43 protein-coding genes and 2 pseudogenes (2 of these 45 cut by a window edge) are annotated in these 57,671 nt (G+C 61.5%); 38 read left to right on the top strand and 7 right to left on the bottom strand.

The annotated features are described in order from the left end of the window. From E6C55_RS01315 to E6C55_RS01345, 7 genes are all read left to right on the top strand, one after another. Positions 1-553 carry the 3' portion of an aldo/keto reductase gene (locus tag E6C55_RS01315; protein WP_168735391.1) on the top strand. The gene continues 419 nt to the left of window position 1, outside the view, so 553 of the gene's 972 nt are visible here — the last part of the coding sequence; its start codon lies beyond the left edge, outside the window; its stop codon occupies positions 551-553. 38 nt (positions 554-591) lie between these two features. Continuing rightward, positions 592-1,407 carry an SDR family NAD(P)-dependent oxidoreductase gene (locus tag E6C55_RS01320; protein ID WP_168735392.1) on the top strand — a complete coding sequence of 272 codons (816 nt, stop codon included), beginning with the start codon at positions 592-594 and terminating at the stop codon, positions 1,405-1,407. Next, positions 1,408-3,369 carry a glycoside hydrolase family 36 protein gene (locus E6C55_RS01325; RefSeq protein ID WP_136367961.1) on the top strand — a complete coding sequence of 654 codons (1,962 nt, stop codon included), beginning with the start codon at positions 1,408-1,410 and terminating at the stop codon, positions 3,367-3,369. Continuing rightward, the gene (locus tag E6C55_RS01330; protein ID WP_136367962.1) at positions 3,357-7,205 is read left to right on the top strand and encodes a carbohydrate binding domain-containing protein; all 3,849 of its coding nucleotides are present in this window, start codon (positions 3,357-3,359) and stop codon (positions 7,203-7,205) included. The genes E6C55_RS01325 and E6C55_RS01330 overlap by 13 nt, the downstream gene beginning before the upstream one ends. Before the next feature lie 122 nt (positions 7,206-7,327). Beyond that, on the top strand, positions 7,328-8,674 hold the full coding sequence (locus tag E6C55_RS01335; RefSeq protein WP_136367963.1) for an MATE family efflux transporter: 1,347 nt from the start codon (positions 7,328-7,330) through the stop codon (positions 8,672-8,674). A gap of 171 nt (positions 8,675-8,845) precedes the next feature. Then, positions 8,846-9,847, top strand: coding sequence for an ATP-binding cassette domain-containing protein (locus E6C55_RS01340; RefSeq protein ID WP_136367964.1), 1,002 nt, complete (start codon positions 8,846-8,848; stop codon positions 9,845-9,847). After that, positions 9,844-10,659, top strand: a complete 816-nt coding sequence (locus tag E6C55_RS01345) for an ABC transporter permease (RefSeq protein WP_136367965.1) — start codon at positions 9,844-9,846, stop codon at positions 10,657-10,659. Before E6C55_RS01340 ends, E6C55_RS01345 begins: the two co-directional genes overlap by 4 nt. A gap of 91 nt (positions 10,660-10,750) precedes the next feature. Here E6C55_RS01345 and E6C55_RS01350 read toward each other — a convergent pair whose 3' ends face one another. Then, complete coding sequence (locus E6C55_RS01350; RefSeq protein ID WP_136367966.1) at positions 10,751-11,374, bottom strand: hypothetical protein; 624 nt, start codon at positions 11,372-11,374, stop codon at positions 10,751-10,753. A gap of 919 nt (positions 11,375-12,293) precedes the next feature. Next, on the bottom strand, positions 12,294-13,169 hold the full coding sequence (locus tag E6C55_RS01355) for a LysR family transcriptional regulator (protein ID WP_136368039.1): 876 nt from the start codon (positions 13,167-13,169) through the stop codon (positions 12,294-12,296). 132 nt (positions 13,170-13,301) lie between these two features. Between E6C55_RS01355 and zwf the strand changes: the two genes are divergently transcribed. The 5 genes from zwf (at position 13,302) to gndA (ending at position 20,440) form a co-directional block, all read left to right on the top strand. Next, positions 13,302-14,864, top strand: a complete 1,563-nt coding sequence (zwf, locus tag E6C55_RS01360) for a glucose-6-phosphate dehydrogenase (RefSeq protein ID WP_136367967.1) — start codon at positions 13,302-13,304, stop codon at positions 14,862-14,864. Then, complete coding sequence (tkt, locus tag E6C55_RS01365) at positions 14,848-16,854, top strand: transketolase (protein WP_136368040.1); 2,007 nt, start codon at positions 14,848-14,850, stop codon at positions 16,852-16,854. Before zwf ends, tkt begins: the two co-directional genes overlap by 17 nt. 53 nt (positions 16,855-16,907) lie before the next feature. Further along, positions 16,908-17,576 carry a fructose-6-phosphate aldolase gene (gene fsa, locus E6C55_RS01370; protein ID WP_136367968.1) on the top strand — a complete coding sequence of 223 codons (669 nt, stop codon included), beginning with the start codon at positions 16,908-16,910 and terminating at the stop codon, positions 17,574-17,576. A 50-nt stretch (positions 17,577-17,626) separates the two neighbouring features. Then, a complete protein-coding gene (locus E6C55_RS01375; protein WP_136367969.1) occupies positions 17,627-18,964 on the top strand; it encodes a glucose-6-phosphate isomerase in 1,338 nt (445 codons plus the stop codon). A gap of 63 nt (positions 18,965-19,027) precedes the next feature. Continuing rightward, positions 19,028-20,440, top strand: coding sequence for an NADP-dependent phosphogluconate dehydrogenase (gene gndA / locus E6C55_RS01380; protein ID WP_136367970.1), 1,413 nt, complete (start codon positions 19,028-19,030; stop codon positions 20,438-20,440). Between the two features lie 186 nt (positions 20,441-20,626). Here the strand turns inward: gndA and E6C55_RS01385 are convergent, their stop codons facing one another. Continuing rightward, entirely contained in the window at positions 20,627-21,379 is a 753-nt protein-coding gene (locus E6C55_RS01385; RefSeq protein ID WP_136367971.1) for an SDR family NAD(P)-dependent oxidoreductase, read from the bottom strand. Positions 21,380-21,572: 193 nt separating this feature from the next. Here E6C55_RS01385 and E6C55_RS01390 point away from each other — a divergent pair, with 193 nt between their 5' ends. Next, positions 21,573-22,385, top strand: a complete 813-nt coding sequence (locus E6C55_RS01390) for a CAP domain-containing protein (RefSeq protein ID WP_230986459.1) — start codon at positions 21,573-21,575, stop codon at positions 22,383-22,385. 73 nt (positions 22,386-22,458) lie between these two features. On the opposite strand, the gene E6C55_RS01395 is transcribed toward E6C55_RS01390, so the two are convergent. Continuing rightward, positions 22,459-23,160: a CAP domain-containing protein gene (locus tag E6C55_RS01395; protein ID WP_136367972.1), complete on the bottom strand. Its 702-nt coding sequence runs from the start codon at positions 23,158-23,160 to the stop codon at positions 22,459-22,461. 212 nt (positions 23,161-23,372) lie between these two features. Between E6C55_RS01395 and E6C55_RS01400 the strand changes: the two genes are divergently transcribed. The 3 genes from E6C55_RS01400 to E6C55_RS01410 all read left to right on the top strand — a co-directional run bounded on the left by E6C55_RS01400 (position 23,373) and on the right by E6C55_RS01410 (position 24,993). Next, positions 23,373-24,053, top strand: a complete 681-nt coding sequence (locus tag E6C55_RS01400; RefSeq protein WP_136367973.1) for a hypothetical protein — start codon at positions 23,373-23,375, stop codon at positions 24,051-24,053. 429 nt (positions 24,054-24,482) lie between these two features. Then, positions 24,483-24,683: a cold-shock protein gene (locus E6C55_RS01405; protein WP_136367974.1), complete on the top strand. Its 201-nt coding sequence runs from the start codon at positions 24,483-24,485 to the stop codon at positions 24,681-24,683. Positions 24,684-24,768: 85 nt separating this feature from the next. Continuing rightward, positions 24,769-24,993, top strand: coding sequence for a cold-shock protein (locus E6C55_RS01410; protein WP_136367975.1), 225 nt, complete (start codon positions 24,769-24,771; stop codon positions 24,991-24,993). Between the two features lie 89 nt (positions 24,994-25,082). On the opposite strand, the gene E6C55_RS01415 is transcribed toward E6C55_RS01410, so the two are convergent. Then, a complete protein-coding gene (locus E6C55_RS01415) occupies positions 25,083-26,150 on the bottom strand; it encodes a lactonase family protein (RefSeq protein ID WP_136368042.1) in 1,068 nt (355 codons plus the stop codon). Between the two features lie 122 nt (positions 26,151-26,272). On the opposite strand from E6C55_RS01415, the gene E6C55_RS01420 reads away from it, so the two are divergent. From E6C55_RS01420 to E6C55_RS33545, 8 genes are all read left to right on the top strand, one after another. After that, on the top strand, positions 26,273-26,899 hold the full coding sequence (locus E6C55_RS01420) for a hypothetical protein (RefSeq protein WP_136367976.1): 627 nt from the start codon (positions 26,273-26,275) through the stop codon (positions 26,897-26,899). A gap of 439 nt (positions 26,900-27,338) precedes the next feature. Next, a complete protein-coding gene (locus E6C55_RS01425; RefSeq protein WP_136367977.1) occupies positions 27,339-27,824 on the top strand; it encodes a hypothetical protein in 486 nt (161 codons plus the stop codon). 481 nt (positions 27,825-28,305) lie between these two features. After that, complete coding sequence (locus E6C55_RS01430) at positions 28,306-29,715, top strand: cytochrome ubiquinol oxidase subunit I (protein ID WP_136367978.1); 1,410 nt, start codon at positions 28,306-28,308, stop codon at positions 29,713-29,715. Positions 29,716-29,736: 21 nt separating this feature from the next. Then, positions 29,737-30,747, top strand: a complete 1,011-nt coding sequence (cydB, locus tag E6C55_RS01435) for a cytochrome d ubiquinol oxidase subunit II (protein ID WP_211093502.1) — start codon at positions 29,737-29,739, stop codon at positions 30,745-30,747. A 1-nt stretch (position 30,748) separates the two neighbouring features. After that, on the top strand, positions 30,749-34,594 hold the full coding sequence (gene cydD / locus E6C55_RS01440; RefSeq protein WP_136367980.1) for a thiol reductant ABC exporter subunit CydD: 3,846 nt from the start codon (positions 30,749-30,751) through the stop codon (positions 34,592-34,594). A 533-nt stretch (positions 34,595-35,127) separates the two neighbouring features. Then, the gene (locus tag E6C55_RS01445; protein ID WP_168735393.1) at positions 35,128-36,072 is read left to right on the top strand and encodes an ABC transporter substrate-binding protein; all 945 of its coding nucleotides are present in this window, start codon (positions 35,128-35,130) and stop codon (positions 36,070-36,072) included. 12 nt (positions 36,073-36,084) lie between these two features. Then, a complete protein-coding gene (locus tag E6C55_RS01450; protein ID WP_136367982.1) occupies positions 36,085-37,422 on the top strand; it encodes an NtaA/DmoA family FMN-dependent monooxygenase in 1,338 nt (445 codons plus the stop codon). Positions 37,423-37,424: 2 nt separating this feature from the next. After that, positions 37,425-39,089: a helix-turn-helix domain-containing protein gene (locus E6C55_RS33545; protein WP_168735394.1), complete on the top strand. Its 1,665-nt coding sequence runs from the start codon at positions 37,425-37,427 to the stop codon at positions 39,087-39,089. A 108-nt stretch (positions 39,090-39,197) separates the two neighbouring features. Here the strand turns inward: E6C55_RS33545 and E6C55_RS01460 are convergent, their stop codons facing one another. Continuing rightward, on the bottom strand, positions 39,198-40,232 hold the full coding sequence (locus tag E6C55_RS01460; protein ID WP_136367983.1) for a LacI family DNA-binding transcriptional regulator: 1,035 nt from the start codon (positions 40,230-40,232) through the stop codon (positions 39,198-39,200). Positions 40,233-40,440: 208 nt separating this feature from the next. Here E6C55_RS01460 and E6C55_RS01465 point away from each other — a divergent pair, with 208 nt between their 5' ends. The 6 genes from E6C55_RS01465 (at position 40,441) to E6C55_RS35165 (ending at position 47,301) form a co-directional block, all read left to right on the top strand. Beyond that, the gene (locus E6C55_RS01465) at positions 40,441-41,874 is read left to right on the top strand and encodes an L-fucose/L-arabinose isomerase family protein (RefSeq protein WP_136367984.1); all 1,434 of its coding nucleotides are present in this window, start codon (positions 40,441-40,443) and stop codon (positions 41,872-41,874) included. A 21-nt stretch (positions 41,875-41,895) separates the two neighbouring features. After that, complete coding sequence (locus E6C55_RS01470) at positions 41,896-42,744, top strand: transketolase (protein WP_136367985.1); 849 nt, start codon at positions 41,896-41,898, stop codon at positions 42,742-42,744. A gap of 4 nt (positions 42,745-42,748) precedes the next feature. Further along, positions 42,749-43,687 (top strand): transketolase family protein, encoded by a 939-nt coding sequence (locus tag E6C55_RS01475; RefSeq protein WP_136367986.1) that lies wholly within the window; start codon positions 42,749-42,751, stop codon positions 43,685-43,687. 11 nt (positions 43,688-43,698) lie between these two features. Further along, positions 43,699-45,363, top strand: a complete 1,665-nt coding sequence (gene glpK, locus E6C55_RS01480; protein ID WP_230986460.1) for a glycerol kinase — start codon at positions 43,699-43,701, stop codon at positions 45,361-45,363. Positions 45,364-45,878: 515 nt separating this feature from the next. Continuing rightward, a complete protein-coding gene (locus E6C55_RS35160) occupies positions 45,879-46,331 on the top strand; it encodes a DUF5060 domain-containing protein (RefSeq protein ID WP_330999583.1) in 453 nt (150 codons plus the stop codon). 85 nt (positions 46,332-46,416) lie between these two features. Further along, the gene (locus tag E6C55_RS35165) at positions 46,417-47,301 is read left to right on the top strand and encodes a DUF5605 domain-containing protein (protein WP_330999584.1); all 885 of its coding nucleotides are present in this window, start codon (positions 46,417-46,419) and stop codon (positions 47,299-47,301) included. 490 nt (positions 47,302-47,791) lie between these two features. Here the strand turns inward: E6C55_RS35165 and E6C55_RS01490 are convergent, their stop codons facing one another. Further along, complete coding sequence (locus E6C55_RS01490; protein WP_136367987.1) at positions 47,792-48,598, bottom strand: transposase; 807 nt, start codon at positions 48,596-48,598, stop codon at positions 47,792-47,794. A gap of 450 nt (positions 48,599-49,048) precedes the next feature. Between E6C55_RS01490 and E6C55_RS01495 the strand changes: the two are divergent. The 8 genes and pseudogenes from E6C55_RS01495 to E6C55_RS01525 all read left to right on the top strand — a co-directional run. Beyond that, positions 49,049-49,778: pseudogene (locus E6C55_RS01495) on the top strand (glycoside hydrolase family 3 N-terminal domain-containing protein); the annotation flags it as partial. A gap of 83 nt (positions 49,779-49,861) precedes the next feature. Further along, positions 49,862-51,330, top strand: a pseudogene (locus E6C55_RS01500) (family 78 glycoside hydrolase catalytic domain); the annotation flags it as partial. Then, complete coding sequence (locus E6C55_RS34455; protein WP_230986471.1) at positions 51,331-51,738, top strand: alpha-L-rhamnosidase C-terminal domain-containing protein; 408 nt, start codon at positions 51,331-51,333, stop codon at positions 51,736-51,738. Positions 51,739-51,956: 218 nt separating this feature from the next. Beyond that, positions 51,957-52,853 (top strand): ABC transporter permease, encoded by an 897-nt coding sequence (locus E6C55_RS01505; protein WP_136367988.1) that lies wholly within the window; start codon positions 51,957-51,959, stop codon positions 52,851-52,853. An 11-nt stretch (positions 52,854-52,864) separates the two neighbouring features. Beyond that, positions 52,865-53,728, top strand: a complete 864-nt coding sequence (locus E6C55_RS01510) for a carbohydrate ABC transporter permease (RefSeq protein ID WP_136367989.1) — start codon at positions 52,865-52,867, stop codon at positions 53,726-53,728. A gap of 95 nt (positions 53,729-53,823) precedes the next feature. Beyond that, positions 53,824-55,470, top strand: a complete 1,647-nt coding sequence (locus E6C55_RS01515; protein WP_136367990.1) for a DUF3502 domain-containing protein — start codon at positions 53,824-53,826, stop codon at positions 55,468-55,470. A 132-nt stretch (positions 55,471-55,602) separates the two neighbouring features. After that, positions 55,603-57,225, top strand: coding sequence for a response regulator (locus tag E6C55_RS01520; protein ID WP_136367991.1), 1,623 nt, complete (start codon positions 55,603-55,605; stop codon positions 57,223-57,225). Between the two features lie 32 nt (positions 57,226-57,257). Next, on the top strand, positions 57,258-57,671 hold the beginning of the coding sequence (locus tag E6C55_RS01525) for a sensor histidine kinase (RefSeq protein WP_168735395.1). Its footprint extends 1,320 nt past the window's final position; 414 of the gene's 1,734 nt are visible here — the first part of the coding sequence; its start codon is at positions 57,258-57,260; its stop codon lies off the right edge, out of view.

The raw sequence follows: 57,671 nt of genomic DNA on the forward strand, positions 1-57,671 counted from the left end.
CGAAGAAATCGTCGAGATGCTGAACGGGGAAATCGCCAGCGGCAGGGTGCGCTATATCGGAGCGAGCAACTGGTCGGTCGCCCGCTTGTCGCAGGCGAACGAATATGCGGCGCAGAAGGGCTTGCAGGGCTTTGTCGTCTCTTCGCCGCAGTGGAACTTGGCTCACCCCAATCACTCGCCTATCGGCTGGGACGGCCGCTATGACGAGACGGCGCTGATGATGGGCGAACGGGATTTGGCCTGGCACAGCGAGACGCGATTCCCCGTTATGCCGTGGACTCCGACGGCCTACGGATATCTGGCCGGAGCGGACAGCGGCAACGCGCTCTCGTTCGACAATGCGATCAGCCGCGAGAGACGCCGGCGTGCCGAACGTCTGGCCGACGAGCTTGCCTGCACGCCGAACCAGATCTCGCTTGCCTATCTGCTGGCGCATGACTTCCCTGTGTTCCCGATACTGGGAACGGTGAACGCGGGTCATCTCGCCGATTCGCTGGCTGCGGATCGAATTCGGCTGACGGCGGAGCAGCGGAATTGGCTGCTGATGGGATAAGTCGGAGATCGGCTATGGGAATAAGGAGGGGGGAAGGAATGATGCTCTCAATCGACCTGAGCGGTCAATCCGCGGTCGTAACCGGCGGAGGCGCCGGCATCGGCTATGCCATCGCCGCAGCGCTGGCCGAAGCCGGAGCTGCCGTAACGCTGGCGGATATCTCGCCGGATGGCGAGGCCAAGGCCCGGCATCTGCAGGAGCAAGGCGGTACGGCACAGTTCGTTCTTGGCGACGCCGCTTCGGAGGAGGATGCGCTGCGAGCGGCGGAAGCGGCCGTCAATGCTTACGGCGGCATCGACATTCTCGTCAATAATGCGGGCATCTACCCGAGGGGCGGCTTGCTGGATACGACAGCCGAAGTGTGGGATCGGGTCATGGAGATTAACCTGAGGAGCATGTTCCTCTGCTGCAAGGCCGTCATCCCGCACATGCAACAGCGAGGCCGCGGCGCGATCGTCAATCTCGGCTCCTCCCATGCGGCAGTGGGCTTGCCGGAGCTTCTGGCCTACTCCGTCTCCAAGGGAGGCGTGGCCACTCTTACTCGCAATCTGGCAGGAGCGCATGCGAGAGATCGGATTCGCGTGAATTGCGTGAACCCGGGCTGGGTGCTGACGGAGAAAGAACAGGCCGAGCGCGAAGCCGCCGGACAGTCGGCGGATTGGGTTCGCGAGCGGGGGAGGGCGCTGCCGCTGGGGAGGCTGCAGACCGGACGGGATGCGGCCAATGCCGTATTGTTCCTGGTCAGTTCCTTCGCCGATCAGATTACGGGACAAATCCTTAATGTGGACGGGGGCAAGGAAGTGGCGTCCGTCTTCGACGACAGCGCCGGATCGGACTCGAAGGAGGAGACATGAATGTCAATAAGCACACAATGGCTGGAGCAGCGATTGTCCAAGGGGGAGGAGGCTCCGTTCTCCTTCCAATACGGCAGCGCGGCCTCTGCCGAATGGTTGTCCGGAGCCGACCGGCGGCATGAGGTATCGGAACCGGACGAGCATCGCCGTATTCATAAGCTGGTCTACAGCAAGGAGCTGCTGTCGGTCGAATGCGTCGCCGTGGAGTATGTCGATTATCCCATCGTGGAATGGACCGTCTACTTGCAGAACATAGGGACGCAGCCCTCTCCGATTCTGGAGAACCTTCAAGCGCTCGATGCCGTCTTCGCGGGAGAGGCCGAGCGGGAGATCACCCTCATGAGCCAACGCGGCAGCGAGCATTCCGTCCGGGACTTCGAATTCTACGAGGAGCGGCTCGAGCATGGCGCAGGCAGGGTTATCGCCTCTGTCGGGGGACGCCCCTCCAACGGGCATCTGCCCTATCTTCGATTAAATGCGTCGAATATCGGGATCAGCCTTGCGATCGGGTGGCCGGGGCAGTGGGCGGCGAGCTTCTCCCGCTGCGAAGGAGAGGTGCGAGTCCGCGCCGGCCAAGAGCGCGTCCGATTGCGTCTGCTGCCTGGCGAACGCATTCGGACTCCGCTCATCGCGATTCAGTTCTGGCAGGGCGACTCCGTCGAGGCGCAGAATGTCTATCGCAGATGGATGAACGAGCACAATGCCCCCAGGCCGCACGGGCGGCAACTGTCCCCCTTCGTCGCCGCGTGCAGCTCGCATCAGTTCTCGGAGATGGAGAAGGCGGACGAGGACAACCAGAAGCTTTTTATCAACCGTTATCTTGAGGAAGGGGTCCCGCTGGATTATTGGTGGATGGATGCGGGATGGTACCCGAACCGAGGGTCGTGGGTGAACACGGGGACGTGGGAAGTCGACAGGATGAGATTCCCCCGGGGACTGAAGGCCGTAACCGAGAGCGGGCATAAGCGAGGCGTAGGCAGCATCGTCTGGTTCGAGCCGGAGCGCGTCACGACGGGCAGCTCTCTGACCGAGGCGCATCCGGACTGGCTGCTGTCTCCGCCGGAGACGATTCCGCAAGGACACAACGCGTTCCCCAATTGGCGGCTGCTTGATCTGGGGAACGAGGAGGCCCGGCGCTGGTGGACGGATTGGGTGGTCAGGTTTATCGAAGAGGAAGGAATCGATATTTACCGGCAAGACTTCAATATCGATCCGCTAAGCTACTGGCGGGAGAACGACGAAGAGGATCGGCAGGGCATGACGGAGATCCGCTACGTGGAAGGGTTGCTCGCGTTCTTCGACGAGCTGCGCGAGCGGCGGGGAGGCATCCTGATCGACACGTGCGCCTCGGGAGGCCGCAGGCTGGATCTCGAATCCATGCGCAGAGCGGTGCCGCTGACCCGAAGCGATTATCACTTCGAGCCCGTCGGCCAGCAGTGCCAGACCTATGGCTTGTCTCCGTGGCTTACCTTCCATGGAGGCGGAATCATGCATACGGAGCCGCATCGCTTCCGCAGTGCGATAGCGCCATGCAACATCTTATGCTTCGACATGAGAGAGACGTCAATCGATTACGAGACGCTGCGGCGCAATGTGCAAGAACGGGCGCGGCTGGTGCCGTACTATAAGGAGAGCTTCTATCCGCTGACTCCGTTCTCCGTCGAAGAAGACGTGTGGATGGCTTGGCAATTCCATCGGGAAGCGGATGGAAGCGGCATTGCGCTGGGCTTCCGCAGGCAGCGGTCCGAGGAGGAAAGCTTGTCCGTTCGGCTCAGGGGAATCGACGCTTCGGCGGAATACGAGCTGACGATAACGGACGAACGGCATCGGTGCGAGAAGCGGCGCTTGTCCGGCAGGACCTTGTCCGAGCAGGGGATCTTGCTGCAGGAACGAACGAAGGGGGCTTCACTGGCCATTCATTACGAGATAATCAAGGGAGCGGATACCGGATGCGAAGAGTAATGCGTCTGCCTGTTTTGCTTGCGCTTGCTTTGCTTTGTCAGTTTATAGCGTTGGCCCCCGACCGAACCGTTCGAGCCGCCGTGCCGGCCAACAACGTTGTCGCCAACGGCTCGTTCGAGAACGGGACCGGAGGCGCGGCGTCGGGGTGGACCTTGGCGGGAAGCCATGCCCGTTCCGGCGATCGTGCGCAAGAGGGATCGTACAGCCTCAAATCGACGGCGACCTCGACGGCGGTAAGCTCCATTGCCGTATCCGTTGTTCCCCAGACAACGTACAAAATCTCCGTGTGGATCTATAAAGAGAACAATGACGGAACCGCGTACGTGGACATGAACGACATTGCCGGAGAAGCGCAGATCGGCACCGGGGTCGGCAGCGGAGGCGGCCAATGGACGTATTCGGAGACGACGTGGAGCAGCGGGAGTCTGACCGGAATCCAATTCCGCGCCGTTACGGACGCTTCGCCGACAGGCGCGATCTGGTTCGACGATATTCGTATGGTTCCGGTCGAGAGCGGCAACCTTCTCACCAACGGCTCGTTCGAGGACGGGACGGGGACGGGAGCGACGGGATGGACGTTGCACGGTCTGCATGAGCGGAGCGGCGACCGTTCTTATGAAGGAAGCTACAGCTTGAAGTCGACGGCCGCTTCGACGAGCGCGTCAAGCATGAGCGTAACGGTTCAACCGAATGTCACCTATCTGTTGTCCGTGCGGGTATTCAAGGAGAACGGAGACGGAATCGCCTATATCGATATGAACGATATAAGCGGGGAGGCCGAGATCGGCGTCGATAACGGCCAAGGAGCCGGCGTGTGGACCTATGTGGAGGAGCTGTGGAACAGCGGCGCGAACACAAGCCTTACGCTGCGCGCCGTTGTTGACGGCACGCCGACGGGAGCGATCTGGTTCGACGACATCCGGCTGGTCCCGCAGCTGGTCGGCAGCAACCTTCTCGCCAACGGCACCTTCGAGTACGGCAGCGGCACAAGCGCCCTGGGCTGGACACTGCACGGCTTGCATGAGCGATCGAGCGACCGTTCGCATTCGGGCGTCTATTCGTTGAAGTCGACGGCAACGGTTACGGCCGCGTCCGGCACGGCGGTATCCGTCGAGCCGAACACGACCTACAAGGTATCGGCGTGGATTTATAAAGCGACCTCGGCGGGGACGGCATATGTCGATATGAACGACCTGAGCGGGGAGGTTCAGATCGGGGTCGGATCGGGTCTCGGGGCCGGCGTGTGGACCTATGTCGAGGCCTATTGGCAGAGCGGAGCGAATACGGCGATAACGGTCCGCGCCGTCACCGACGGTTCTCCGACGGGGGCGATCTGGTTCGACGATATCGTCATCGCTCCGGTTCAACCCGCCGCGAGCCTGCCGGCCAACGGCAGCTTCGAGGTCGGCGACGGAGCCGACGCGACTTCGTGGACGCAGGCGTCCGGACATGAGCGCTCGGACGATCGGTCGCACGACGGGAACTACGCTCTTCGGGCGTCGGCCACAGGCACGGGAGCAAGCAGCCAATCGATCGAGGTGACGCCGAACACCGATTACGTCCTGTCGGCCTGGATCTACAAAACGTCATCTTCGGATGTTGGCTATATCGACTTGAACGACATTCCCGGAGAACCCCAGTTCGGCTCGGATGCCGGGGGCGGCGGAGGCGAGTGGAGATACGTGGAGCAGGTGTGGAACTCCGGCTCTCTGACCTCGGTCAGCATGCGGCTGGTCAGCGTCATTGCAAGCTCGGGCAACGAGGTCTGGTTCGACGATGTCCGCATGCACCCGTATTGGGAGCTGGCTTCGGGCGATACGGAGCTGACGCTCACGGTGCTGCACCAGCAGCCGGCCATCTCGTCTCTGCGTTCGGTCGGCTCTTCGGAGGACTGGATCGCTTCGGACACGACAGTGCCGCTGCTGGATCGGGTCGATGTCGGCGGTGTTCCCTATTCCATCGAGTGGGAATTCGAAGCCGCCGACGTGGACACGACCGACGGGAAGCAAGTCACGCTCACATTCCTCTCCGATACGCCGAATCTGGAGCTGCGATCCATCTGGCGGGCGAGGGAAGGCAACGGGCCGATCGAACATCGGATTGAGCTCGATAATTTGACCGGTCAGGCGATAACCGTCTATACGCAGGAATCGCTGGCCGTCGAAGTGCAGCCGAATGATTCGTCAACGCTATGGCGATTCCACAAGGAGAGCGGCGAACCGGATACCGTGGGCCTGTATCAGGATTCATTGACTTCTTCCCAGAGCTACAGCGCTTGGACGAATACGAACCAGGACTTTAATTCCAACGGCTTCATTCCGCTAGTCTTCGTCGACGAGGCGGGAGAGCGGGGCTTGTACGTCGGATGGGAGTGGCCCGAAGGGCGTATTCTGGCGACGGCGGCTGCCTCCGGGACACCGCCTTCCGTCAGCCTGCGGGCCGGCTTGCCGGATGACTTCAAGACCGACATACCTGCCGGGGACGCCTACCGGGTGCCTTCCGTTTATCTGGGAGCTTACGAGGGAGACGTGGATGACGGCAGCAACGTCTTCAAGCGGTGGTTCTTCGACAACAAGGCTCCGGAGAAGACGCGGACGGATACGCGCGAGCCGTACACCCAGATGGCCGAGATGCTGATGGGCCAGCATTACGATCTGGCGAGCTGGGGAGTGGACGCGCTGCAATGGGATTACGGCTGGTGGCCCGGCAGCGCCTCCGGCGGCTGGAGAACGGGAGAGGGCGACTGGCGGCTCGGGAACCCGATTTATTACGAAGGGCTCGACATGAGAGGCGCGACGACCTGGGAGGAATACGGAGAAGCGCTGGAGGACGAGGATCTGGAGTATACGAATTACTTCCTGCTTCATGACGGCTTGTCCTCGGATGCCGATGCGCTCTCCTCCATCGGTCCGAATGCGCACCCCGAATGGTTCTCGAACCGGCAGATATCGGCCGGAGCCAGCGTCGATCTCGGCAATTCGGACGCCGTCGACTTCATCAAGGAGCGTCTGCTTGAGGTCATGACGGACAACCGCATCGACACGTATCGAAGCGACTTCGAGCCGATCGTCCGCTCCAGCGACAAGCAGAATCGGCATCGCTACTCGTCCGATGTGCAGTATTGGGCGGCGACGGGCTTCTACGAGGTGCTGGACTATCTGTATGACAACTTGCCCGGGTTCCGCTACGAGAACAACAGCTCGGGCGGAAGTCTGAAGGATTACGCGACGTTGTCACGCTCGAGTGTCGTCGTCTATAACGACACGGCCAACTACGAGGATATTCGCAAGACGTTCTACACGACTTCCTATGCGATTCACCCGGCGCAATTGCTGGCTTACGTCAATCCCGATGCGTATTCCAGCATTGCGGGAGAGGACGACTACGGCTGGCGAAGCGTCATTCTCGGCGCAATGCATATTGCTTCTGCGAACGCTTCGGGGGGTCACTTGCCATACGATGAGGAATGGTATGCCGAGAAGTATTACGGCATGTTCCGGGATAAGCTTCGTCCGCTCGTGCGCAATGCGAATCTGTACCATATTCTGCCGCGCCCGGACGGCGTCAACTGGGACGGCGTTCAGTACTTCGATCCCGAGGCGGACGGTTCCGGAGCGGTGGCGGGAGTGGCGTTCCTGTTCAAGCCCACGAACACGGAAGGCGCGACCAAGACCATTCACTTCAAGGGACTCGACCCGAGCCAAACGTATGACGTTGTGTTCGAAGACCGCACAGCGCAGAATACAACCAAGACCGGAGCCCAACTCATGGCCGGCCTGGACGTGGTTATCTCCGAGTCGCGAGGCTCCGAGATGATCTGGCTCGAGATCCCTTAATGCATTCCGACAATCAAGACGCGAAGAACGGCGCTGAATTTTATTGACTTCCGACATAGCCTGATGCAGACTGGATGAACATCTACCAGAAGAAGATATCATACAGAAGAGGTTCATCATCCATGTCATTATTCCGCAACTGGCTTCAAATCATGATGCTCGCGCTGCCTTCCCTGTTCGCGTTCGCTACGCAGACGGTGACGGGCACTGTGAACCTGATTATGGTCGGGCATCTGGGCATCGTCGTTATCGCTGTCGTCGGCGTCTCCAACATTATTATGTACAACGTGTTCGCGCTGTTCTCCGGCATCGGGCACACGGTCAACTATCTCGTCGCGCAGAATTACGGAGCGGGGGAGATGCGCAAGGGCATCGGGCGAACCTACTTGGCGCTGTCCGCGAGCGTCGGCATCGGCCTCCTGATCGTGCTGGCGGGATGGCTGGCGAGCGAAGGCGTACTTATGCTTACCGGCGGGTCGGAAAATGTGGTGAGTACAGGAGCGGACTACCTGGAGCTGCGATTCTATGCGATGGCGTTCGGCATCATCAGCTTCGTGTTCCACGGCTTCTTCCGCGGCGTCGGCAACACTCGTGTCTCGATGATCGTCGCCATTGTATCCAACCTGATCATGATCGGCCTTACCTACGGCTTCGTCAACGGAAAGCTGGGCTTGCCCGAGCTTGGCGTGAAGGGAGCGGGTTGGGCGATTCTCATCGGAGAGGCGATCCAGTTGCTGCTGTGTCTGATCGTCTTCTACGGTCCGATGCACCGCAAGTTCGGCACGCGTTCTCTTCCGAAGCCCGATTGGCGGGAGCTGCGGCTCGTCGCCCAGGAGAGCGGCAAGCTCGGCTTGATGGAATTCTCGATGAGCGTGTCGATGTATATTTTCACCATGTTCGTTGCCCGAATCGGGGATGCGGCGCTCGCGGCGAACGAGGTGGCGCTGAACATCATGTCGTTCGGCTTCATGCCGGCATTCGCCTTCGGATCGACGGCGACGATTCTGGTCGGCCAGGAGATCGGGCGCGGCAAGCCGCTGCTTGCGAGGAAGGCAGGCACGAATACGGCCGTCCTGGGAAGCCTGTTCCTCTTGCTGCTCGGGACGGCGGAGCTGATCTGGGCGGTCCCGATCGCCCGGATGTTCAGCGACGACCCGCTCGTGTACGACACCGCCGCCCGCCTCATTCAGGTATCGGCTTATCTGCAGATTTTCGACGGGTTGTACAACTTCTACGCAGGCGGGTTGCGCGGCATCGGGGACACGACCTTCCTCATGCGCGCGTCGCTGACGCTCAGCTTCCTGCTGTTCGTGCCGCTTACGTATCTGTTCGTCCGGGTGGCCGACTGGGGCAGCATGGGCGCGTGGCTTGCGCTGTACACGTTCCTGACCGTGCTCGGCACGACCGTGGCGCTGCGCTATTACCGGACGGACTGGCATGCGGTTCGCCTGAAGGAAGCGCACGGCTGATCGATATTCGAACGCAACGATGCCTCTGCACCGAGAGCGAATTCGCTCCGGGGCAGGGGCATTTGCGTTGGTGGGAAGAGGCGGCATAACGGTTCATATTCAGTTAATAATCGCGCGATAGGATGGCACCATAACCGGTTAACGAATAGAGAGTGCGGAGGGATACGATACATGAGACAGAGCGAATGGGCCGTCGAAGCAAGCGGACTTGTGAAGCTATTCGGGGACAATCGGGCGGTCGACGGAGTGGATCTGAAGGTGCATGCGGGAACGATCTATGGGGTGCTGGGCCCGAACGGAGCGGGCAAAACGACGACGATCCGGATGCTCGCCACCCTGCTGCGGCCGGACGGAGGCTCGGCTCGGATCTTCGGTCATGACGTGACGAAGGAGTCGCAGGTCGTGCGGCAACTGATCGGCGTGACGGGGCAGTACGCATCGGTCGACGAGTCGCTGAGCGCGACGGAGAACCTGGTCATCTTCTCCCGGCTGCTCGGCCTCGGGCGGGCGGAAGCGAAGCGCAAGGCGGCCGAACTGCTGGAGGAATTCGGCCTTGCCGAGGCGGCGAAGCGGCCGCTCAAGAACTTCTCCGGCGGGATGCGCCGCCGGCTCGACCTGGCGGCCAGCCTGATCGCGCAGCCGCCGTTGATCTTCCTGGACGAACCGACGACCGGCCTCGATCCGCGCACGCGGAACCAGATGTGGGACACGATTCGCCGCCTGGTGAAGACGGGCTCGACCGTGCTGCTGACGACGCAGTACCTCGACGAAGCCGATCAACTGGCCGACAAGATCGCGGTTATCGACCGCGGGCGCGTCGTGGCCGAAGGCACCGCGGATGAGCTGAAGGCATCCGTCGGCACCTCGTCGCTGCACCTGAGGCCGCAGAACGCGCGCGACATCGAACGGGCGCGCCAGCTTGTCGAGCGGGTGCTGCAGGTTCCGTCCAGCATCACCGCGGAGGCGACCAAGATCACCGCGCCAATGGACGACGCCGACCGGGTGACCGATCTGCTCATCGCGCTTCGCGAGGCGGGCATTCACCTGACGGAGATGAGCGTGCAGAAGCCGACGCTGGATGAGGTGTTCCTCACGATTACGGGGCACGGGGTTCCGGAGGACGAGGCGGCGGGGACGAACGGATCGGCCAAGAAGAAGGAGGCAGTAGGATGAGTATGGGAACAACGGCATTAAACGCGGAACGCAAGCTTAAGAATCGCACGAGTCTCGGACAGACGATTCGCAACTCGCTCACGATGGCCTATCGGGGGCTGCTGAAAATCAAACGGACTCCCGAGCAATTGTTCGACGTTACGCTTCAACCGATTATTTTCACCTTGATGTTCACTTATATCTTCGGCGGGGCGATCTCGGGGGATGTGGCTTCGTATCTGCCGGTCATCATTCCGGGCATTCTGGTACAGACGGTCATCACGACGTCCGTCGTCACCGGCGTCCAATTGCGGGAAGACATGGACAAAGGCGTCTTCGACCGCTTCAAGTCGCTGCCGATCGCCCGGATCGCCCCGCTGGCGGGAGCGCTGCTCGCGGATACGATTCGCTACACAATCGCGACGGTTCTGACCTTCACGATGGGCTATATCATGGGGTACCGTCCGGACGGAGGGCTAGGCAATGTGGCCATCGCCGCCGTTCTCGTCATCGGCTGCTCGTGGGCGATGAGCTGGATCTTCGCCTTCTTCGGAGTCATCGCCCGCACGGCTTCGAGCGTGCAAGGGATCTCGATGCTCATCCTGTTCCCGCTGACGTTCCTCTCCAACGCCTTCGTGCCGGTCGACACGATGCCGAACTGGCTGCAATGGTTCGTCAAGATCAATCCGATCTCGCACCTGATCACCGCCGTCCGCGAGCTGACGAACTCGGGCACGGTCGGCAGCGACCTCGTCATCTCCCTGATCGGGGCCGCGATCATCGTGCTGATCTTCGCTCCGCTGACCGTGAAGGCGTACATGCGCCGGACTTAATTGGGCAAGGACAGAACGCATTCGCAGATCGCACGAATAACGACAGGCCCACGCAACTATGCGTGGGCCTGTTCGAACTCTGTATAAATTCTTATTGAGCTTCCGGAAGCGTCTGCGTGTCGAATACTTCGCCTGTGCTCTCGTCAATCAGATTAAATGCAACGGAGATATTCGTTTCCTCAACGCCGGTGTAAACCTGATACATGATGCTCTGCATGCTGAGGCCGAATATCGCGAGTCCAACCGCTCCGTCGTCGGCTTCGTAGGCAGCCTTGTTCACCGTAATGTCATAGGACTGGAAGGTATCGCGGTCGTAATCCAGGGATACGATTGCCGCCCCTTCGCCGCTGTCGCTTTGAAGCTCGCTAATCGCATTCTCGATCTCCGTGTGGTACTTTTCCTTGAGTTTGTCAAGGTTCTCATGGGAGATCGTAACTGTTGCGCTGCCGTCGCCGTTGTCGACGATGTTCGTCGCTCCGGCTTCCTTGATCTCGGTCGTTGCGCCTTCGACATCATTGTTGGTGACGGAGGCCGGGAACACAACGGTTACTTCTTCGCCTGCGTTCTCGCTCGCATCGGATGCGGCTTGCGTCTCCGCTGCAGCGCTTGCGGATTCGGTTGCAGCCTCTTCGTTGTTCCCATTGTTGCCGTTGCTTCCGCATGCCGTGACGGCTACCGTCAGGGCGATTAACATCATTAATCCAAGCTTCTTCATGCCGGTCTCTCCCCTAATCCATGATTTTTTAACTTCTTTTTCTCTCTCTCTGTTCTCTCTCTGTTCATTAAGATGGAGGGATAGCTTTCAATGTGGAATTATACCGGGGAAATCCATGAAAGTGAAGAAAAAAGCGGATATATGTCGAATTTCGTAACAATTCACCGAGAATAGAAGGGAGGGATTCATCGATCCGCCATATAAAAAAAGTACCCGCAGCACAGGGCCGCGGGCTCAAGCAATCTATATCAGAAGGGGGTTGTGAGACTATCTTATCGGCCGCCGCTTAAGTGAGCCTGATGATTGCCTTAAAATCGGATAAAACTGCTGGCTATACGGAAACTCAGGATGATCTCGCGTGTTTCGCGTGTTTTTATGTGGTTTTTGATATACATTCGGTGCGGGGAGGCGCTTTTAGCGAAATGTATGTGGTTTTTAGCATAAAAGTGGTCGTTGGAGGCGGATGGGGGGCGAATGTATGTGGTTTAATACTAAAATAAAGTCTCGCTAATGGCGGTCTGTACCGGATTCAGACAAAAAAGTCCCGCCACCGTCGAGCACCCGCCCAGCGAAGTTGGCATGTTGGCGAGAGAAATTCCATATTGTGGGGTTTGTAGGGGGTGATCTCCCTTCTACCCCCTTATCCCTCTTCTCCCCTTGAATCAGGAACCTCCGCTTGACGATCATGCCTTGTACTCTTGGATCAGCTTATTCACCTTGCAGCTCCTTATCCTGAACGAAAGGGAGAAGAGACCTAATGCCGCCAGAGGGAATAGGTGCATGGGGAGGGGGAGAAATGTCAGGCGGGATGGCAAGCGGAACGACAACCGTCCTTGTTGCCATAGAGGTTGTTAGCATTAAAGTGGTCGTGGAGGCGGTTGGTCGGTGAGTAGGGGGGAGACTATCTTATCGGCCGCGGCTACACCATCTCCAGGAACCGCGTCGCGGCGCTGGTGAGGGGCATGTTGCGCATGGTCATCGTCCCGAGGTGGGAGGGGGGGATGTCGACGTCCAGCTTGATCTCGAACAGGGAGCCGTTGTCCAACTCCTGCGAGACGAACTCGCGGGTGACGTAGGAGATGCCGAGGCCGCGGCGCGCGAATTCGATCAGCAGGTCGACGCTGCCGACTTCGATCTCCGGCTTCAGCTTGTGGCCGTAGCTCTGGAACAGCTCGGTGATCGTCATCCGGGCCCGGCTGTTGCGGGAGAACAGAATGACGGGGTATTCCATCAGTTCGGGCAGAGACAGCGTCTTGTCCCGCAGCTCCGCGTAGCGCTCGCCCGCGACGAAGCAATCCTGCAACTGGATGCTCTCGCGCACCTCGAGCTGCGGGTCGACAATCGGCAGCCGCACAACGCCGAGGTCGATACGCCCTTCCTTCAGGAAGGTGATGACTTCCGGGGTTGTGCCGTGGTTCAAGTGGAGCCGGATGCCGGGATACTTGCGGTGGTACTCCTCCAGGTACGGCAGCAGGAAGTGCTTGAACAAGGAATCGCTCCCTCCGATGCGAAGCTCTCCGCTGTCGAGGTTCTTGAGGGCGGCCATCTTCTCCTCCGCAAGCGCAATAAAAATCTGCGATTGCTCGACATAAGAATAGAGCAGCGACCCCTCCTGGGTCAGCGACACCCCGCGCGATGTCCGGTAGAACAGCGTAATGCCGAAGCTGTCTTCAAGCTGCTTGATCGCGTGGCTGACGCTCGGCTGGGTGATGTAGAGCGCCTTGGCCGCCTGGGACAAGCTTCCCGTCTTGGCCGCCCAATAGAAAACCTTATACAGCTCGTAATTGTTTGTTATAGACATGGTCTATATCTCCTGTGCAATATACTAATTACACTTATATCGTTGATTCGTATTATAGTGGAATTACCATTGAGAATCTATATCACATACGAAATAGACGAGTACCGGGAGGAGACGGAGAGCACCATGGAAGCAACCACTATTGTCCTGTTCGGAGCGACAGGAGACCTGGCCAAGAGAAAAATTTACCCGGCCTTATATAATTTGTTCGTTGACGGCAAGCTCCCGAAGGCATTCTCGGTTGTCGGACTCGGAAGACGGGAATGGTCCGATGAGAAGCTGCAGGACAACGTCGGCAAGTCGATCGCCGAGTTCTCGCGGCGCAAGGCCGTCTCGGAAGAGGAGCAAGGCAAGCTGAACGAATTCCTCGCCGCATTCCGCTATTGCGTGCTGGACGTCGGCAACGAAGAGGATTACAAGAAGCTGCTGACGCTGGTGGAGAATCGCGAGGAGGAGCTTGGCATCCCGCAGAACCGACTGTTCTATCTGTCGGTCGGCCCCGAGTTCTTCGAGACGATCGCCTTCCGCATCAAGTCGAGCGGCCTGGGCACGACGAAGGGCTGGAAGCGTCTCGTCATCGAGAAGCCGTTCGGCCACGATCTGGCGACAGCACGCGATCTTAACGAGAAGCTGAGCGCGGCCTTTAGTGAAGAGGAGATTTTCCGGATTGACCATTATCTGGGCAAGCCGGTCGTGCAGAAGCTGGAGATGCTTCAGCAGGCGAACCCGGTGCTGCAGGCGTTCTGGACGAACCGCTATATCGCGAACGTGCAGATCACGGCGAACGAGACGGTCGGCGTCGAGGAGAGAGCGGGCTACTACGACAAGTCCGGCGCGCTCCGCGACATGTTCCAGAACCATATGCTGCAACTGCTCATGATGCTCGCGATTCACTTGCCGAGCGACAGCACGTCCGAAGACGTCCGCGCGAAGAAGAAGGGCGTCATGGAGGCGCTCGTTCCGCTGCAAGCGGAGACGGTCGCTTCGCGGATTATTCGCGGCCAGTACAAGGACGGCGCGATCAAGGGCGAGCCGGTCGTCGCCTATACGGCGGAGCCGGGCATTCCCGCGGACACGCGGAACGATACGTTCATCGCCGGGAAGCTGGAGATCGACAACTACTTCTGGCGCGGCGTTCCGGTCTACATTCGCACCGGCAAGCGCCTGAAGGAGAAGTCGACCCGCATCGTCATCGAGTTCAAGGAGCCGCTGAAGCAGGCGTCCCAAGCCGCGCAGGCGAAGGAGTCCGGCATCGTGCCGAACCTGCTCGTGTTCGAGCTTGCCCCTAATGAAGGCATCACGCTGCAACTGAACACGAGAGAGCCGGGAGCGGGCGGCGTCTTCAAGCCGATGAACGTCGATCTTCACACCCACCGCGACAACACGGCCGAAGCCTACGAGAACCTGATCCACGACGCCTTCCTCGGCGACTCGACGTTCTTCGCCCACTGGGACGAGGTCGAGCTGAGCTGGGCATGGGTCGAACCGATTCTGAAGGCGTTCGAGAACGAGCAAGTTCCGCTCCGCCTCTATGAAGCCGGCTCCTACGGGCCGAAGGAATCCGACGAGCTGCTCGCCGAGGACGGCTTCCATTGGTGGTTCGATGACATAGAAGGCAAGAACGAAGGCAAGACGCAAGAGCAAGCAACCGAAGGAGAAGAGACTTATGCCTATCACGCAAACCATTGATCAACTCGCCATCGACACGATCCGCACGCTGTCCATCGATGCCATCAACGCCGCGAACTCCGGCCACCCGGGCCTCCCGATGGGAGCCGCGCCGATGGCGTACACGCTCTGGGCGCAGCACCTGAATCACAACCCGGGCCACTCCAAGTGGTTCAACCGCGACCGCTTCGTCCTGTCTGCAGGCCACGGCTCGGCGCTGCTCTACAGCCTGCTGCACCTGTTCGGCTACCAGGTGTCGCTTGACGACGTGAAGCAATTCCGCAAGCTGAACAGCAAGACGCCGGGCCATCCCGAGCTCGGCCACACCGACGGCGTCGAAGCGACGACCGGACCGCTCGGCCAAGGCATCGCGAACGCGGTCGGCATGGCGATGGCGGAAGCGCATCTGGCGGCGAAGTTCAACAAGGAAGGCCTTCCGGTCGTGGACCATTACTCGTATGCGCTTGTCGGCGACGGCTGCCTCATGGAAGGCATCTCGTACGAAGCGATGTCGATGGCCGGCCACATGAAGCTCGGCAAGCTGATCGTGCTGTACGATTCGAACGATGTCTCTCTGGACGGCGAACTGAACTACAGCTTCGGGGAAAACATCCAGAAAAGAGCGGAGTCGGCACGTTGGCAGTACTTGAGAGTTGAGGATGGGAACGACACGGCCGCGATTGCGAAGGCGATCGAAGCCGCCAAGGCGAACGCCGAGCAGCCGACCTTGATCGAGGTTCGCACGATCATCGGCTTCGGCAGCAAGAACGCCGGTACGTACAAGGTGCACGGCGCTCCGCTCGGCAAGGAAGACGGAGCGGGCGCGAAGGCGGCTTACGGCTGGGCCTATGAGGAAGAATTCACCGTTCCGGCGGAGGTGCGCACGCACTTCGAGCAGCTTAAGGCGCAGGGCGCGGCGAAGGAAGCTTCCTGGAACGAGCTGTTCGCTTCCTACAGCAAGCAATATCCGGAACTGGGCCAAGAGCTTGAGCAAGCGATCTCCGGCAAGGTCAGCATTCCGGCCGAGAACGTCCTGACGTTCGATCCGGCCAAGAGCGTCTCGACCCGCGTCGCCAGCGGCAACGCGATCAACCACTTCGTCAAGACCGTGCCGACGATCTTCGGCGGCAGCGCCGATCTGTCGCACTCGACGATGACCGACATCTCCGGCGAAGCGAAGTTCGCGATCGATTCCTACGCGGGACGCAACGTGTACTTCGGCGTGCGCGAGCATGCGATGGGCGCCGCCGCCAACGGCATGGCGCAGCACGGCGGCGTGCAGCCGTTCGTGGCCACGTTCTTCGTCTTCAGCGACTACCTGCGCCCGGCGATTCGTCTTGCCGCGCTGCAGAAGCTGCCGGTCATCTACGTCTTCACGCACGACTCGATTGCGGTCGGCGAAGACGGACCGACGCATGAGCCGGTTGAGCACTTGGCCGCGCTGCGCACCATTCCGGGCCTGACGGTGATCCGCCCGTCCGATGCGAACGAGACCGCAGCCGCTTGGGCGTACGCCCTGCAGCAGAAGGAAGGGCCGGTCGCGCTCGTGCTGAGCCGCCAGAACCTTCCGGTATTCGAAGCGGCGAAGGGGAATGTGGAAGGCGTCGCGAAGGGAGCCTATATCCTGTCCGAGACGAATTCCTTATCCGAGACCAAAGCCAATCCGGACGTCATCCTGATCGGAACCGGCTCGGAGGTGTCGCTGGCCGTTCAGGCGAAGGAAGAGCTCGAGAAGAACGGCACGTCCGTCCGCGTTGTTGCGATGCCGAGCCGCGAGCTGTTCGACCGCCAGGACGCCGCGTACAAGGAAGCGGTTCTGCCGGCTGCCGTCACGAAGCGCCTGACGCTCGAAGCGGGCATCTCGCTCGGCTGGGACCGTTATGCCGGCGCTGCCGGGAAGGTGCTGTCCATCGACACGTTCGGCGCGTCCGGCTCGGGCGGCGAGGTCATGGCTCACTTCGGCTTCACCTCCGCCAACGTCGTTCGTCTCGTTAATGATTTGCTGAATTGATTTTCCACCCCATTAACAATAAATAACCCAAACCAAACGGAGGTCATTCCCAAATGAAATTCTTCATCGACACGGCCAACCTGGCCGACATCAAGAAAGCCTACAAGGTAGGCGTCCTGTCCGGCGTTACGACGAACCCTTCCCTGGTTGCCAAGGAAGGCGTCAAGTTCGAGGACCGCATCGCCGAGATTCTTCGCGAGGTTCCGGAAGTCGAGTCCGTCTCGGCGGAAGTGACGCCCAACGCGATCACGGCCGAGCAGATGATCGCGGAAGCGGAAGAGCTGATCAAGATCAACGACTACGACAAGAACATCACGATCAAGCTGCCGATGACGCTCGCCGGTCTGGAAGCTTGCCGCTACCTGACGAAGAAGGGCGTCAAGACGAACGTCACGCTGATCTTCACGGTGAACCAGGCTCTGCTCGCGGCTCGCGCCGGCGCTACGTATGTATCGCCGTTCCTGGGCCGCCTCGACGACATCTCCGAAGACGGCGTTCTGCTGGTCGCCAAGATCGCCGAGCTGTTCCGCGTGCACAACCTGGACGCCCAGATCATCGCCGCTTCCGTTCGCCACCCGGACCACGTTACCCGCGTTGCCATGGCCGGCGCTCATATCGCTACGATTCCGTTCTCGGTTATCGAGCAGCTCACCAAGCACCCGTTGACGGAGCAAGGGCTTGAGAAGTTCGCGGCGGACTGGAAGAAGACGGAACAGCAATAATTCGAGTTAGATGGGTTCGAGAGTATTCAGAAGTGAAGGAGACGAAGCAAGTGGCTATTCGATTCGATTATACCGACGCACTATCGTTCATCCAGCAGCATGAAGTGGACTACTTCGGCGACTTCGTCGCGACTGCCCACGACCGCCTGCACAACAAGAAGGGCGCGGGCTCCGATTATGTCGGCTGGGTCGACCTTCCGTTCAACTACGACAAGGAAGAATTCGCCCGCATCAAGGAAGCCGCAAGCCGCATTCGCGGCAATTCCGAGGCGCTCGTCGTCATCGGAATTGGCGGCTCCTACCTGGGCGCCCGCTCCGCCATCGAGTCGCTGTCGCATACGTTCCACAACCAGATCGCCGGGAATACCCAGGTTTATTTTGCCGGACAGAATATCAGCTCGACCTATATGAAGCACCTGCTTGAACTGCTCGAGGGCAAGGACATCTCCTTGAACGTCATCTCGAAGTCGGGCACGACGACCGAGCCGGCGCTTGCGTTCCGCATTCTGCGTGACTACATGGAGAAGAAGTATGGCAAGGAAGAGGCGCGCAAGCGCATCTACGCGACGACCGACGCCTCCAAGGGCGCGCTGAAGAAGCTGGCCGACGAGGAAGGCTACGAGACGTTCGTCATTCCGGACGACGTGGGCGGACGCTATTCCGTGCTGACGGCCGTCGGCCTGCTCCCGATCGCCGCAGCCGGCCTCGATATCGACAAGATGATGGCGGGCGCCGCCGCAGCCGCCGAGAAGTACAACAACCCGGACCTCGCGACCAACGAGAGCTATCAATACGCCGCCGTTCGCAACGCGCTGTACCGCAAGGGCTATACGATCGAGCTGCTCGCGAACTTCGAGCCTTCCCTGCACTACGTGTCGGAATGGTGGAAGCAACTGTTCGGAGAGAGCGAAGGCAAGGACCAGAAGGGGCTGTACCCGGCTTCCGTCGACTTCACGACCGACCTCCACTCGATGGGGCAGTACGTGCAGGAAGGCCGCCGCGATCTGCTCGAGACGGTTCTGTCCGTCAAGAAGCCGAAGCTGGAGCTTACGGTCGAGACCGATGCCGCCAACCTGGACGGCCTCAACTTCCTCGCCGGCATGACGCTGGACGAAGTGAACAAGCAAGCCGCGATCGGCACGCGCCTCGCGCACGTGGACGGGGGCGTTCCGAACCTGGTCGTCGAGCTTGACGAGCTGAGCGAGTACACGTACGGCGAGATGGTTTATTTCTTCGAGAAGGCGTGCGGCGTCAGCGGCCACCTGCTCGGCGTCAACCCGTTCGACCAGCCGGGCGTCGAGGCGTACAAGGTCAACATGTTCGCGCTGCTCGGCAAGCCGGGCTTCGAGGCGCAGAAGGCGGAGCTGCAGAAGCGTCTTGGCAAGTAATATACCGGGCGGAAAATCATTCTAAATAGAAAAAATGGGATAGAAGCGGGAGGAGTTACTGGAATGAGCAAGCAGCAAATCGGTGTCGTCGGATTGGCCGTCATGGGCAAAAATCTTGCCCTTAACATTGAGAGCAGAGGCTTCTCGGTGTCCTTGTACAACCGTTCTCCGGGGAAGACGAAGGACCTGCTCGAAGAAGCGGCCGGACGCAACTTCGTCGGCACATATAGCGTGGAAGAATTCGTGCAATCGCTGGAGACTCCTCGTCGGATTCTGATCATGGTTCAGGCCGGCGCGGCGACGGACGATACCATCAACCAACTGGTGCCTTACCTCGACAAGGGGGACATCCTCATCGACGGCGGCAACGCCTACTTCCCGGACACGCAGCGCCGTAACGAGGAATTGGAGGCGCAAGGCTTCCGCTTCATCGGCGCAGGCGTATCGGGCGGCGAGGAAGGCGCGTTGAAGGGGCCGGCGATCATGCCGGGCGGCCAGAAGGACGCGTATGAGCTGGTCGAGCCGATTCTGACGGCGATCTCTGCGAAGGTGAACGGCGACCCTTGCTCCACTTACATCGGAGAAGGCGGCTCCGGCCACTACGTGAAGATGGTCCACAACGGCATCGAGTACGGCGATATGCAGTTGATCGGCGAAGCGTACCACCTGCTGAAGGACGTGCTCGGCTTGTCCACGGATGAGCTGCACAACATCTTCACCGAGTGGAACAAGGGCGAGCTCGACAGCTACCTGATCGAGATCACGGCCGACATCTTCGGCAAGACCGATCCCGACACCGGCAAGCCGATGGTCGACGTCATCCTCGACTCCGCCGGCCAGAAGGGCACGGGCAAGTGGACGAGCCAGAGCTCGCTCGACCTGGGCGTGCCGCTGTCGATCATCACCGAATCCGTCTTCGCGCGCTTCCTCTCCGCGATGAAGGAAGAGCGCGTCGCGGCCAGCAAGAAGCTGAGCGGCCCGGCTGCCGTACCGTTCGACGGCGACCGCACCGCGTTCATCGAAGCGGTCCGCAAGGCGCTGTACGCGAGCAAAATCGCGTCCTACGCCCAAGGCTTCGCACAGATGCGTGCCGCGTCCGAGGAATACAACTGGAACTTGAATTACGGGAGCATCGCGATGATTTTCCGCGGGGGCTGCATCATCCGTGCCCGCTTCCTGCAGAACATCAAGGACGCCTACGACAAGAACCCGGAGCTGCGCAACCTGTTCCTGGACGACTACTTCGGCGGCGTCATCGAGAGCTACCAGGACGCGTGGAGAAGCGTCGTCGCGACGGCGATCACGCGCGGCGTTCCGGTGCCGGCGTTCGCCTCCGCGCTCGCCTACTACGACAGCTACCGCTCCGAGCGCCTGCCGGCGAACCTGCTGCAAGCGCAGCGCGACTACTTCGGCGCGCATACGTTCAAGCGTCTCGACAAGGAAGGCGTCTTCCACTTCCAGTGGATGCAGAACTAAGGGATTAAACGCAAAAAAGTCTTCGGCGAAGTTGGCCGAAGACTTTTTTTGCTGTTGGACGGTACCGTGCCGTCCATCCGTGGGCTGAATGCCGGAAAAACCGGCATTCGAAGCGGTAGTGGCGGTCATCCGTGGGCTGAATGCCGGAAAAACCGGCATTCAGGGCGGGAGCATCGCGATCGGATTTTACTTCGCCGTCACGCCGCCGTCGACCGGAAGCTCGATGCCCGTAACGTAGGAGGAGTCGTCGGAGGCGAGGAACAGAACCGCCGCCGCGACTTCGGAAGCTTCGCCGACGCGCGGGAGCGCCGTCTGCGACAGGAACCACTGCAGCATCTGCTCGTTCTTGATCAGATCGGAGCTCATCGGCGTCTCGATGAAGCCGGGATGAACGGAGTTCACGCGGATGTTGAACTTGCCATAGTCGACGGCCGCGGCCTTCGTCAGCAGGCGGACGGCGCCCTTGGAGGCGGTGTACGCTCCCGCGCCGCTGCCGCCGGTCAGGCCTGCGATGGAGGAGATGTTGACGACCGAGCCGCCCTTGTTCTCGATCATGACCGGAACGACATGCTTCATGCCGAGGAAGGTGCCGGTCACGTTGATGCCCATGACCTTGTTCCATTGGTCGATCGTCGTGTCCAGCAGGCCGACGGCGAGCGAGACGCCGGCGTTGTTGACGAGCACGTCGATCCTGCCGAATTGCTTGACGGTCTTGTCGACGATCGATACCCAGTCTTCTTCGGAAGCGACGTTGTGGGCGAAGGCAAGAGCTTGTCCGCCTGCGGCTTCGATCTCCTTGGCAACGGCTTGCACGGCCGCTTCGTTAATGTCCGTCGCGACGACCGTCGCACCTTCGCGGGCGAACAGCAGCGCCTCTTCGCGTCCCATGCCGCTGCCGGCCCCCGTGACGATCGCTACTTTGTGCTCGAGTCTATTCATGGCGATCTCTCCTGTCGGAAGATGATGAATTCGGTTGTACGATAGTTATGATAGTATAACTATCACTACAATATTTATTATATCACTGCACTCGTCCGTTCTCAAACGCCAGACTTTACCGGAGCATATTTCCCAGGCGGGGAGGCACTCTACAGGCAGATGAAGATGATGAACGAGAGGGCAAGGTGATAGCGTGAAAAAAATCATCGTTGTCGCAGCGGCTGCCGCAACGGCTGTTGCGCTGCTGGCGGGCTGCGGACATAAACAGGAGAATGCGGCGCCGCTTGCGCACGGGATGAAGACTTCCTCGATCTACAGCGCGACCCCTTCGACGACGGCAGCTTACCGGACGAAGCAGACGACAAACGATACGAACGGCCTGATCAATCGGCTGATCGGACAATTGTACCCCGGCAGCTTCGGCAATCCAGGGTCGACCGCATCGCCGGGGCAGACCGGTTATCCGCAGACGGGCTATCCGCAGACGGGCGGATCGGGAGCGGGTGGAGCGGCAGGCGGTATCGCCAATCCCGGCCAGACGGCCAACCCCATCCAATCGGCCAACCCTGTCCAATCGGCGAACCCTGTCCAATCGGCGAATCCCGCGCAGACGTCATCGCCCGCGACCGGCGCTTCGGCGTTCGAGAGCCAGGTCGTCGAGCTGGTGAACAAGGAGCGGCAGAACAACGGGCTCGGCGCTCTCAGTCTCGATGACAAGCTGATGCAGGTCGCCAAGGCCAAGGCCGAGGATATGCGCGATCACAATTACTTCGCCCACGAGTCTCCGACGTACGGCTCGCCGTTCGATATGATGAAGGCGTTCGGCGTCGAGTTCCAGTCCGCGGGCGAGAACATCGCGAAGGGGCAGACAAGCCCCGAGCAGGTCATGTCCCAGTGGATGAACAGCGAGGGCCACCGGGCGAACATCCTGAACGGCAGCTTCACCCATATCGGGGTCGGGTATCTTGGCACCGGCGAATGGGTTCAGGAGTTTATCGGCAAGTAGGCGGCACAACGAAGGCTCCGAATCCTGTCCGATTGCTGCGGACGGGACCGGAGCCTTTCTTGCGTTGCGGCGGTCAATCGCCTGCGAATTCCTGCACCCACTTGCCGTTGTAGTAGCCGATGCCGGTCTCCGCGAATTCGGCGCTTAGCAGGTTGGCCCGGTGCTGCGGGCTTGCCATCCATTGCTCCACGACCTCGGCCGGGCGATCCTGCCCCTGCGCGATCGTCTCGCCGGCGACCCGGTAACGGATGCCGAAGGCCGTCATCATCTCGAACGGGGAGCCGAACGTCGGGGAGCGATGGGAGAAGTAGTTGCGGGAATCCATCTCCTCGGCCTTGACCGAAGCCATCTCTCCGAGCCGGCGTTCTGCCCGCAGAGGAGCGAGACCGGCGCGTTCCCGCTCCAGATTCACGAGTGCCAGCACCTGCTCCTTCGGCTCCTTGGCCGCTTCCGCCGCGTAAGTCCGCGGCCGGTCCGACGGGGAGGAGACTCCATCCGGGCGGTAAGGGACATGGTCCCGAATAAAACGGTCGAGCCAACTGGAATGGCCGGCTTCGATCTGCTCTTGCGCGCGGAGCGCTTGGTAAGAGGAGTCGGCGGTCGAGACGGAAGAGGCCGCGTGCGGCAGAGCGGCGGGCATTCCTTGCCTGGAGACGGGCCCGAGCCGTCCTTGGTTGTCCGTGAGCTGCTCCGCCGTCCAGTGCGGGTTGCTCGTGCAGCCGGAGAGCAGCAGGAAGAAGACGGCAGCGAGGCCGATCGAACGTTTTTTTCTCATGATGGGTTCCCTCCTCGGTTACGATACAGGGTCTGCATTCGTTTTTTTAAATATGTAAGGAGCAGTCGATTGTCGAAGCTGTACTTGTTGTGGTACACTCATCGTATCGATGACACACGGAAGCACCGTGCTTGCAGAGGAGAGTTCTTCTGCTTGCGCGGTGTTTTATTTTGCACGGGAGGGGAACCGAGATCGCCAGCGGGAGGAAGAGGATGAAGATACCGAGCCGCGTGACGCAGCAATGGCTGGAGGAGGCGTTCGCTCCGGTCGCCGAATATTTGGAGCGCCGCCGCCCGGACGATGCGGCCTTGATTCTGGAGCAGCTTATGTTCACGGACAACGAGGAAGGGGTATACCTCTATACGAACCGGCTCTCCCGTTCGCACATTGCTTTCGACGGCCAGGGGGAGCTGCTGTATTGCCAGGAAGAAGCGCTGCAGTACCGCTATTCCTGGTCTCCCGGCTTCGAGGAGGAGGTATGCGCGGCAGCGGAGGAGCAAGACGTGCACGAGAACGTGGAGGGCTGGCTTGAGAGCAGCGTCGCCGCCCGGTTCCGGCAGACATACGGGGAAGACGTCAAGCGCTTCCTGCAGATGCTGTGGGGACCGCTGACGGACTACCGCTTCGACGATCTGACGGCGGACCGTTCCGCGCGTTCTCTGTCGCCCGCGTCCTCCTTCTACCTTTATTCGAACCGGGCGCCGAATCCGCTCGCCTTCGAATTCCTGCCGGCCGAGCCCGACGATCCGGGCAAGCGTCAGGAGCGCGAGAAGCGCCGGGAGCTTCTCTCCCTCGGAGGCTGGACGGTCATCACGCTCAACCGGGAGGCGCTGGAGCACCATCTTCCCTTGCTGAGGGAGAGGCTGCGATTCGAGCGGAGGAGGCGCCGGTAGGAGCAACGCGGGGAGCGTGCCCAGAGTGCCAATGAATAGAACCGTTCGAAGCGCCGGCCGATTTTTTTTCACAGGATATGTTCTGCACGAGGTATAGAACCGGCCGTTCCCGGATATGCTATTAAAGCTGCAGCTTCGGACGACGCGATTGATGCGGTTGCTGAGGTTGCCTGAATCCAATGACAATTACATTTTATTACAGTTGCAATTCCGTGAGCGGTTCTGTTATACTCCAATAAGATGCAGAAGCTTAAACGGCCTCGCATTCAAGAAGTACCTTGATATAGCATCGTTATAACAGGAACCAATCGGAATTCACATAACGTAAAGGGTTATCATTACGTGATGGAACCTTTTACCCTATGTGAATTTTTTATTTCCTAGAGAATAAAAAAGATCATGTAAATTTACTTTTTGGAGGAATTCCAAGTGCAAACAGGTACAGTTAAGTGGTTCAACGCAGAGAAGGGCTTCGGTTTCATCGAGGTTGAAGGCGGCAACGACGTATTCGTTCACTTCAGCGCAATCGTCGGCGACGGCTTCAAGACCCTCGACGAAGGCCAACGCGTTGAGTTCAACGTAGTACAAGGCGCTCGCGGCCCGCAAGCCGAGAACGTCGTTAAGCTGTAAGTTACAGCTTAAAGAAGGAGCTTCTGATTTCGGTCAGGAGCTTTTTTCTTTTTCTGGGCATCCTATCTTCAAGGAGGGGTTAATCATGTATTCGAGGAAAAAAACGTTCGAGGAACTTCCGCAAGAGGAGACCGCGATCTGGCAGTGTACAAACGACGGTTGCAACGGATGGATGCGGGATAACTTCGCCTTCGAGAGCATTCCAACTTGCGTTCTCTGCCATTCGCCCATGGAGAGTGGCACGAGGATGCTGCCTCAACTGACGAATATGAGCAACTCGAAGTCTTCGAAGATGGGTGTCCGGATCTAACGCCGGCACAAATAATCACGCGGAACGACCAAACGCCCGGGCGGTTTAGCGCTCGGGCGTTTGGTTTGGGGTGGGTTGGGCGTTCGGGCTCAGAAGCGGGCGGCCCATACGCAGACGGGCTTCGAGACCGTCACGGAGTGGCCCGTGAAGCTCGGCAAGCCGCTCTCCGGGTCGAGCTTGAACACGGCGAGGTTGTTCGTATCGCGATTCGCGGCGATCAGGTAACGTCCTCCCGGCACGATCGAGAAGTGGCGGGGATGCTTGCCCTGGGCGCCGACGTGCTCAAGGAAGCTCAGCTTGCCGGACTCCTCGTCGACCGAATAGACCGCGAGGCTGTCGTGGCCGCGATTCGAGCCGTACAGGAACCGGCCGTCCGCCGACAGCGCGATCTCGGCGGTCGTGTTCTCTCCCTCGAAGCCGTCCGGCAGCGTGGAGAGGGTCTGGAACGGATGCAGCGCCCCGGCTTCGGCGTCGTAGCCGAGCGCCGTCACGGTGGAGTCCACTTCGTTGATGACGTAAGCGAACCGCCCGTTCGGATGGAACGCGAGGTGGCGCGGGCCCGCTCCGGGATGCAGCGCCGTCTCGCCGCGGAGCTTCAACGCATCGCCTTCGATCGTGTACGCGATGATGCGGTCGATTCCCAGCTCGCAGACGAACAGGTAACGGCCGTCCGGGCTGTGGAACGAGGAGTGCGTATGCGGCCTGTCCTGCCGCTCGGGATTGCCGCCCTGGCCGACGTGCTGACGCTCGTCGAGGAGCTTGCTGATGCGGCCGTCCTCCTCCAGGGCGGTCAGGCTGACCGTGCCTTGGTGATAGCTGGTCAAGGTCAGGTAGCGGTTGCCCGGGCTGATCTGGATATGGCATGCCGGCCCGGTCGATGCCAGCGAGCGGTCTTCTTCCGTCAGCGCCCCGGTGCTTGGATCGATGGCGATCCGCACGGCGTCGCTCGCCTTGCCGCCGTCGTCCGACTGGATCTCCGCGATGGCGTACAGGCGCTTGTTCGCCGCATCCAGTTGGAGGAAGGTCGGGTTCTTGAAGCCGGACAGCCCGCTTAGCGGCTCGAGCGTGCCGTTCTCCTCATTGAAGGAATAAGAATAGATGCCGTTGCCGTCCTCCTCGGCGTAGGAGCCAACCAGCACAAGCATCCGATCATTCATTGTGGCCAATGTCAATAACCCCGCTTCTTATGGAATATTAGAATAGTTTTATTGTAGCTTTCCGAAGGAACGCTGTAAAATAGTCCACGGAAGATGATGAATAGACAGGGGAACGAAGTCGAATGGGCATGATCGAACAACTAGAGCAACCGAAGACCAGAATCCAACTGCTCGCGGAGAGCAATCGTTCGAAGATCGGGCAAGGCATACGCAAGCCGCGCTTCCGCAAGCCGAAGAATTGGACGGTGCAAAATCGAATTCTGATGTCGCTCCTCATCACGGAGGACGTCAAGCTGTCCGAGCTTGCCGAGCTTGTCGGCGTCGCGCCGCGCACGGTCGCGGCTTGGATCTACGAAGGCGTATATCCGACGGAGGAGCACCGGGCGTTTATCGCCCACAGGTTCGGCCTGCCGCAGACCGTGCTGTTCTACCCGGACTCGGAATGGGGCCGGCTGGAGGGCGAGGAGTCCGGCCGCTTCTACAAGCGGGCGCTGCTCGGGGCGAAGAAGAACCGGATTCTGTCGGGGCTGTTCGCCGTCCACGGCATCTCCCCGGCGGACTTCAGCCGCAAGCGGGGAGTGTCGCCGGGCACGACGAGGAAGTACATGCACGCGGGAGCCATGCCGGACCCGGCCTATCGCGCCATCTTCTGCGAGTACTTCGGCCTTCCCGAGGAGATCCTGTTCCACGAGGCGGGAGAACGAGCCGGGGCCGGCGACCCGAAGGACGTCGCCGGCGGGAAGGGATAGTGCCGGAACGAGAGGCGCGATGGGATGACGGAACGGCGCTGACGCTGAAGTGAGGGAATAAGTTGGAACGACGGAATAGCGACGGACGGACTCGGAGCAGGCTTGTTGGCCTGCTTCGTTTTTTTTGGAGGAATTGGTTGGTGGGGAGCGAGGCGGGGCGGCTGTTCGGCGCGTGAGACGATTTTATGCGAAAAATCACATACGTTCGGAGGGAAAAGGGGCTTCGAGGCGCAACGAATGTGAAAAATCACATACATGGCGGAATTCCGGCCTCGAATGGCTGGATGTATGCGAAAAATCACATAAAACACCTCGATTCCCGCGAAATCCAGGCCGACGAATGTGAAAAATCATATAAAATCGAATGAATCGCCGGATCAAGAGGGGCATGAGGGCAAACTAGGGAGACAGAGACAGAAGCGCGAGGAGGGGAAATGCTATGAAGCTCGGAGACAGGGAAGGACTTCGCGAACTGGCCGCTCGCTTGATGGAGATGCTCCGTCTCGAAGCGGAAGAGGAGCGGCTATACCTTGCGAGCCGAGGGGCAAGCAGCGCGGAGCGGACTGCCGAACGAGCCTGCTGCGAAGGGGAGCCGGACGGGGGAGCCGAAGGCGCTTCGGCCGAAGCGTTCGCCCTGCCGCCCTCCGACTTGTTCGCTTTGATCAGCCAAGCCCTAGCCCGTTTGGAAGCTGGAGGTCAGTTGTCGGTGTTGCTCTCCGGCAGTCGTGCGGACAAGGAATTGTCGTTTGTGATTGCGGAGCTGGAGCGGGAATGGGACCGGGGGCGGGAGACGCCGAACGGAGCAGAGGAGGAGAACATAGCCTTCCGCCCGGGCGCCATCGAAGTGGACAGCATTGCCGGCCGGGGCACGACCTTCACCATCCGTCTGCCGGAGGAGGGACTTGGCGAGCAGCACAGCAGCTAGGAGCAGAGAGGAAGTGTGCCGCAGTTGTGCAAGATCACCCTACTCCTCACCCCCGCCAATTCGCCTATCGCCACGAGTGTTATCCAGACAAATTCCGCCTCTCCCCGCTGTTCCGTGTCCAAGATGGACCTGCTTCCCCACACTAATCTGCCTCTCGCCCGGGCGTCATCCGGGGAGAATTCCGCTCGCGGAGCGGGAACTGACCGGAAGGGATAAGGCACCCTTTGAGAGAAAGGGAGTAGCAGCCCCTCGCCCCAGCCCTTCGCCTGTCCACCCTGCCGCCATGCCTGTCCACCCTGCCGCCAGCCCCGCCAGACTATGTCGCCCTCCCGCACTTCCGCGCTGTTCTCGCCCCGCCCACTGCCCAAAAACCGTTTTCTAACACATTTTCTTTTTCCGCCACGCAAATTAGTGATAAAAATCACATAGGGAAGAATCCCACTCCTTATATAATGTTCGCGATAAGAGGGGAGGCCATAATGTGGAAGCAGTGGATCTGGCAAGGTGGCAGTTCGGCATCACGACGGTGTATCACTTTCTGTTCGTGCCGTTATCGATAGGTCTCGCCTATCTGATCGCGTTCATGCAGACGCTGTACGTGGTCAAGAAGGATGAGAAGTACAAGGAGATGGCGAAGTTCTGGGGCAAGCTGTTCCTGCTCAACTTCGCGGTCGGCGTCGTCACCGGCATCATGCAGGAGTTCCAGTTCGGCATGAACTGGGCGGACTACTCCCGCTACGTAGGCGCCGTGTTCGGCGGTCCGTTGGCGGTGGAGGCGCTGGTGTCGTTTTTCCTGGAGTCGACGTTCCTCGGCATCTGGATCTTCGGTTGGGATAAGCTGCCCAAGAAGGCGCACCTGGCCGCGATCTGGCTCGTGGCGATCGGGGCGACGCTGTCGGCCCTGTGGATCTTGAGCGCCAACTCGTTCATGCAGGAGCCGGTCGGCTTCGAGCTTCGGAACGGCCGCGCCGAGATGACCGACTTCTTCGCTCTGCTGGGCAACAAGCAGCTATGGGTCGAGTTCCCGCACGTTATCTTCGGTGCGCTGTCGACCGGCGCGCTGTTCGTGACCGGGGTGAGCGCGTACAAGTTGCTGCGCAAGCAGAAGGCGGAGCAGTTCAAGGCGTCGTTCTCGATCGGAGTCATCGTGGCGCTCGTCGCGAGCTTCATGACGGCGATGGCTGGCCACAGCCAAGCGCAGCATCTGATGGAATCGCAGCCGATGAAGATGGCCGCCGCCGAAGCGCTCTGGGACACGACCGGAGACCATGCGGGCTGGACGGTGTTCGCCTGGATCGACTCGGACGGCAAGAAGAACTCGATGCAGGTCGACGTGCCGTATGCGCTCAGCATTCTCGCGTACAACAAGCTGGAGGGCAGCGTGCCGGGCATCAACGAGCTGCAGGCGGAGTATGAGGCGAAGTACGGGGAAGGCAACTACATCCCACCGGTCCGAACAACGTTCTGGAGCTTCCGCATCATGGTCGTCGCCGGCGTGCTGATGATCGTGCTCAGCTTGTTCGGCGTGTACGCGGTCGCCCGCAACCGGCTCGAGAGGTTCCCGCGTTACCTGAAGTGGATGATCCCGGCGATCTCGCTGCCGTTCATCGCGAACAGCTCGGGCTGGATCATGACGGAGGTCGGCCGCCAGCCGTGGATTGTATTCGGGCTGCAGCGGACCGAGGACGGCGTCTCGCCGCTTGTCTCCAAGGGAATGGTGCTGACCTCGCTGATCGGGTTCACGGTTATTTACGGCTTGCTGCTCGTCGCGCTTGCCTATCTGATGGTTCGCACGATTCGTCTGGACCCGCCGGAGGAGACGGGACACGGGGATACAGGGCCGCGAACGGTCAAGCCGGATTCGCAGGACCCGCTGCTCGGAACGCTCTAATCCAAGGAGGAGACAACGATTATGCTCGAGACGTTATGGTTTATTCTGATCTGCGTGCTGTTCGTCGGCTTCTTCTTCCTTGAAGGCTTCGACTTCGGGGTGGGGATGCTGACGCCGATTCTCGGCAAGACGGACAGGGAGCGCAGGGTGCTCATCAACACGATCGGCCCGGTGTGGGACGGCAACGAGGTATGGCTCATCACAGCGGGAGGCGCGATCTTCGCGGCGTTCCCCGGCTGGTACGCGACGCTGTTCAGCGGCTTCTACCTGGCGCTCTTCTTCATGCTGCTGGCGCTGATCGGCCGCGGGGTGGCGTTCGAATTCCGCAGCAAGCTGGACAATCCGAAGTGGCGCTCCCTGTGGGACTACGTCATCGGCATCGGCAGCCTGCTTCCCCCGCTGCTGTGGGGCGTGGCGCTGGCGAACCTGATGCGCGGTGTTCCGATCGACGAGAGCACGAATTACGTCGGCACGTTCTGGGACCTGATCTCGGTGTACTCGGTCGCGGCCGGAGTCAGCATCGTGCTGCTGTTCCTGTTGCACGGAGCGCTGTTCCTGGCGCTTAAGACAGAAGGCGACATTCGGGAGCGGGCGCGGAGCTTCGCGAACAAGATCGGGGCGTGGACAAGCGCCGTGCTGCTGCTGTTCGTCGTGCTCAGCTACTTCGAGACGGACATGTTTACGCGCAATGGAATTATGCCGGGGATGGTTCCGACGATGGCGGGCTTCGCGCTGATCTCGGTGCCGTTCTTCCTGAAGGCCGGCCGCGACGGCTGGGCGTTCATCATGACCGGGGCTACGATCGCTCTGTCGACGATTACGGTGTTCATGGCGCTTTTCCCACGGGTGATGATCTCGTCGCTTAATCCGGACTGGACGCTTACGATCCACAACACGTCCTCGAACGAGTACACGCTCCAGGTCATGTCGGTCGTCGCCCTGTGCACCGTGCCGCTCGTGCTCGCTTACCAGGCGTGGACGTACTGGGTGTTCCGCAAGCGCGTCAGCGTGCGCGACCACTTGGACTACTGATATGGTCAAGGGACTGTTCGCTCGGGTAAAAGGAGTTCGTCGTCTGTTCGCATTCAGCGTGCTGCTGAGTGTGGCAAGCGGAATTGTGCTCATTCTGGAGTGTGTCTGGATCGCCGATATCGCAGACAGGGCTTTCCTGCAGGGGGATGGGCTGCGGCCTCTGCTCCCGGCGTTCGCGGCGCTCCTCGGCTGGATTGTGCTGCGGGCCGTGCTGCAATCGGCGGGAGAGTACGCTTCCTCGCGGATGGCGCTCGGCATCAAGACGGACCTGCGCGGGCGGCTGCTGCGCAAGCTGACGGAGCTGGGGCCCGTCGGCGCGAAGGAGGAGAGGAGCGGGGAGCTGGCCGGAACGGCGTACGAGGGCGTCGAGCAGCTCGAGACGTACCTCGCCCGCTATCTTCCGCAGATGGCGCTCTCGATGTTTATCCCGACGGCGGTCTTCTGCGTGGTGGCGGGGCTGGACGCCTTGTCCGCCGTCGTGCTGGCGGTGACGATGCCGCTGCTGATTCTGTTTATGATCCTCGTCGGCGTAACGGCGAAGGCCAAGGCCGAGAAGCAGTTCCAGGTGCTCGGGCGGCTCGGCGGGCACTTCCTCGATATCGTGCGGGGGCTGCCGACGCTGCGGCTGTTCGGCCGGAGCCGGGCGCAGATCGGCATTCTGTCTCGCATCAGCGAGGACTACCGCAAGACGACGATGGGAACGCTGCGGCTCGCGTTCCTGTCGGCGTTCGTGATGGAATTGTTCGCCACGTTAAGCACCGCGATTGTCGCCGTCTTCCTCGGGCTGCGGCTGATCGAGGGGGAGATCGGGTTCGAGGCGGCGTTCCTGGTGCTGCTGCTCACGCCGGAGTTCTACGCGCCGGTGCGCTCGCTCGGCACGCAGTTCCATTCGAGCGCGAACGGCGTCTCGGCGGCGAAGCGCATTCTGGCGCTGCTGGACAAGGAGCCGGCGGGCTGGGCGGAGCGGGAGGACGGCCGGAAGCTGCCGGCATCGCCATATGGCTACCGGATCGAATTCCGCGGCGTCAGCGTCCGGTATCCGGGGGCCGAGCGCGATGCGCTGACGGACGTGAGCTTCGAGCTTGCGCCGGGAGAGCGGCTGGCGATCGTCGGCCCCACCGGTTCGGGCAAGAGCACGCTGCTCGACCTGCTCCAAGGGTATGTGAAGCCGACGTCGGGCGAGATACGGGTCGACGAGGTTCCGCTCGGCGAGCTGTCGATGGCGTGGTGGCGCCGGCAGCTTGGCGCCGTCGGGCAGCACCCGCGCCTGTTCGCGGGCACGGTGCGCGATAATGTCGCGCTCGGCCGTCCGGACGCGAGCGGGGAGGAGCTGGGCGCGGCGATCCGCGCGGCGGGAGCCGGGTTCGTCGGCGCGCTGCCGAACGGGATCGAGACGCGGCTCGGCGAAGCGGTGCGGCTGTCCGGCGGCCAGGCGCAGCGGCTGGCGCTGGCGCGCGCCTTCCTGATGCGCGCGCCGATCGTGCTGCTCGATGAGCCCACCAGCGGTCTCGACCTGGAGCGGGAAGCGCGGCTTCAGCAGCGGCTGGAGCGGCTGATGGAAGGGCGCATGACGATTACGGTCGCCCACCGGCTGCAGATGGCGGAGAACGCCGACCGCGTGCTCGTCATCGCGGAGGGGCGGGCGGTCGAGTTCGGCCACCCGGGAGAGCTGGCCCGCTCCGGCGGGCTGTACGCCGAGATGCGGCAAGCGGCTTGCGGGGAGAAGGCGCGGGAAGTAGAGAGAGCAAGAGCAGCGAACGATGTGCCGGTTGCGGAGAAGGCAGGGGCGGCGGAGAAGGCGGACGCGGCAGGAGAAGCGCGACGGAATCCGCAAGCGGACCGGTCGGCGGCGGCTGCCGCCGACCGGGAAGCTGAGGCGGAGGCTGAGGAAGCCGCACGGGAAACCGCTCAAGAAGCCGCTCAGGAAGCCGCCGAGGAAGAGGCGCAGCCTGCGTTCACCGACATTGGCGCAGATTCATTGGCTCACCTGGCACCGACCCGGACGCTGCGCCGGGTGCTGGCGTTCGTGAAGCCTTACAAGTGGCGGGTGGCGCTGGCCGCGTTCCTCGGCTTCCTGACCGTCGCCGCGAACGTTGGGCTGATGGGGACGTCGGGTTATCTGATCGCCAAGGCGGCGCTTCGCCCGGAGACGGTGCTGCTGCTGTGGGTTCCGATCGTCGGGGTGCGCTTCTTCGGCATCTCGCGCGGGGTTCTGCGCTACGTCGAGCGGCTTGTCTCGCACGACCTGACGTTCCGCATCCTGCATCGCGTTCGCGTATGGCTGTACGAGCGGCTCGAGCCGAAGGGAGCCGGGCTGCTGGAGCAGCGGCGCAGCGGCGACGTGCTCGGCGCGATGGTGTCGGATATCGAGCAGCTTCAGAACCTGTACCTGAAGGTGCTCGCTCCGCCGCTGGTCGCCGTGCTGACCGGGGCGCTCGGCTTCGCCGTGATGGCGGCTCACGATATGCGGCTGGCTCTGCTGCTGCTCGGCATGATGCTGGCGGCCGGCATCGGCATTCCGTGGCTCGGCTCCATCGGGGGCCGGAAGCACGGCATGAAGCTTGTCCGGGAGCGGGCGCGCTTGTACGCCGAGACGGCGGAGCTGCTGCTCGGGCTGCGCGAGCTGGCCGCGTTCGGCCGGACGAACGACCGCCTGGCCGAGCTGGCGGAAGGGCAGCGCCGCCTGGCGAAGCTGCAGCGCGAGCATCTGCGGATCGGCGCGTTCACAGGCGGCGGCATGCTCGCGGCGGCTCACCTCGCGATGGCGCTTGTGCTGCTGCTCTCCGTCCATCTGGCCGGAGAGGGAGCCGTCGCGCCGGTCGCGATTCCGGCGCTGGCGATGATGGCGCTCGCCTGCTTCGAAGCGATCACGCCGCTTCCGGCGGCGTTCCAACAGCTCGGCGAGACGCTAGCCTCGGCGGAGCGGTTGTTTAAGCTGGCGGAGGCGGGCGGAGAGATGGTCGCAGAGCCGAGCGCAGAAGCGGCGGCGGCCGGCGACGGAGAGCGAGCCGCCGCCGCGGTCGCGATGCCGTGGAAGGCGACGGTCGAGAACCTCAGCTTCCGCTATGCCGAAGGCGAGCCCGAGGCGCTGCGCGGCGTCTCGCTCACGCTCGCGCAGGGCAAGCGGATCGCCGTCGTCGGCGAGAGCGGCTCCGGCAAAACAACGCTGCTCCGCCTCCTGCTCGGAGAGCGGCCATACAAGACCGGCTCCATTCGCCTGAACGGCGAGGAGCTGATAGGGCTTCCCGAGGAGGCGATCCGCTCCTCGTTCGCCGTCGTGACGCAGCACGCGCAGTTGTTCAACGCGTCGGCTGCGGCGAACATCCGGCTCGGACGGCCGGACGCGTCCGACGCCGAGGTGCGCGAGGCGGCGCGCCTGGCTCTGCTCGGCGACACGCTCGAACGGCTGCCGGACGGCTATGACACCGTCATCGGCGAATGGGGCTCGCGCCTGTCCGGCGGCGAGCGTCAGCGGCTCGCGCTGGCGCGGGCGCTGCTGATGAAGACGCCCGCAATCCTGTTCGACGAGCCGGCGACGGGGCTCGACCCGCTCACCGAGCGGGCGTTCATCCGCGGCATGAACGACGCCCTCGCGGACCGCGCGGTGCTCTGGGTCACCCACCGCCTGACCGGCCTCGACCGGATGGACGAGATCATCGTGCTGCACGAAGGCGCCATTGTAGAGCGGGGCGTTCACCGCGAGCTGCTGAGCGCGCGGGGGTACTACTATCGCCTCTGGCAGCTCGAGCGGGAGCGCGACTGGCGCGAGGCGCTCGAGCGGCACGGCGCCGGGACGCAGGAGGAGGCGAATCGGCCCAGGATCGGGCGAGGGCGCCACCCGGCCTGATTCGGCTACCCCAGCCAACCCGGCCAATCCCGCCAACCCTGTCAACCCCGCCGACCCGGCCCCCGGCGCCTGTCTCTGCCGACGGCATTAGGTCTCTTCTCCCGCTCGTTCAGGATAGGGGCACGGAACGCCCGGCGGCGGCACCATATCTGGAAGGGGAGGCTCCTGAGCCGCGGGGAGAAGAGACATAAGCATCAGGAAGGGTGAGCCCCCTTTCTCTGCAATATCCATAATTAGTAACATTCGTATTGCGGTATTTGTCTCGCAAGGGATGGATGGAAGAATAGCCAGCGTTCGGCGGGATGAGGAAGTTCGATGGGATCGCATAGCGCAAGCTGCCGCCCCTGATCGGAAGAGTGTCGCAGCGCCTGCCGGGCGCCGGGCACTCTTATTCGCGTTCCATGACCGATTTGCCCCCTATCAGGTTGACGGTATCCGCTATTGATGGGCACGCTCTCGCTACCTATAATGATAATGAAAATCATTTTCAAAAAAGCTGTGGAGGGTTAAAGGTGCATAATGGAGGGCTGAACGTGCATAAGAGAAAATTTGTTCCGGGTATTATGATTCTTGTTCTGGCGATTGTGATGGCGGCGTGCGGCAATGAAGCGGAGAATACGAGTCCGTCGGCATCCGCGAACGCGCAAGAGGAGACACGGCTGTTCGTCGACGCGCAGGGTCGTGAGGTGGAGATTCCGAGCGATCCTCAGAGGGTCGTCGCGCTGTGGACGGTTGGCGAGATGATCGCGCTCGGGCAGAAGCCGGTCGGCTCGACGGCGAATCTGCTGCGCTACTATACGGAAGAGGAGAAGGCGGGGATCGAGATTGTCGGCGAAGGAGTGGCCGGGGATTACGAGAAGGTGCTCGCCATGAACCCGGACCTGATCGTCACGTATGCAAGGGCGACTGCGGACGAGCTTGAGACGTACGGCAAGATCGCGCCGACGATAACGACGCCGTTCTTCGGAGATCCCATCGCCACCTTCCGCATGCTGGGAGACGCTCTGAACAAGGAGGAGACGGCCGAGCAGTGGATCGCCGACTACGACTCCCGCGTGCAGGAGATGCGGGAGAAGACCGCGAGTCTGGAGCTGGAAGGGAAGACGGCGCTGATCGTGCAGTTCGCGAAGAAGGATATTTATCTGTACAAGAGCTCGACGTTCCCCGTTCTCTATGACGCTTACCAGTTCAAGCTGACCGACAAGCAGGCGGAGCTGGAGAAGGCGGGGGAGTTCGGCTCGACGATGCTGTCGCAAGAGGTATTGCCCGAGTTCAACGCCGACTACCTGTTCGTCATTGTGAATGACGAAGACTCCCGTGGAGCCTTCGATGAGCTTAAGAAGAGCGCTGTTTGGAGCGGGCTGGCCGCAGTTGAGGCGGGACATGCGTACGAGATCGGCAACCGTATCTCGATTAACGATATTACGACGATGGACTGGGCTCTCGACGAGGTGTATCGATTGCTCACGAACCCGTAAGGACGTGACCCCATGAGCCCCACTGGCAAAAAGCTGAAGCTGGCTGCGGCGTTAGTTGCGCCGAGGGCGTCGAGCGGAGGTTGGCGGCACGATAATGCGGCGACGACGGAGGGCTTGGAGCTGGCCTACTGTGCGAGATTGGCCGGGCAAGCCGAAGCGGGGAAGCTGGACTTCCTGTTCATGCCCGACCAATACCGGACGCCCGGCGCGACGCCGGACGAATTCGAGCGGCATTCCAACGTATGGCTCGAGCCTGTCACCTTGATGTCAGCGCTAGCGGCGGTCACGACGCATGTCGGCTTGGCGGCGACCGTGTCCACGACATTCCAAGAGCCCTATCACGTCGCCCGAATGTTCGCTTCCCTGGATCACCTGAGCGGCGGCCGCGCTTCATGGAACATCGTGCAGTCGCGCGGCGATGCCGAGGAGAGCAACTTCGGCGGCGGCTGTCGGCCTGCGCAGGAGGAGAGGGCGGAGCACTCGCGGCAATTCGTCGAGATCGTGAAGGCGCTGTGGGACAGTTGGGAGGACGGCGCGATTGTTGCCGACAAGGTGTCCGGCATCTACGCCGACCCGAGCAAGGTTCATCGGCTGAACCACGAGAGCAAGTGGTTTACGGTGAAGGGGCCGCTCAACGTGCCGCGTCCGCCGCAGGGACATCCGCTTCTGATCGAAGCGGGCGAGTCCGATGCGTTCAGGGAGCGAGCGGCGAGGCAGGCTGATGTCATCTTCACGATGCTGAATGATCTGTCGGCAGCCCGGGAATTCTACCGCGATACGAAGCGGCGGCTGGCGGCATACGGGCGGGGATGGGACGATCTTGTCATCATGCCGGGGTTAAGCCTCATCGTCGGAGCGACTCCGGAGGAAGCGCGACGCAAGCAAGAAGAGCTTGCGCGACTGGAACGTTCTACACCCCGGCTTGACCTGGTGTCATTCCTGACGGGTCTGAACATGGAGAAGCGGGGCCTGCGCATCGACAGCGAGCTGCCTGATGCTGCGGACGAGCTTCCCGGCAGCAAGTATGCTGCTCACAAGGAGCGGGCCGACCAGTTGGGCCTTCGCACCGTCGAGGAGCTGTACCGCGAGCTGGAGCGAGGCTTCGGGCACCTGAGCATCGTCGGCTCGGCGGAACAAGTCGCGGATACGTTGGAGGAATGGCTTGCCCTCGAAGCGGCGGACGGATTCATCTACATCCCGAGCGTGCTCCCCTCCGGTCTGAACGATCTCGTCGAACTGGTTGTCCCCGAGCTTCAACGAAGAGGGATCTTCAAGACGGATTACGAAGGGGCAACCCTTCGGGAGCGTCTGGGCGTATCGAGGCCGCGCAATTCGTTCACGGGAGGGTGATCATGACCACCATGGCAAGAGAGGCAGTCGTGCTGAAGTCGGTACAGGCGTTCTATCTCCGGGTTATCGAGAGATTCGGGCTGGAGGGGGATGAGCCGCGCCGGCTCCAGCCTGCCGACGGGCTCGGCGTTCTCGTTCTGACGGAGGGGCAATGCCGATCGCTTGAGGGGGAGCTTCATCTGGCCAAGGGAGACAGCCTGCTGTTCGCTGTCTCCCTTGGCGTTCGCCTGGAGGCCGACTTCGACCGTGCCCGGGGGTATTACCTGGAATTCGGGCGGGTGGAGACGCCGTGCGGGCAGGCGGAGGAAGGGGACCTGCGGGAGCGGGACCGCCGAATCGTGCGGCTGAAGCCGTTCGCCGAGCAGCAGGATGAGCTTGCCGGGCTGTACGAGCAGGCGGCCGCCGAATCGTTCCTGGAGCGATTCAAGCTCCAGATTCGATGCCAGGCGCTGCTGTGCAGGCTGCTCGAGCAGATGGAGTCCGAGCAGGACCGGGCCGATTCCCTGACGGCCGTCAGACGCTCGATCGCCTACCTGCAGGAGCGGTATTCCCAGGAGCTGACGGTTGCCCAATTGGCGGCCAATGCGAACCTGAGCCCGCGCCAGTACGCGCGCGTGTTCAAGAAGATAACGGGCAAGTCGCCCATCGATTACTTGAACGAATATCGGATCAATCGCTCAAGGGAGCTGCTCTTGCAGAAGGATGTGCCTTCGCGCCATATCTCGAATCGGATCGGCATGAAGGATGTTCACTACTTCAATCGCCGGTTCAAGCGGATGGTCGGCTGCTCTCCCAAGGAGTATGTCCGCCAGCGCCACCGGGACTCCCGAATCGTCACGCCGCATTACGCGGGCGAGATGCTTGCGCTGGGGCTGCGGCCGCTCGGCTCGCTGGAGGTGACGCTTGACCAGCTTCCCGACAACGCGGAGCACATTCCGAGCATCGGCGGCGATGCCTGCCGCATGGACCTGCTGAAGGCGCTGGAGCCGGACCTCATTCTGGCGTCGGACTTCATGGGCAAGGAGGAATTGCTTGAGCTGGCGGAGCTGGCTCCGGTCATCGTCATTCCGTGGGATACCGATTCGTTCGATCGGCTGAAGCGGGTGGCGCGCGTGCTCGGCCGGGAAGCGGAAGCCGCGGAGTGGCAGGAGCGATACGCGAGGCGGAAGCAGGAGGTGCAGCGCCGGTGCGCATCCCTGGTCAAGCCGGGCGAGAGCGCGGCCATTGTGAGGCTGGACGAGGGCAAGGTGTGGGTGCACGCTTCGCGGTTCTTCCCCACCTTCTACGATGTGATCGGCTTCGCTCCTTCCCCCTTGATGGAAGCGACGACGGAGAGAGACGCCGCCCTGAGAAGGCTCGCGGTTCCGCACGGGGAGATCGGAAGAATCGAAGCGGACCGGTTGTACATCGTCAATGGAATGACGCCGCAGCACTCGCGATGGCTGAAGCAGTTGCAGGGAGCGAAGGGCTGGAGCGAGCTTCGCGCCGTCAGAAGCAATTCGGTCTGCCTGATTCGGTTGTGCGGCATCGCGAACAGCGCCTACTCGCTGGATTGGCAGCTTGACCGGGTGGACGAGCTGCTGGCCCCGCCCGGCGAGCAGGAGGGCGACTGGTGCGAGCCTTCCATCCTGGATCGGCAGATCGGCAGCGGCGCTGAGCGGCCATAGGTCTCGAGAGCCGCTTGCAAGCCCGGCGCGCCAAACAAAAAGAGCTGTCCCCCGTCTCCAAACGGCGAGCGGACAGCTCTTTGCTATGTTCGGCGGATCGCTTCCCGCCTACTGCAGCGCCTTCGTCGACTTCCGCACGACGAGGGACGTGTCGACGAGCGTCTTCAGGCGAGGGCTTGGCCCCTCCTGCTCTGTCAGCCGTAGCAGCCGCTCGACGGCCAGTGCCGCGATCGTCTCCTTCTCGACGTGAATCGTCGTCAGCTCGGGGGTGATGACCTCCGCTTCCGCGATGTCGTCGAACCCGATGACCGACAGCTCGTCCGGGACGCGGATGCCGAGCTCGTGGGCGGACTTGATGACGCTGATCGCCATGTAGTCGCATTCGCAGAACAGCGCGGTCGGAAGGCCCTCCCGCAGGCTCGCCCAGCCCTGCACGAACTCCTTCTGCGAGGAGACGACGGTCGGCGCAATCGTGAAGATGTGCTCCGGCGCAAGCGCGAGCCCGAATTCCTCGAGGGCGGCATCGAAGCCGCGGCGGCGGGCGTCGAAGTTGTGCATGCGGCTCTTCGACTGCACGTAGCCGATGCGCCGATGGCCGAGCTCGAGCAGATGGCGCGCGGCCTGGCAGCCGCCCATCTCGTTGTTCATGACGACGAAGTCGGCGGCCACCGCCGGATGGCAGGTGTCCAGGACAACGAGATGCTCGATCTGCTCGGACACGAGCGCGACCTGCTCCCGCGCGAGGTTCGTTCCGAGCAGAATAAGTCCGCTCGCTTCGGCGTCCGTCGACAGCCGCTGGACCTCCTCGGCCAACTGGTCGGCCTGGATGGAGGAGAACAGCAGCGAATAGCCGTTGCCGCTGCATTGGTCCTCGATGTGGCGGATAAGCTCGGTGAAGAACGGCTGCTTCTCGAACTCGTCGAGAACGATGCCCGAATTGGTCAGGGCGACCAGCCTTAAGAAGCGGTTCGTTCGGTATACTTGCTGCGCGTGCACCTGCGAGCGTTGGACATAGCCGGTGTCTTGCGCGATCCTCAGAATTTTGTCGCGGGTCTCCGGGCTGACGCCGGGCTTGCCGTTCAAGGCGAGGGAGACGGCGGACTTGGATACGTTGGCCAGCTTGGCGATGTCATCGATCTTCATTCCCACACATCCACACACCTATCTGTTTAGTAGCTCCGATTCCTCCCATTATCGCATTTTTTAACGGATTAGAAAAGATGGCGTTCCCCTGCAGCACGAGATTTATATAAACAAATTTATTAAAATTACTAAATAAATTTATTGACGAGTTTAGTTCGCGGTGCTACCATGAAGGCGAAGTCAACCAGTTCAAGCGGGGGGAACCATCGTGGCCAAGTTAAAGCTCGGATACGCGCCGACCCGGCGTTTTACATTCAGTGCCGAAGACGCTTACAAATACAAGGTGCTGATCCGGGAGCGGATCGAGTCGTTCGGAATGGACATCGACATCGTGGATCTGGAGGGCCTGAACGACGAGGGGCTGCTGTACGACGATCACTTCAATGCCGACGCCATCGCCCGCAAGCTTCAGGACGAGCGGGTCGATGCGGTGTTCTTCCCGCATTGCAACTTCGGCACCGAGGACACGGTCGCCCGGGTCGCCAAGGCGGTCGGCAAGCCGACGCTGCTGTGGGGACCGCGCGACGAAGCCCCGCTTGAAGACGGCATGAGATTGCGCGACACCCAGTGCGGGCTGTTCGCGACAGGCAAGGTGCTGCGGCGCTTCAACGTCCCGTTCACCTACATTACGAATTCGCGGGTGAACGATCCGGTGTTCGAGCGCGGGTTCACGAATTTCGTCGCGGCAGCGAACGTCGTGAAGACGTTCAAGTCGCTGCGCATTCTGCAGATCGGGCCGCGTCCGACATCGTTCTGGACGATGATGTGCAACGAGGGCGAGCTGCTGGAGCGGTTCGGCATCGAGCTGCATCCGATTACGCTGATCGACATCCAGCGCGCCTCGAAGAAGGTCGAGTCGGGCAACAGCTCGGAGCTGGCGGAGGCGATCGATTATATCAAGGCGAAGCTGGATTACTCGGAAGTGACGGAGGAGGATGTTCGCCGGATCGCTGCGCTCAAGGTGGCGATGAAGCAATACGCGGTCGGCAACGGCTGCTCGGCCATCGCGATCCAGTGCTGGTCGGCGTTGCAGGAGGCGATGGGCATCATGCCGTGCCTCGCCAACGCGATTCTGACCGACGAGCAGATCCCGGTTACGTGCGAGACGGACATTCACGGCGCGATCACCTCCGTTATGGTGCAGGCGGCGACGATGAACACGGCCCCGACGTTCTTCGCCGACCTGACGATCCGCCACCCGGACAACCCGAACGGCGAGCTGTTGTTCCACTGCGGGAACTTCCCGGTCTCGCTCAGCGTGGAGGAGAAGCCGAAGCTCCGCAAGCACTTCCTGTTCGACGACCACTCGCCGGGCACGCATGAAGGAGAGATCCGCGGCGGAGTTATGACGATCGCTAGGTTCGACGGGGACCATGGGGAGTATTCGATTTTCCTCGGGAAGGCTCGCGGTATTCAAGGTCCGTACACTCGCGGCTCCTACGTCTGGGTCGAGGTGAACGACTGGCCGCTCTGGGAGGAGCGGCTGGTGAAGGGGCCTTACGTGCACCATGCCGTCGGCATTCACGCCAACGCCATCCCGGCGATCTACGAGGCGTGCCAATACATTCCCGGCTTGACGCCGGACCCGGTCGATCCGACGGAGCGCGAGATTCAGGCATGGCTGCGCGGCGCGGGGCTGTGAGCGGGAGGAGGAGGAACTCGTATGAACAACACGGAGCTTAAGGCGAAGGCGATTCAGATCCGGATGGACCTGCTTCGCATGATCCACGGAGCCAAGACCGGACACACCGGCGGCTCGCTCAGCAATACCGACATTCTGACCGCCCTTTATTATCGAATCATGAACATCGACCCGGCCCGCCCGAAGTGGGAGGACCGCGACCGCTTCATTGCGAGCAAGGGACATTCCGTCGAATCGCTCTGGTGCATCCTCGCGGACCTCGGCTTCTTCTCGAAGGAGGAGCTGGCGACGTTCAGCCAGTTCGGCACCCGGCTCATCGGGCATCCGAACAACAAGGTTCCCGGCATCGAGATGAACACGGGGGCGCTCGGGCACGGCCTGGCGATCTCGGTCGGCATGGCGCTGGCGGCGAAGCGGGACGGCAAGGCGTACCGGGTGTTCTGTTTGATGGGAGACGGCGAGCAGGCCGAAGGCTCGGTATGGGAGGCGGCGATGGCGGGGGCGCATTACGGGCTCGATAATCTCGTCGGCTTCGTCGACCGCAACCGGCTGCAGATCAGCGGCTCCACGGAGGAAGTGATGGGGCTCGACCCGCTTGACGAGAAGTGGGCGGCGTTCGGCTGGAACGTTGTCTCGCTGGACGGCAACGACATCGATGCGCTCGTGGCGGCGTTGGAGCGGGTCCCTGCCGCTATCGGCAAGCCGACGCTGATTATGGCGAATACGGTCAAGGGCAAGGGCATATCCTTCGCGGAGAACATCCCGCATTGGCACCATCACGTGCCAAGCGACGAGGAATTGGCGAGGGCGCTGACGGAGCTGAAGGAAGCGGCCGAGAGGCTTGCGCGACTGGAAGGGCAGGTGCGATAAAATCATGAACAAGATTCCGAATCGGCAAGTGATCTGCGAGACGCTGGCGGAGCTGGCACGGGATGACCGCGACATCATGGTGCTGGCGAGCGATTCGCGCGGCTCGGCGGCGATGGCGCCGTTCGCGAAGGAGTTCCCCGACCAGTTCGTCGAGGTCGGCATCGCGGAGCAGAACATCGTCGGCATCTCGGCGGGGCTGGCCCACAGCGGCAAGAAGCCGTTCGTGACTTCGCCGGCCTGCTTCCTGAGCATGCGAAGCATCGAGCAGATCAAGGTGGACGTCGCCTATTCCGGCACGAATGTGAAGCTGGTCGGCATCAGCGGCGGCGTCAGCTACGGGGCGCTCGGCATGTCGCACCATTCGGTGCAGGATATTGCGGTCGCGCGCGCCATTCCGGGACTTGCGGTCGTGCTGCCCGCGGACCGGCACGAGACGAAGCGGATGACCGAAGCGCTCGTGAAGCATGAAGGCGGCGTGTACGTGCGAATCGGCCGCAATCCGGTGGAGGATTCGTACGAATCGGCGGAGGACGGCGAGTTCGTGCTGGGCAAGGCGGTCACGATGCGGGACGGCTCCGACGTGACGATTGTCGCGGCGGGCGAGACGGTCCGCGTGGCGCTCGATGCGCACGAGGCGCTGAAGGCGGCGGGTGTGTCCAGTCGGGTAATCAATATGCATACGATCAAGCCGCTCGACGAGGAGGCGGTGCTTCGGGCCGCGCGCGAGACGGGCCATGTCATCACGGTGGAGGAGCACAGCATCCACGGGGGACTCGGCGCCGCGGTGGCGGAGGTGCTCGTGCAGCGCCATCCCGTGCCGATGCGCATCGTCGGCATCGCGGACGAGCCGGCGATCGCGGGCAAGACGAGCGAGGTGTTCGAGCATTACGGCATCAGCGCGGACAACCTGAAGCGGCTCGCGCTCGAGCTGCTCGGCAGGTAGGAGGCCGGGCGATGGCGGAACAGCAGGCGAAGGCGGAACAGCAGGCGATGGTGGAACAGCAGGCGAAGGCGGAACAGCAGGCGAAGGCGGAACAGCAGGCGAAGGTGGAGCGGGAGCGGGAATTGGCGTCGACGAAGATCTATATTCTCGCCATTGACCAGAGCACGTCGGGCACGAAGGCGCTGCTGGTCGACCGTTCGGGAGCGGTGGCGGCGCGCAGCTCCTGCGAGCATAAGCAATACTATCCGCGCCCGGGCTGGGTGGAGCACGATGCTCTCGAGATTTACGAGAACGCGAAGCGGGTCGCCAGAGAGGCTCTGGCCTCGGCGGGAGTCGGGCCGGAGCGGCTTGCGGCGCTGACCGTCACGAACCAGCGGGAGACCGCGGTGCTGTGGGACCGGACGACCGGACGGCCCGTTCATCGCGCAATCGTCTGGCAGTGCCAGCGCACGGCGGAGTATTGCGCCGAGCTGCGCGAGGCGGGATGGGAGCAGGCGGTCCGCGAGAAGACCGGGCTGCTGCTCGATCCCTACTTCTCGGCGGCGAAGTGGAGCTGGATGCTGGGCAACGTCCCGGGTGCCGGCGAGAAGCTGGCGGCGGGGGAGCTGTTGGCGGGTACGATCGATAGCTGGCTCATCTGGAAGCTGACCGGAGGGCGCGTTCATGCGACGGACAACACGAACGCAAGCCGCACGTCATTGTATAATATCCATAAGCTGGAGTGGGACGAGGAGCTGTGCGGGCTGTTCGGAGTTCCGGCCGCAATCCTGCCCGAGGTGCGCTCGTCCGACGCCCGGTTCGGCGAGACGGAGGACCCCGAGCTGTTCGGGGACGTGCGGGTGCCGATCTGCGGCGTCATCGGCGATTCGCAGGCGGCGCTGTTCGGCAACCGCTGCTGGAGCCCGGGCATGGCGAAGGCGACCTACGGCACGGGCACTTCCGTGCTCATGAACGTGGGCGACCGGCCGATTGCGGCGGGCGGAGGTCTGGTGCAGGTGATCGCCTGGGGGCGCGGCGGCAAGGTGACGTATGCGCTGGAGGCGGTCATCCGCACGTCGGGCGACAGCCTCAAGTGGGTGCGCGACAACCTCGGCTTGTTCGCGGACATGGACGAGATGCAGCGGCTTCTGGACCGCGCGCCGGCCAATGAAGGCGTTTACCTCGTGCCGGCGTTCGTCGGGCTCGGCGCACCGTATTGGCAGCCCGACGCGCGCGCGGCGCTCGTCGGCATGAACCGCGGCACGGGACGCGAGCACATCGTGCGCGCCGCAATCGAGAGCATCGCGTACCAGGTGCGCGATGCGGCGGAGCTGCTCGAAGCGGAGGCGGGCATCCCGCTGACGGAGCTGCGCGCGGACGGCGGCGCTTCCGCGAACGCCGTGCTGATGCAGTTCCAGGCCGACACGCTCGGCCGGCCCGTGGCGAAGGCGGGCATCGCGGAGCTGTCCGCGATGGGGGCGGTGTACCTCGGCGGCCTGGGCGTCGGCTTCTGGGGCTCGCTTGAAGAAGCAGCCGGAAGGGCGGGAGGCGGAGGCTCGGAAGACGGAGGGACGGATGGCGGAGACACGGGAACCGGGACCGGAACTGTCTACGAGCCTCGCATGGCGCAGGTTGAGAAGGAGAAGAATTACGCAGGCTGGAAGCGGGCCGTCTTCTCCGTGATCGGAGCGTTATGAACGTTTTGCCGGCACAATTCTTCTCTGGCGGCATTATGTCTCTTCTCCCACTTGCTCAGGATAGGGCGAGCAGGGGAATATCCGGGGGCGGTCTGAGCGCGATAGTGGAGGACGGTCAGACCGTTCTGCGGGATGAGGAAGAGTACGAATACGGAAGTAGGCGCAGCGAAAGATACGTGATATTACAATAGAGGAGAGGATCTCATGTCATTCCAAGAGACAGTCAAGCTGGGCCATCTGTTAAAGAACCCGGAGTCGAGGGCAATTCTGTTCAGAGCGATCCTTCCCTGGACGTCTCCGATTATCGGCTTCAGTTCCTGAAGCTTCAGCCGTTCGGCTCCTACCTGGAGTCCCTGCCTTCGGAAGAGACGCGAGCGGCGCTGCTTCGCGAGCTGGAGCCGTTCGGGCCGGTCGTGGACACGCCGGACAAGACTGCTTCTGCGGATTACGAGGACGCGTCGGTCGCCCGCGGTTCGGCTGCGACGAGTTCGCCTGCCGAAGCCGGGCGCTGAGGCGTGTTTGAGCTTGCGCTCGCAGGGCCGAGCCACGGCAACCCGTTCGTCGACGTCGACTTGAGCGCCGAGTTCTCGTTCGAGGGACGGACGCAGCGGGCGCTTGGCTTCTATGACGGGGATGGCAGCTATCTCATCCGGTTCATGCCGGACCGCGAAGGGGAGTGGACGTTCCGGACGAGCAGCAATGCGCGTTCGCTGGACGGCATCGAAGGCCGGTTCGCGGCCCTGGCGCAGGCTGAAGGCAATCGCGGCCCGGTTCGGGTGAGCAACACGTACCACTTCGCTTATGAGGACGGAACGCCCTATTACCGGTCGGGACTACCTGCTACGTATGGACACACCAAGGGAACGAACTCGAGAAGCAGACACTCCGGACCCTCTCCAAGGCCCCTTTTAACAAAATGCGCATGTGCGTGTTCCCGAAGGCGTACCTGTACGACGAGAATGAGCTGAGCTCTACCCGTATGAGGGATCGCTCGAGCAAGGCTGGGACTACTCCCGCTTCAACCCGGCGTTCTTCCGCCACCTGGAGAACCGGATTGCGCAGCTTGGCGAGCTCGGCATCGAGGCCGACCTGATTCTGTTCCACGCGGACGACCGCTGGGGCTTCTCGGAGATGGGCAAGGTCGCGGACGACCGTTACTTGCGCTACATCACGGCCCGGCTGTCCGCGTTCCGCCACGTCTGGTGGTCGCTCGCCAACGAGTACGACCTGATGTGGGAGAAGGAGACGGAAGATTGGGAGCGGTTCGCGGGCATCGTCACGGGGAACGATCCGCATGACCACTTGATCTCGATCCACAACTGCAACCCCTTCTACGACTACAGTCGCCCGTGGATCACTCATTGCAGCATTCAGCGCCAGGACGTGTACCGGACGGCGGAGTACACGGACGAATGGCGCGCCAAGTGGAACAAGCCGGTCGACATCGACGAGTGCGCGTACGAGGGCAACATCGAGACGGGCTGGGGCAACATCAGCGGGGAAGAGATGACCCGGCGCTTCTGGGAAGGCGCGGTCCGCGGAGGCTACGTCGGCCACGGCGAGACATACTTGCACCCGCAAGACATTCTGTGGTGGGCCAAGGGGGACGAGCTTCTCGGGACGAGCCCGGCCCGGATCGCGTTCCTGCGGCGGATTCTCGAGGAGGGGCCGGAAGGCGGCATCCATCCGTTCAAGAAGTCGCCGATGGACTGGGACGTGCCGATCGGCGGCGTTCCCGGCGAGTATGTGTTGTATTACTTCGGCATCAACCGCCCGTCGTTCCGAGTGTTCCACATGGAGCCGGGAACCCGCTACACCGTCGACGTCATCGACACGTGGAACATGACGATCAAGCGTCGTGAAGGAACGTACGAAGGCTCGTTCCGCGTGGAGCTGGCGGGACGGGAGTACATGGCCGTGAGGCTCATGAAGGCGTGACGGAGAAGTGACGCTGGCGGCCTCGTGTCAGTTCAGAGTGCAGAATACGGAGATCGTGTCGCGAGACATGGTCTCCGTTTGCTTTAAGCGCCGATTCGCAAGTCCTCCGAAGCATCATATCTGCTCTGAAGGCATTATGTCTCTTCTCCCGCTCGCTCAGGATAGGGATCAACAGGGACACCCGGCATCAGTCGGTCGGAACACGGCAGTCAGGACGCGATGGCCGGGACGCGACGATCGGAACGCCTCAGTCGGAACGTGATGGTCGGAAAACGACAGTCGGAACACGGCAGTCGGGACGCGACGATCGGAACACGGCAGTCGGGGCACGGTGATCGGAACGCGGCAGTGGTCGGGTGGCGGTCGGGAGACGGTCGGGGCGCTGCGGCGACGGCCGGGCGGATTCTGCGCTGCGGGCAGGGTTAACAGGCCGACCTCAGGTCGGAGGGAGAACGCTGCGCACGACGGAAAGTTTGACAGGCCTGCATCATCAATTGCATACAGTCGCTTCCGTTCTGAAGGGCGTTCCACCGGAAGATGGCTTCTGCCAGGTGCTTGGGCAGCGAGCTTGCTCGATGCCGCGATAGGTTGTTCGAATCCGCTTGAACTCCGCACGAATAATCGGGGCCAGGTTCCGGCAATGGCGAATCGTCAAATACCAGGACCGCTGTACGTCGGCGGCCTGGCTGACGGGATTGGGAGCGAAGTGACGGCGCTTGAACACCTGGCGAGCTTCCGCATTGATGATGCTGCCATTCATCTGTTCGCGGTCGAGCATCATCCAAGTCATGCGCACGGGACGATCGGCGTCATCGATCTCCATGGCCATAGCTACCGGATGCTCCTGCTCGTTAAGCTTGCCGATGGAAGTCAGGGAAGGGCAGAAGATCGCCAAGCCGGCTTCCACGCGCCCGCTCAGCCGCTCCGCTCCGTCAAGTTCAAGTAGGAGGCTCTCCCGAATCTTGTTCATCATGGCATAAGCCGTTTTGTAGGTGACGCCGATCTGCTTCGCGAGCTGCGCGGCGTTGATGCCGGAGGACGTATCGCTCATGCGTTCCATGGCGAACAGCCACTTCGAAAGCGCGGTCCGCGTTCCTTCCATGCAAGTGCCGGAAGCCTGGTGGCGGCAGCGCACGCATTCAAACAGAGGCCGACGGCGAGTGGAGATCGTATATGCCTCCCGATGGCCGCAGAGCGGGCAACGATACCCGTCAGGCCACCGGCAGCGGTAGAAATAAGCCGCGCAAGCGTCTTCGTCGCCTTGCTTCGCCAGAAACTCCGCATAGCTCTCGAGCATGGTCACACCTCCACGACACAGAACGAATGTTCTCTTTTATTGTAGAATTTTCTAGAATTAATGCAAGAGGTTCCGTAAAAAAATGTTGCCGCGCGAAGGCTGGAGTCCGGGAAGAGAAGTTCCTGATCAAAGGGGAGATGAGGCATAATGCGCAGAAAGGGGAAGTCGTTCGCGATATATGTAATAATATGGAAATTATCTCGCGAGGGGGGGAGAAGAAAGGGGGAGAGAGGAGAGATAGCGTTCGACTACTTGCTCCTCGCTCGATCTGCCGAACAAAGTCGGATTAGTTAAACCCGAAAGTCGTCAAATCAAAAGCCCTTCCCGCGACGCCGGAGCTACAATGGAAGCAGCACGGAGCAAACGATTGGCCAGCCTTGCAAGCGCTGCAGAGGTTTAATCCCGAGGCGAGCCAAGGAATCACTTGGAGAAAAAGGAGCCGGTGACCGAATGAGCGACAATACTCACGCAACAACGCAAGCTGCTTCGAAGATTCGCTACGCCCTTAACGAGAACGGCCCGACGCTGGCCTATTCAGAGGAATCCCGGCGTTGCGATTCTGGACGTGGACGGCCTTCGCTTCAAGGACTTGAGCAAGGACGGCGAGCCCCATCCGTACGAGGATTGGCGCCTGCCCTCGAAGGAGCGGGCGAAGGATCTGGCGTCGCGGATGAGCGTGGAGCAGATCGCAGGGCTGATGCTGTACAGTCCGCATCAGGCGGTGCCCGCAACGTTCGGCTTCTTCCCGGCGACGTACGGAGGGAAGTCCTACGAGGAGAGCGGCACAGAGGCGGCCGATCTGACGGACCAGCAGAAGGCGTTCCTCGAAGCGGATCATGTCCGGCACGTGCTCGTGACGGCGGTCGAGAGCCCGGCTGCGGCGGCGACGTGGAACAATCGCCTGCAGGCGGCCGCCGAAGCGGCTTCGCTCGGCATTCCGGTCAACATCAGCACCGATCCGCGGCACGGAACGGATTCGAGCGCCGAGTACAACGCGGGCTCCGGCGGTGCGATCTCGATGTGGCCGGAAGCGCTGGGCCTCGCGGCCACGTTCGATCCGGCGGTGGCGGAGCGCTTCGGCGAGGTCGCGGCCAAGGAATACCGCGCGCTCGGCATCGCGACGGCGCTGTCCCCGCAGGTCGACATCGCCACCGATCCGCGCTGGAGCCGGTTCAACGGACTTCGGCGAGGACGGCGGAGCGCTGCTGGCGACAAGGGAGCTGGAGCCGATGCAGCTCAGGGACTCTATTGCTGCAATTGCAAGTGACGCTGGAGGACGGCCGGGAAGTCGTCGTTCGCACCGACGGCAGCTGGAAGGCGGCGACAGGATCGATTCTGATGTCGGAGATTTATCATGGAGAGACCTACGATGCCCGCCTGGAGCGGGACGGCTGGAGCTCGGCGGGGTACTCCGACGCCGGTTGGCGGGAAGCCGAGGTCATCGGGCATGCGAAGGGCATCCTGGTTCCGCAGGAGAACGTGCCGGTCCGGAAGGCGGAGGAGCTTCGCCCGAGCGAGCTTCTGCGCACACCGGAAGGCGATACGGTTATCGACATGGGGCAGAACATGGTCGGCCGGGTTCGCTTCACGGTTCGCGGCGAGGAGGGGCGGGAGGTCGAGCTTCGCCATGCGGAGGTGCTGGATAAGGACGGCAACTTCTACGTCGGCAACATCCGTGCGGCGAAGCAGACGATCCGCTACACGAAGAAGGGCGGAGAGCCCGAGACGTTCGAGCCGCGCTTCACGTTCCAGGGCTTCCGTTATGTGAAGCTGACTGGCTTCGCGGAGCCGATCCGGCTGGAGGACTTCGCGGGCGTGGTGCTGCATTCCGACATGGATCGGACGGGGAGCTTCGAATGCTCCGATCCTCTGGTCAATCAATTGCAGCACAATATTCTGTGGGGTCTCAGGGGCAACTTCCTCGACGTTCCAACCGATTGTCCGCAGCGGGACGAACGGTTGGGGTGGACAGGCGGCGCGCAGGTGTTCGCCAGGACCTCTCTTATCTTGTCAATTACGCGCCATTCTTCGCGAAGTGGCTTGGCGACCTGAAGGGGGACCAGGCTGCGGACGGGGGCGTTCCGTTCGTCGTGCCCCACATGCTGGAGAAGAAGCCGAGCAAGGGCGGCTTCCCGCCGCCGTTCAATTCGGCGGCCTGGGGCGATGCGGCGACGATTGTGCCTTGGACGATGTATGTGGCCTTCGGGGACAAGCGCATTCTGGAGGCGCAATACGAGAGCATGAAGGCCTGGGTCGAGTTCGTCCGCCGCCAGGGCAGCAGCGAATTCCTGTGGGACACCGGCTTCCACTTCGCGGACTGGCTTGCGCTCGACGCCAAGCCCGGCGCTTATCTCGGGGCGACGGACATGCATTATGTGTCGACGGCCTATTACGCAATCTCGACCGATATCGTCCGCAAGGCGGCCACCCTCCTCGGCAAGACGGACGACGAGCGGGAATACGCCGCGCTGTACGAAGGCATACGCCGAGCGTTCAACGAGGAGTACGTGACGCCGGCGGCCCGCCTGGCGGTGCCGACGCAGACGGCCCAGGTCGTCGGCCCCCCGTACCTGAACCATGTGCTCAGCGACAACGGCGAGAACGAGGCGGCCTACCGGCTGCTGCTCCAGAAGGACTTCCCTTCGTGGCTGTACCAGGTGACGAAGGGCGCGACGACGATCTGGGAGCATTGGGACGGCATCCGCGAGGATGGCACGTTCTGGAGCGACGCGATGAACTCGTTTAACCATTACGCTTACGGGGCGATCGGCGACTGGCTGTATCGCAGCGTCGCGGGCATCGACACAAGCGAGGCGGAGCCCGGCTACAAGAAGATCATCCTTCGTCCGCGTCCAGGAGCGGGATTAGAGTGGGCGGAGGGACGTCTGGAGACGATGTACGGCACGATTGTCTCTCGCTGGAGCCGAACGGAAGAAGGTCGGATGGAGGTCAGGGCTACTGTTCCGGCGAACACATCTGCGGAGATCGTGCTTCCCGGCGCGGCCTCGACAGCAGCTGTGATGGAGAGCGGACGTCCTCTTGCGGAGGCGGAAGGCCTCTCGTTCGCGGAGGAGACGCCGGACGGCGTGAAGCTGACCGCTGCGGCCGGGGAGTATGCGTTCGCGTATTCGCTGGGGTGAACGAAAGGGAATTGAACAATCGGGCGCCTGTTCGGGGCGGCCTGGAATCGGATAGAAGCGTTCTGGAATTCCCGCTTGGGCGGGGAGCCGGAACGCTTTATTTGATCTCAGGAGATTTACAGTTGTATTCCTCCCCTGGAGAGAAGGATGTTGCCTTATGCGGAGACCTCGCCCGATGGTACCCTAGAGGCAACTTCAAGAAAGGAGGTGTGCGGCGCATGAAGAGCCGACTCAGGCAACATTACCCGCTGTACCTGCTGCTTGCCCCTCTGCTTGCCTGGTACGCTCTGTTCGTCTTCAAGCCGATGTACGGCCTGCAGATCGCGTTCAAGGATTACAGCGTGTTCTTGGGCATCGAGAACAGCCCATGGGCTGGCCTGTCCCACTTCCGCGCGTTCCTGGGCAGCGAATACTTCCTCCGCGTGCTGAAGAACACGCTGCTGATCAGCATCTACAGCCTGATCTTCTCCTTCCCGGTGCCGATCGTTCTCGCGCTGCTGCTGCATGAGGCGAAGAACGTCGTCTTCCGCCGCGCGGTCCAGACGATCGCCTATCTGCCGCACTTCATCTCGATCGTGGTCGTGTGCGGCATCGTGACCAACTTCCTGGCTCCGACGAACGGGATCGCGAATTTACTGCTGGAGAAGCTGGGTATGGGGAAAATTTATTTTCTCGCCGATGCCGACTACTTCCGGACGATCTTCATCTCGATGAACACCTGGAAGGAAGCGGGGTTCCTCGCTATCGTCTACATCGCGGCGCTGACCGGCATCAATCCCGAGCTGTACGAGGCTGCGGTGATTGACGGAGCGAGCAAGTGGAAGCGCGTCGTCCATGTGACGATTCCCGGCATTCTGCCGACGATCATGATCATGCTGCTGCTGAAGATCGGAGAGCTGCTGGAGGTCGGCTACGAGGCGATTATTCTGCTCTATCAGCCGGTCACCTACCGAACGGCGGATGTGATCAGCAGCTATGTGTACCGGGAAGGCATCCTGAACGGCCGCTACGACATGGCAACCGCCGTCGGGCTGTTCAATTCGATTGTCTGCCTGCTGCTGCTCGTCGTCTCTAACCGCTTAAGCAAGAAATACACCGACAACGGGCTCTGGTAGGAGGGCGAAGCATGCTGGAGAGTCGTGCAGAGAAGTGGTTCTACGCTTTGAATTATGTGCTGTTGGCACTGGTTGCGATTGGCGCGCTGTATCCGTTCCTCTATGTTCTATCGGCGTCCGTCAGCTCGCCCGAGGCGGTTGTGACGGGGGCGGTCGTCCTCTGGCCGAAGCAATTGACCCTGCAAGCCTATGAGGCCGTCTTCCGCGAGCATGGCATCTGGGTCGGTTATGCCAACACGATCTTCTATACGGTCGCGGGTACGCTGGTCAGCATGGCGATCTCGGTCTGCGGCGCTTATAGCTTGTCGAAGAAGCAGTTGGCGGGTAGGAAACTATTCAACGCCATCATCGCTGTCACTCTGTTCTTCAACGCGGGGATGATTCCGGTCTATCTCAACTTCCGCGATCTTCACCTGCTCGATTCGCGTGCGGCCATCGTGTTCGGGTTCGCCGTATCCACGTTTAACGTCATCATTCTGAGAACCTTCTTCCAATCGATCCCGGAAGAGATCGAGGAAGCGGCGCGCATCGACGGCGCGGGCCAGGCGGCCATCCTGTGGCGCATCGTGCTGCCGTTGTCCAAGGCCGCGCTCGCGACGATCTCTCTCTTCTACGCGGTCAGCCGCTGGAATGGCTACTTCTGGGCGATGCTCCTGCTGAGGAGCAGGGACAAGATTCCCCTTCAGGTGCTGCTGAACCGACTGGTCGTTCAGATGAAGCCCAGCGATACGATGATGACGGATTCGTCCGGGGCGATCGGAGAGACGATCATCTACGCGACGATTGTCGTGGCCATCGTACCGATCGTTGCCGTGTACCCGTTTATTCAGCGTTACTTCGTCAAGGGAGTGACCATCGGCTCGGTCAAGGGCTGAGAGGCCCGGACCGATGCTCTTAGAACGGATGATGCCGGAGAGCGTTGACAGCTGCAACGCAATCCGCTCATATATATATAGGGGAGGAAAATGGAATGAAATTCCGCAATAAAGCATTAGCGATCGTTGCCTTGGCAGCGCTCTCAACGAGCCTGCTCTCGGCATGCAGCCGGAATGGCAACGAGAACACCGGCGAGGCGTCGGAATCGAAGACGCCGGCAACGGCCTCCGCATCACCTTCCAGCACGAACGAGGCGTCGGGGCAGCCGCAGGCGAGCTCTCTCGCCAGCGCGGACCCGGTTACTCTCAACTTTTTCTACCATGATACGAAGTTCGACATTACCGGAGACTCGCCGATTCTGAAGAAGGCGGCCGAGGCGACCAACGTTACGCTCAATAATGTCGCACCCGCCGGAGGCGAGACGGCCCAAGCCTGGAATCTGATGCTCGCCTCGGGGGAGATCGCCGATATTCTGGCCTACTCCACAGCAGAGCTGAACGCCATCGCCTCGCAGGGAGCGCTCACTCCGCTTGATGATCTCATCGATCAGTACGCCCCGAACATCAAGCAATTCCTGACGGATCATCCCGATATCCGCAAGAGCATTACGGCTGCCGACGGCAAGATCTATGTCATTCCGTTCGTCTCGGACGGCAAGGCGCAGGAAGGCTGGTTCATCCGCAAGGACTGGCTGGACAAGCTGAATCTTCCGGTTCCGACCACGGTTGATGAGTACTACACGACATTGAAGGCGTTCAAGGAGCAGGACCCGAACGGGAATGGCAAGGCCGACGAGATTCCGTTCTTCGCCCGCAACAACGTCACGGGCCCGTACATGCTGCTGCCGCTGTGGGATGCGTTCCGCGGCGCCAACGGCGTCGACTTCCGAATCAAGGATGGCAAGGTGTCCTTCGGTCCGGCCGAGGAAGCCTACAAGACAGCCATGACGGCGATTGCCTCCTGGTACAAGGAAGGCCTGATCGACATGGAGATCTTCACGCGGGGCAACAAGGCCCGCGACGAGCTGTTCGCGAACAACACGGGCGGCTCGCTGCACGACTGGTTCGCGAGCACCTCCAACTTCAATACGACCGCAGCGGATTGGGTAGCGGGCTTCGATCTGCAGCCGATCGCGCCTCCGGCGAGCGTGTCGGGACAAGCGATCGAGACGACTGCCCGTTCGCCGCTGACGACGGGCAGAGGCTGGAGCATCTCGGCCAAGACGAAGGACCCGGTCGTCGCGATGAAGTACTTCGATTACTGGTGGACGGAAGAAGGCAGAAGATTGCTGAACTTCGGCATCGAGGGCGAGACGTACACGATGGTGGACGGCAAGCCGCAGTTCACGGAGACGGTGCTGAAGGAACCGGCGGTCGTCGACTATCTGATCGCGCAGACCGGCGCGCAGATCTACATCGGCGGCTGGCAGGATTACGCGTACGAGCAGCAGTGGACGAACAAGATCGCTCTCGCGGGAGCGAAGCTGTATACCGATAATAACTATATCGCGGCCGATATGCTGCTTCCGGCGATCAGCTTCACGGCCGAGGAGGAGAATCGGCTCAAGGAGATCAAGCCGGCTATCGACACGTACGTCACCGAGACGTCGCAGAAGTGGTACATGGGCGGGGCCGATCCGGCATCCGGCTTCGATGCCTACCTCGCGCAGCTGAAGTCGCTGGGAATCGAGGAAGTGACGGCGATCTATCAGGCGGCGTACGACCGATATCTTCAACTGTAACGAAGCAACGAGCAACAACGAGAAACAACGAAGCAACGAAGCAACGAAGCAACAACGAAGCAACGAAGTACCGCCGGTTGGACCGTGCGCTCCCGGAGCGCAGGGTCCTCTTGCCGTGGGGAGGCGAGCTGCATGGACAAATACACGATGGTCGTGATCGACGATATCCGGACGGTCGTCAACGGGATTGCTGCGGAGATGGATTGGAGCCGGGAAGGCATTGAGATCGTGGGGGCGGCGAGCAACGGCGAAGCGGGGCTGGAGCTCATCCGGGACAAGAAGCCGGACCTGATCGTGACCGACATCCGCATGCCGCGCTTGAACGGCATCGAGATGATCCGGGCGCTGCAAGCGCTCGACTTGCATGGCAAGGTTATATTTATAAGCGGGTATTCGGACTTCGAATACACGCGAAGCGCCATTAAGATGGGCGCATTCGATTATGTATTGAAGCCGTTCACGCCGTCGCAACTGCGCGAGGTGGTCCTGAAGGCGCGGGACGCAATTGCGGAGGAGAGGGATCAGCTTCGGCGCAGAAGCGACATGGAGCGCAAGCTGCTCGAGAGCATGCCGCTGCTTCGGCAGGAATACTTGGGCGTGCTCATCCGATTCGCCTCGAGTCCTGCGGCGATCGACAAGCGCTGGGACTTCCTGGACATCCGGCTCGACCGGGAGAGGCTGGACGTGCTTGTGTTCGAGATCGATCGATTCGAGGACTGGACCCGCAGTCTTCCGATCGGAGAGATCGAGCTGCTGCGCTTCGCGGTCCAGAACGTGCTCGAAGAGACCGTGCAGAACGCGACCAAGGGCCTTGTCTTCCGCGATGGGCTTGGCCGCTTCGTCGCTCTTGCGAACGCTGTCCCGGAGCTGGACATGACGGCTCTCGCGGAACGCTGCTGCCGCCATGTGGAGCGTTATGCGAAGTGCACCGTCTCCAGCGGAGTGTCCATGACCGCGGTGTCGCCCGCCGAGCTGCCCGGCGCGTATCGCCAGGCGATGGAGGCGCTCTCGTATACGTTCTATACAGAGGGAGGAAGTGTATTCGCCTACGGCGATCTCGGACCGTCGGGCGAGACCGTTGTCCGCTGTTCTTCCGAGGACGAGAAGGAGCTGAACTACTGCGTACGTTCGGGCAACATCGACAAAGCCCGTCTGGTGCTGGATTCCCTGTTCACCGCCTGGAGCTACTCACGCGGCAAGCCGTCGCCGGAGCAGACCGTTCGCGTATTGCGGGGGCTTGCCGAAGGGATCGTCGATACGGCGGCCGAGACGGCGGATGAACAAGCGGCGGCGGAGTGGAGGAAGCGGGAGGGCGCTCCTCTGACAGAGCCGCAGACATCGATCGGGGCGATGCGCGAAGGGCTGTACGCGCTCACCGAGCGAGCATGCGGCTTCGTGAACAGCCGACATCAGGCAAGCGCCCAGACGACGATCGCGGAGACGATGCGGCATATTCGGGAGACGTTGTCGGTTAATCAATCGGTACAGGATTATGCGAAGCGCGCACACCTCAGCGCGAGCTACTTCGCGAATCTGTTCAAGAAGCTGACGGGAATGTCGGTCATGCAGTTCGTGACGCAGGAGAGAATCGAGAAGGCCAAGCAGCTGCTGGCCGAAGGCCGAACGGTAACCGAGACGGCGTCCTTGCTCGGCTACGAGGAGCGCTCTTACTTCAGCGACGTGTTCAAGAAGCACTCCGGCATGACGCCGACGGAATTCCGCATGCGTTACGCCGACAAGGAGCCTCAGGCTTAATGGAATCCGAATTGAGGAGGGGCAGCGTATTCATGAGAGCCTGGATGTACTCGAGTTCCTTCAGAACGAGAATATGGATCGCCCTCGTCGCATTCACGGTCGTCTCGATCGCGCTGACCGGAATCTCCTCCTATCTGATCGCTTCCCGGGTTATCGGGAGCAAGGCGACGGAGCTAAGCCAGAATATGATCAACAAGTCTGCCCAGGCGCTGGAACAGAAGATGAAGAACATTCGCATATCCGCGCTGTCGTTCATGATCAGCGATCCGATGGCGGATATCGTCAACGCCGCGGCCAAGCCGGGAACGCTGACGTTCTACGATACGTTCCGTCTGAACGAGGAACTGCAGACGCCGCTGTATCAACTGAAGCTTGTCGAGCCCGCCATCTTATCCGTTCTGGTCGTAACGCCGATCGGCGAGTTCTACATGAACAAGGATAATCGG

The sequence above is a fragment of the Cohnella fermenti genome, assembly GCF_004801405.1.
Lineage (GTDB): Bacteria > Bacillota > Bacilli > Paenibacillales > Paenibacillaceae > Cohnella > Cohnella fermenti.

Bases quoted from the DNA above. Each gene is read 5' to 3' on its own strand.
- E6C55_RS01320 (WP_168735392.1), top strand. From the start codon at position 592: ATGATGCTCTCAATCGACCTGAGCGGTCAATCCGCGGTCGTAACCGGC.
- E6C55_RS01325 (WP_136367961.1), top strand. From the start codon at position 1,408: ATGTCAATAAGCACACAATGGCTGGAGCAGCGATTGTCCAAGGGGGAG.
- E6C55_RS01330 (WP_136367962.1), top strand. From the start codon at position 3,357: ATGCGAAGAGTAATGCGTCTGCCTGTTTTGCTTGCGCTTGCTTTGCTT.
- E6C55_RS01335 (WP_136367963.1), top strand. From the start codon at position 7,328: ATGTCATTATTCCGCAACTGGCTTCAAATCATGATGCTCGCGCTGCCT.
- E6C55_RS01340 (WP_136367964.1), top strand. From the start codon at position 8,846: ATGAGACAGAGCGAATGGGCCGTCGAAGCAAGCGGACTTGTGAAGCTA.
- E6C55_RS01345 (WP_136367965.1), top strand. From the start codon at position 9,844: ATGAGTATGGGAACAACGGCATTAAACGCGGAACGCAAGCTTAAGAAT.
- E6C55_RS01350 (WP_136367966.1), bottom strand. From the start codon at position 11,374: ATGAAGAAGCTTGGATTAATGATGTTAATCGCCCTGACGGTAGCCGTC.
- zwf (WP_136367967.1), top strand. From the start codon at position 13,302: ATGGAAGCAACCACTATTGTCCTGTTCGGAGCGACAGGAGACCTGGCC.
- fsa (WP_136367968.1), top strand. From the start codon at position 16,908: ATGAAATTCTTCATCGACACGGCCAACCTGGCCGACATCAAGAAAGCC.
- gndA (WP_136367970.1), top strand. From the start codon at position 19,028: ATGAGCAAGCAGCAAATCGGTGTCGTCGGATTGGCCGTCATGGGCAAA.
- E6C55_RS01385 (WP_136367971.1), bottom strand. From the start codon at position 21,379: ATGAATAGACTCGAGCACAAAGTAGCGATCGTCACGGGGGCCGGCAGC.
- E6C55_RS01395 (WP_136367972.1), bottom strand. From the start codon at position 23,160: ATGAGAAAAAAACGTTCGATCGGCCTCGCTGCCGTCTTCTTCCTGCTG.
- E6C55_RS01400 (WP_136367973.1), top strand. From the start codon at position 23,373: ATGAAGATACCGAGCCGCGTGACGCAGCAATGGCTGGAGGAGGCGTTC.
- E6C55_RS01410 (WP_136367975.1), top strand. From the start codon at position 24,769: ATGTATTCGAGGAAAAAAACGTTCGAGGAACTTCCGCAAGAGGAGACC.
- E6C55_RS01415 (WP_136368042.1), bottom strand. From the start codon at position 26,150: ATGAATGATCGGATGCTTGTGCTGGTTGGCTCCTACGCCGAGGAGGAC.
- E6C55_RS01420 (WP_136367976.1), top strand. From the start codon at position 26,273: ATGGGCATGATCGAACAACTAGAGCAACCGAAGACCAGAATCCAACTG.
- E6C55_RS01425 (WP_136367977.1), top strand. From the start codon at position 27,339: ATGAAGCTCGGAGACAGGGAAGGACTTCGCGAACTGGCCGCTCGCTTG.
- cydB (WP_211093502.1), top strand. From the start codon at position 29,737: ATGCTCGAGACGTTATGGTTTATTCTGATCTGCGTGCTGTTCGTCGGC.
- cydD (WP_136367980.1), top strand. From the start codon at position 30,749: ATGGTCAAGGGACTGTTCGCTCGGGTAAAAGGAGTTCGTCGTCTGTTC.
- E6C55_RS01450 (WP_136367982.1), top strand. From the start codon at position 36,085: ATGAGCCCCACTGGCAAAAAGCTGAAGCTGGCTGCGGCGTTAGTTGCG.
- E6C55_RS33545 (WP_168735394.1), top strand. From the start codon at position 37,425: ATGACCACCATGGCAAGAGAGGCAGTCGTGCTGAAGTCGGTACAGGCG.
- E6C55_RS01460 (WP_136367983.1), bottom strand. From the start codon at position 40,232: ATGAAGATCGATGACATCGCCAAGCTGGCCAACGTATCCAAGTCCGCC.
- E6C55_RS01470 (WP_136367985.1), top strand. From the start codon at position 41,896: ATGAACAACACGGAGCTTAAGGCGAAGGCGATTCAGATCCGGATGGAC.
- E6C55_RS01475 (WP_136367986.1), top strand. From the start codon at position 42,749: ATGAACAAGATTCCGAATCGGCAAGTGATCTGCGAGACGCTGGCGGAG.
- glpK (WP_230986460.1), top strand. From the start codon at position 43,699: ATGGCGGAACAGCAGGCGAAGGCGGAACAGCAGGCGATGGTGGAACAG.
- E6C55_RS01490 (WP_136367987.1), bottom strand. From the start codon at position 48,598: ATGCTCGAGAGCTATGCGGAGTTTCTGGCGAAGCAAGGCGACGAAGAC.
- E6C55_RS34455 (WP_230986471.1), top strand. From the start codon at position 51,331: ATGAACTCGTTTAACCATTACGCTTACGGGGCGATCGGCGACTGGCTG.
- E6C55_RS01505 (WP_136367988.1), top strand. From the start codon at position 51,957: ATGAAGAGCCGACTCAGGCAACATTACCCGCTGTACCTGCTGCTTGCC.
- E6C55_RS01510 (WP_136367989.1), top strand. From the start codon at position 52,865: ATGCTGGAGAGTCGTGCAGAGAAGTGGTTCTACGCTTTGAATTATGTG.
- E6C55_RS01515 (WP_136367990.1), top strand. From the start codon at position 53,824: ATGAAATTCCGCAATAAAGCATTAGCGATCGTTGCCTTGGCAGCGCTC.
- E6C55_RS01520 (WP_136367991.1), top strand. From the start codon at position 55,603: ATGGACAAATACACGATGGTCGTGATCGACGATATCCGGACGGTCGTC.